The sequence below is a fragment of the Limnohabitans sp. Bal53 genome (assembly GCF_003063355.1).
Classification (GTDB): domain Bacteria; phylum Pseudomonadota; class Gammaproteobacteria; order Burkholderiales; family Burkholderiaceae_C; genus Limnohabitans_A.
The window spans coordinates 53280-108316 of the sequence record NZ_NESH01000006.1; the positions used below are offsets into that span (position 1 = coordinate 53280).

The window sequence follows — 55037 nt, forward strand, 5'->3', positions numbered from 1 at the left end:
AGGCCAAGGTCAAAGAGATCACGGGCGGCGCAGGTGTCAAAGTGGTGTACGACTCGGTGGGCAAGGACACCTGGGACAAGTCACTGGACTGCTTGGCTCCGTTTGGTTTGATGGCCAGCTTCGGCAATGCCTCAGGCCCCGTGGCCCCGTTTGCGCCCGGCATTTTGGGCCCCAAGGGCTCCATTTACGTGACGCGCCAGACTTTGTTCAGCCACATCACCACCCGCGAAAACACCCAGGCCATGGCCGATGATTTGTTCGAAGCCGTGACCAGCGGCAAAGTCAAGATCCACATCGAGCAGACCTTCCCCTTGGCGCAAATTCAGGACGCCCACATCGCCCTGGAAGCCCGCAAAACCACGGGCTGCACGATCATCACGCTGTAAGGGCTACGCGAGCCCCCATCGGGGCTCGCGCCAAACGCCATGGGCCGATCTGAGGTCATGGCCCTGAAACTGTGGAGATGCCGTCCACCGGCTGAGGCTTTTAGCGCGTTAACCAGCGCCGCGCTGCAAAGCTCAGCGCATCCACACAAGCCACCATGAGCAGCATGGCCGCCAAAATGGTGGCCGTCTTGTTCATGTGGAACAGGCCCATGTGGAAAGACAACATCTGCCCCAAACCACCCGCCCCCACCACGCCCAACACGGCGGCAGCACGGATGTTGTTCTCCCAGCGGTACAGGGCGTAGCTCATGAGTTGCGGCAGCACCTGCGGCAAGGTCGCGTAAAAGAACACACGCAGCGGCCCCACGCCTTGCGTGCGCAGCGCATCGCCCGGCCCGGTGGGGATGTTCTCCATCGCTTCGGCAAACAGGCGCCCCAGCACACCACTGGTGTGCAGCGCCAGCGCCAAAGTGCCGGCCATGGGCCCGAGGCCCGCCGAAATCAAGAGCAAAGCGGCCCACACCAATTCGGGGATGGCGCGCAGGGCATTGAGCAACCATCGTGTGGGGCTGCGCAGCCAAGCCGCGTCTTGAGCGGACATGCGGCTGGCAGGCACGGCCAAGGCCAAGCCCAGTACCGCTGCAATGACGGTGCCCAAGGCCGACATGGCCAAAGTTTCCCAGGCGGCCCAAACCACCTTGTTGACAAACACAGGCGACAAATCAGGCGGGAAAAACTCCGCCACAAAACGGCCCATGCTGCGTGCCGCTTCCATGGACGCAAATGACGCCCAATCCAGGTCGAGCGAAACAAAGCTGGCCACCACCAAAACCAGCAAAGCCAAAGTGAACCAACACGCTTTGCAGCGGGCATCAAAAATCGGCGGCGGCAATTTGTAGGGCGGGTTGGCCGCTTCACGCGGAAAAGACTTCATGCCAGCGCCTTTCGCAACCAGGCGCTCACGCGGTCGGCCAGCGCCACCAGCGCAATGAAGACCAGCAGCATGGTGGCCACTTCGCCGCCGTTGAACATCTTCATCGAGTTGTCGAGTTGCTGACCCAAGCCCCCCGCGCCCACAAAGCCCAGCACCACCGAGGAGCGGATCGCGCATTCCCAGCGGTACACGGTGTAAGACGCCAATTCAGCGGCGTGGCTGGGCAGCAAGGCGTACACAAAGGCCTGCAGGCGGCCACTGCCATTGCGCATCAGGTTTTGGGTGGCATGGCTCTCGCCGCTTTCCAAAATCTCAGCGTAGACCTTGCCCAGCATGCCGCCATAGGTCAGGGCAATGGCCAGCACGCCGGCCGTAGGCCCCAAGCCCACCACGCGCACGAACACCAGCGCCCAAATCAACTCGGGAATGCTGCGCAGCACAATCAGCGTGGCACGCACCAGCCAGCGCAGCACCGCAGGCAATCGGTCCATGCGACCGGACAAAGCCGACAACGACAAAACCCGTGTGGCCAACAGGCTCAAAGGAATGGCCAGCACCAGCGCCAGCGTGACGCCCGCGGTGGCCATGGCCACGGTGCGCCAAGTCTCACGCACCACCATGTCCATGAACTCGGCGTTGTGGACCAGCGGCCAAAAGGTGGACAAGAACTGCGCCGTCACTTTTCGGTTTTCAGGCTCCCACAGCACCCACAAACGGAACTCGGTGGCCACGCCCAGTGGCCACAACAGCACCAAAGCCAGGCTCAGCCAAAACACCCGCTTGAAAAAGGCCGGGTCGCGGGCAGGCGCATCCCGGCGAGGCCGGGGCGTTGGCAGGTGTGAAACAGAAGCGGTCATCTTGAACCCGGTGCAGCCAGCTACAGCATCAACGGCAGTGCATCACCGCAGGCGCGGACTGGGCTGAAGTGGCTTGTGCTGAGGGCAAAGGCGGGGCTTCGCCACGCAACTCGTGTTCGTACTGGTCGTACAAATGCGCCAAGCGCTCGGGGCTGACCTGTGCAGAAGGCAAATCAAAGACCAGCTGCCCGTCGCGCAAGCCAATGATGCGCGGGAAGTGCGCCAGCGCCATGTCCACCTGGTGCAGTGTGGCCACCAACGTGACTTGGCGCTCGGCCGCCAGGTTCACCAAAGCGGCCATGGCCATGCGGGCGCGCATCGGGTCGAGCGCCGACAGCGGCTCGTCGATCAGCCACAGGCTGGCCGGGGCCAACAGGGCGCGGGCCAGACCCACGCGTTGGCGTTCACCGCCCGACAGGCGGTCCACGCGGTCGAACAATTTGTCACCCAGGTCAAAGTGCACCAGCGCTTCGTAAGCGGCCGGGATGTCGGTCGGGTAGAACAGCGAGCGCAAGCTGGACCAAAAGCCCATGCTGGGCAAACGCCCGGCCAGCACCGAGGTCACCACGCGTTGACGCGGCGGCAGCGGCGGCACCTGCGGGGCCAGAAACAACTGGCCGCGCAAACGGCGCAAGGCGCCAGCCGACTGCGCCCAAGGGTTCACGTCCGACAACTGCAAGCTGCCTTGGGTGGGCCGTTGCGCGCAGGCCAGCACCTGCAGCAAAGTGGTCTTGCCCGCGCCAGACGGGCCAATGATGGCCACCTGCTCGCCTGCGCCAAAACGCAGGTTCAAAGCCCGCAAGGCCGCTGGCGCACCGGGCAGCGCGGCCGGGTGCCGCGCCTCCAGGGCCGAGAGTTCGATCTTCACAGCCGTGGTGCTCAGGCTTTAGAGCAAGCCCGCACTGCGTGCAGCAGACTCCAGACCTTTGTAGTTCTCGGGCGTGGTGGAGATGTAGCGGGTCGAGCGGTTGAGCTTGAGGATCTCGGCGTGCTCGGGGTTGGCGGGGTTCAGGGCCAACAAGGCGGCCTTGATTTTTTCGCGCAAGTCGGCAGGCATGTCGGCGTGCACCGACCAGTTGTAGTTGAAGTAAGGGGGCGTGGTGTAGAACACGTTCACGTCTTGCGTGTTGACCTTGTTTTCAGCCACGAACTTTTTCCAGACGGTGATGTCCAAGGCCGCAGCGTCCACCTTGCCGCTGACCACCGAAGCGATGGTGGCGTCGTGCGCGCCGCTGTAGGCAATGCGCTTGAAGTCCTTTTCAGGTTCGATCTGCGCTTGCAGCAAGAAGCTGCGCGGCATCAGGTGGCCCGAGGTGCTGCTTTGTGAGCCAAAAGAGACTTGCTTGCCCTTCATGTCGGCCAGTGTCTTGATGCCCGAGTTGGTCTTGGCAATGAACACCGACTGGAAACGTGTGTCTTCTTCACGCTGGGCCAATGGCACGATCTTGCCGCCCGAGCGGAGGTTGGCTTGCACAAAGGTGAAACCACCAAACCAGACCACATCGACTTTCTTGTTGACCAGCGACTCCACCGCAGCGGGGTAATCGGTCACGGGTGTGAACTGCACCTTCATGCCCAGCTGCTTTTCCAGGTAGCTGGCCAGGGGCGTGAACTTGCGCACCTGCTCGGTGGCGGCCTCCTCGAGGATGGTGGTCACACGCAGCGTGGTTTGGGCTTGGGCTGCCGAAGAAAAAGCGGCCGACAAAGCCAGCAACCCCATCAGGGCCGCAGTCTGGATTTTGGAAAAAAGGGAAGTGCTCTTGAAAAAACTCACCAAGGGTAAGACACTGAAAAAGGAGGTCAATTAGACCCCATTTTGAAAGTTCAGGTCTGCCCCGCAGTGGTGCCTGCGGCCTCAGTTGAAGCTCAGGTTGTTGCACTCCTCACACTCCTCTTGCAACCAGCCGAATTTGACGAACAGCGCATGGAGTTTGCAGCCCACGCAAAAGCCCAAAATCGCCTCCAGCCACATGAAACCCAAGCACACCCAAACCATGACCAAAGGCAGCCAGCGTGGCAGGTATTGCTCGGTGGTGGGCAGCAGCGGCAAAGTGGTCACGGTATTGACAAAGCCCGCGAATTTTTCGGGGTGAAAGAACACCAGGCACAGGGCAATCATGCTGGCCCCGATGCCCCAGGCAAAACGCTTGGGAGCGAGCGGTTTCCAAACAGCTGGGGCGCGCCGCGCCAACCAGTTGGACAGCCAGATGGTGGGCGAGAGGTAGGAGGTTTTGACGCTCATACCCGCCAGCATCTCGAACAAGGCATAGAACAAGAACCAGGTTTGCACCGTGTAGTCGTAGGTGCGCCGAACCGCCTCGACCATGTACAAAATGCGCCCGTCAAAATCGGTGTCAAAGGTGTCACGGATGACGTTGCCCGTGACGTTCCAGCGCGTGCCAAAGACAATGTCCACCAGCGTGAACGCCATGAAAATCGGCACAACCAGCATGATGCCTGCCCGGATGCGCACCGCCGTTTCGTTCAGGTAGGGCTGGACATCGTCGCGGCTGCGAAACCAGACATAGCGGGTGTCGGGGGGTGTGAATGTGGCGGCGGGGGTGTTCATGGGCATCTCCTTGGGCTTATGTGCTGTGGTCTTGGTTTGCGGAGCAAAACATCAGGGTCGACTTATTTATGCCATCATTATGCGCACTATTGAACGTTTGAACAGGTCCGGGAGGTGTGTGCTCTTGGTTTCGCAACGCGATGCTGCCCCCTTTTGCCATAGCATGGCCGCATGACCCCCCCCAATTCATTCAGCTCTACCAGCACAACGCCGCTGCGGTGGCGCAAGAGCTCTTGCAGGGCCTGAGCGCCCCGCAGGCTTTTACCTCGCCCAAATACCTGTACGACGCGCTGGGCTCGCGCTTGTTCGAGGCCATCACCGAGCTGCCCGAATACGACCTGACGCGCACCGAAGCGCAACTCATGCGCCTGCACAGTGCCGACATGGCACTGCACATGCCCGCAGGCGCTTGCTGGATCGACTTGGGCGCCGGCAACTGCGAAAAAGCCGGGCGCATGCTGGGGCCCCTGCAGGCCGGGCGCTACGTGGCGGTGGACATTTCGGTGGACTTTGTGCGCCAAGCCTTGGACAGCCTGCAGCGCCAGCACCCAGACCTGGCCATGGCGGGCCTGGGCACCGACTTTTCGAGCGGTCTGGAATTGCCAGACGCCTTGGGGCTTGACTCGGCACAAGCACGCGTGTTGTTTTACCCGGGCTCGAGCATCGGCAACTTCACGCCCGATCAGGCCCTGGGCTTTTTGCAAAGCCTGCACCGCGCTTGCGGCACGGCAATGGGCAGCGGTTTGCTGATCGGGGTGGATTTGCTCAAAGACGCCGCCGAATTGGAAGCGGCCTACGACGACGCCTTGGGCGTGACCGCGGCCTTTGACCTGAATTTGCTGCTTCACATCAATCGCTTGGTGGGCAGCAACTTTGTGGTGCGCGACTGGCGGCATTTGTCGCGCTTCAACGCCGAGCAGTCGCGCGTGGAAATGCACCTGCAAGCACGCCATGCGGTCCAGGTTCAGTGGCCGGGTGGCGAGCGGCTGTTTGCGGCAGGCGAGACCATCCACACCGAAAACGCCTGCAAATGGACGTTGCCGAACTTTGAGGCCTTGTTGCACGCAGCAGGCTTTGCCCAAACCCGCGCCTGGACCGATCCGGCCCAGCGCTTTGCGGTCTTGTGGGCCACGGCCTGACAACACCGAGCGTTTACAAAGCCACTGACCGGAACCCCGCAAAAATATCGCGCCGCTCGGGCACAAAGAAGTTGCGGTAACGCACATCGACCACGTTGGCCGAGGTGGCTGCACAGGCTCCACGCAGCACGCGGTGGTTGTGCCACCAAGGCGCTGAATAGTCGCGGTAAGGGTGCACCTCAAAGCCCGGATAGGGCGCAAAGTCGCTGGCCGTCCATTCCCACACTTGGCCCCACTCAAAGCTGGGTTGTTGGGCTGCGCATTCCCATTCGGCCTCGGTGGGTAAGCGCCTGCCTGCCCATTCGCACCAAGCCTGTGCATCAAACGCATTCAAATGCACTGCCGGGGCCTGCAGGTCAAGCAGCTGCCACAGACCAAAGCGCTGCACTTGCCAAGCGCCCTCAACGCAACGCACATGGGGCGCCAGCGCATGGCCCGTGGCCTGCACAAAAGGCAAGTACCTCGCCCAACTCACCGCTGCAGCATCGATCTCGAATGCGGCCAAAGCCTGCGGGTGGGCCTGGCGCTCGTTGTCAAAAGCAAAGCCTGGCCCTGCATGGCCCAAAGTATGAACCTGCGCGGGCACCTGGATGGACACCAGCCGATCCTTGGGCGCGTCGTGCGCAGCCGCTGCACAAGATGCGGGTTCACGCCAACTCAAAGCGGGTGGCACATCCAGCCCCAAGCCCTGCGCCATGTAGACCGAAGCTTCGTTGTGCATGTCTTCGTGCTGCAGCACCAAGCGCCAAAAATACAGCGCATCGTCGCTCTCACCCTGACCGGCATTCAAGGTGGCATGCAGCTGGTCCAGGCTGCGTTGCAGCACCTGCGCCAAATATGACCGCGTTCCGGCCAGATCGGGCAAAGGCAGTGCCCAGCGGCTGTCGTGTGCGACTTCGCTGGAGTTGTAGAGCGCATCGGCATCGGGCAGCAGCGAGACTTCAAAGTCTGCGCCGGAGCTGGCACTGCGCGTGCCCAGGTGGCGCTGGCGGTTGCGCACCGTCCACCACTCCTGAAACCAGGCGATGTGGCCCCATTCCCACAGCGGCGGGTTCATGCCCGGCAAGGGCGGCACCGACAGATCGGGCATGGCGTTTTGCCACGCCTGCATCAGCCCCAGCGTGCGATCGCGGGTGCGTTGCAGGGCCTGGGCCAACTCGGTCGCACTGGCCCTGCGCACGGCGCTGTGCACAGGGCCCAGGCAGCCTGAAGACGACCCATCCAAAAGTCCGCATGAACAGGCGCTTGGTGTGGTCTGCCCTGCCTGCGCCGAGGTACTGCCATTCATGTATAAACCGCCCATGCAAAAACTTCGTGTGGTGATTGTCAGTCCCGCCTTGGCCGACGCCAACAACGGCAATTGGCAAACCGCGCGCCGCTGGCAACAGTTGCTGTCTGCGCATTCTGCACGCATCGTGCGCCAGTGGCCTGACGCGCAGGCTGATGGTGACGATGTCATGCTCGCCCTGCACGCGCGCCGCTCGGCCGAATCGGTGCAGAACTGGCACAACCAGCACGGCCAGCGCGGCTTGGGCGTGGTGCTGACCGGCACCGACCTGTACCGCGACATCGTCAACGATCCGCAAGCGCTGCGCTCGCTGGCGCTGGCGCATTCGCTGGTGGTCTTGCAAGGCCTGGGTGTGAAAAGTCTGCCACCACAACACCAATCCAAAGCCCGTTTGATTTTTCAATCCACGGGTACGCGCCAGACCCTGCCCAAAACCTTGCGCCACTTGCGGGTGGTCATGGTGGGCCATTTGCGCGAAGAAAAAGACCCGCTGACCCTGATGAGCGCAGCGCGCCTGTTGCCCCCAGACGCAAGCGTGTTCATCGATCACATTGGCGCTGCACTTGACCCCGTTTTGGGCCAGACCGCACAGGCCACGCAAGCCCAGTGCCCCCATTACCGATGGCTGGGGGCTGTGCCCCATGCACAAACCCTCAAGCGCATCCAGCGCGCGCACCTGCTGGTGCACTGCAGCCGCATGGAGGGTGGCGCGCATGTGCTGATGGAGGCGGTCTGCAGCGGCACACCCGTGCTGGCCTCGCGCATCGACGGCAATGTGGGCCTGATGGGCGAGGACTACGCGGGTTACTTCGAGCCCGGTGATGCACCCGCGTTGGCGCGGTTGATGCAGGCTTGCCGAACGCAGGGCGGCCATGCGGGTCTGGTGGCACACTTGAGGGATCAGTGCGCCTTGCGCGCACCCTTGTTTGAACCGCAGGCCGAACGTGCTGCCTTGCACCGCTGGGTGCAAGACCTTGGGACCCTTTGAGTATGCAATCTTCCCCTCAACCCGTGCTGCGCGACCTGGTGCTGGTCGGCGGTGGCCACAGCCATGTGGGCGTGCTGCGCATGTTCGCCATGAAGCCCGAACCGGGTGTGCGCATCACCGTGATCTGCACCGACATCGACACCCCCTACTCGGGCATGCTGCCGGGCTACATCTCGGGGCATTACAGCTTTGACGAAGTGCACATCGACCTGGGCCGGCTGTGCGCCTTTGCTGGGGCGCGGCTGTACCACGATGCGGTGGTCAGCATCGACCGCCAAAACCAGAAAGTCATTTGCAAAGACCGCCCTCCAGTGGCGTACGACTTGTTGTCCATCAACATCGGCTCGACACCACAGGTGCGCCATGTGGAAGGCGCTCAATCGCTGGCCGTGCCGGTCAAGCCCATTGCGCAATTCAACCAGCGCTGGCTGGCCCTGCTGGACAAAGCCCGCCAGTGGCCGGTCCACCGGGGTCGCATGACGATTGCGGTGGTGGGCGCGGGTGCTGGCGGTGTGGAGCTGGTGCTGTCCATGCAATACCGCTTGCGCAACGAACTCAAGGCCTTGGGCCGCAACCCGGAAGACCTGAAATTTGTGCTGCTGACCTCGGGCGACAGCATCTTGCTTACGCACAACCCGGGCGTGCGACAGCGCTTTGCCCAGGTGCTGCAAGAGCGCAACGTCGAGGTCCACACACTCGCCGAGGTGGTGCAGGTCTCGCCTGGTTGCCTGCACACGCGTGACGGCCGCACTTTCGATGCCGACGAAACCATGTGGGTCACCCAGGCCGGTGGCCCCGCGTGGCTACAAAGCACGGGCTTGGCGCTCGACAAGCACGGCTTCATCCTGGTGCACCCCCAGCTGCAAACCCTGAACGACCCGCTGGTGTTCGCTGCGGGCGACATCGCCTCGTTTGTGGAACGCCCCCTCGAAAAAGCCGGTGTGTTTGCCGTGCGCATGGCCAAGCCCTTGGCCGAAAATTTGCGCCGCAGCCTGCGAGGCCAAAAGCTGCTGGCCTATGACCCACAACGCCATTGGCTGGCCCTCATTTCCACCGGCAACCGCTTTGCCGTGGCCTCACGCGGCCCGCTGGGCTTTGCCGGGGCCTGGGTCTGGCGCTGGAAGGACCGCATCGACCGGGAGTTCATGCGCCGCTTCACCGAATTCCCGGCCATGCCCGCAGCCGCCAGCCCCGCCCGAGGCGAGTCGCAAGTGCGCGAAGCCGTTCGGGCCATGGGCCAGCTGCTCAAGGACATTCAGACACATGGCAAGGGCCAAACCACGCGGCTGGCGCTGACGTCAGAAGAGTCGCTGCAAGCCATCTCGGCCATCGCCATGCGCTGTGGAGGATGCGGCGCCAAAGTGGGCGCTAACATTTTGTCTCGCGCCCTGGGCAGCTTGCAGCCTGTTGAGCGGCCAGATGTGCTGATCGGCCTGCACTCACCAGACGACGCGGCCGTGGTGCGCGTGCCGCCCGGCATGGCCGTGGTGCAGACGGTGGACTTTTTCCGGGCCTTCATCGACGACCCTTATGTGTTCGGCAAAGTGGCGGCCAACCACGCGCTGGGCGACATTTTTGCCATGGGCGGCGAGCCCCAAACCGCCACCGCCGTGGTCACCGTGCCGCCGGGCCTGGAGAGCAAGGTCGAAGACCTGCTGACCCAAATGATGGGCGGCGCCATCGAGGTGCTGAACGCCGCAGGTTGCGCCCTGGTGGGCGGGCATACGGGCGAAGGTGCCGAGCTGGCCCTGGGCTTTGCCATCAACGGCCTCATCGACGAGAAGATGGACAGCGTGATGCGCAAGGGCGGCATGCAGCCGGGTGATGTGCTGGTGCTGACCAAGCCGATTGGCACCGGCACCCTGTTTGCCGCGCATGCCCGCTACGCCGCCAAGGGCCGCTGGATCGATGCAGCGCTGCAGTCGATGGTGCTGTCCAACCAATCGGGCGCACAGATTTTGCGCAGCCACGGGGCCACGGCCTGCACCGACTTGACCGGCTTTGGCCTGCTGGGTCACTTGGTGGAGATGACCAGGCCGTCCGACGTGGACGCCGAGCTGCAACTGAGCACCCTGCCCCTGCTCGACGGCGCGGTGGACTGCGTGCAAGCGGGCATTGTCAGCTCCTTGCAGCCTGCCAATGTGCGCCTGCGCCGCGCCCTGCGCAATGCCGACGAGTTCGTGGACGACCCGCGCTACCCGCTGCTGTTCGACCCACAAACCGCGGGTGGCCTGCTGGCCAGCGTGCCCGCCGCCCAAGCAGCCGCTTGTGTGCAAGCGCTCAAGGCGGCTGGTTATGTACACACCGCCATCATCGGCCGCATCACCGCGCAAAGCGAGGCCATCGAGCCGGTGCTGCTGAAAACCTGAACGCCTTCAAGGCCTGTTATGTCATGAGCACCGAACACATCACCCTCAACGCCGACCGGACCCAGCGCTGCATCATCCACAGCCCCTCGCTCGATTGGGTGGACTCCCCCGCCTCGGGCGTGTCGCGCCGCATGCTCGAGCGCGACGGCGGCGAAGTGGCGCGCGCCACGTCCATCGTGCGTTATGCGCCGGGCTCGGCCTTTGCCAATCACACCCACGGCGGCGGCGAAGAAATTTTGGTGCTCGAAGGCACACTGCACGACGAGCACGGTATTTACGGCCCCGGCACCTACATCAAGAACCCGGTGGGCAGCTCACACGCGCCGTCCTCTCCTGAGGGCTGCACGCTGTTTGTGAAGCTGCGCCACCTGGACCCGCGCGACGACGAGCGCGTGGTCATCGACACCCGAAACAGCGAATGGCGGCAAGGCATGGTGGAAGGCTTGGAGGTCTTGCCGCTGAACACCTTCGAGACGCAAAACACCGCCCTGGTGCGCTGGGCCCAGCAGACGTTTTTCAACCCGCACCGGCATTGGGGCGGCGAAGAGATCTTGGTGGTCGAAGGCGTTTTCTCAGACGAGCACGGCGACTACCCCGCTGGCAGCTGGCTGCGCAGCCCGCACATGAGCCAGCACCAACCCTTCAGCCGCGAAGGCTGTTTGATCCTGGTGAAAACCGGGCACCTGGTTTGAACATGGCATCACCCACAACCCCCATTCGCGCCGTCGTCTTCGACGCCTACGGCACGCTGTTCGATGTGTATTCGATCGGCGCTTTGGCCGAAAAACTTTACCCCGGTCAGGGCGCGGCCCTGTCGGTGCTGTGGCGCGACAAGCAGATCGAGTACACGCGCCTGATCTCGTTGAGTGACCCCGACCCCAAGGGCAGCCAGCATTACCAATCGTTTTGGGACATTACGCGCGCGTCGCTGCGTTATGCGCTGGCGCGTTTGGGCTTGGTGCACACCAGCGCGAATGAAGATGCACTGATGGCGCAATATGCTCAGCTGACGGCTTTTCCGGAAAACCTGGGCGTGCTGCAAGCACTGCGCCAGCGCGGCGTGGCCACGGCGATTTTGTCGAACGGCAGCCCCGAGATGCTGCAATCGGCCGTGCACAGTGCGGGTATGAGCGAGTGGCTCGATGCGGTGCTGTCGGTGGACAGCGTGCGCCAGTTCAAGACCACGCCCACCAGTTACCAACTGGTGCAGGACCACTTGGGCTTTGCACCCGCTGATGTGTTGTTTGTGTCGAGCAACGCCTGGGACGCGCTGGGGGCGACCTGGTTTGGATTCACCACGCTGTGGATCAACCGCCAAGGCCTGCCGCCCGAGGCCATTGGGCCGGCACCTCAGCACACGGGACGCGACTTGGGCGAAGTGCTGAAGGTCTTGGGCCTTCACTGAGGGCCCAAGCCCAACCCCCTTCAGTGGCCGATGATGAGGTCCTTGCCGTCTTTGTCGTGCACCGCAAACTTGTCGACCAGCGTGGCGCTGGCTTCATTCAGGCCACGCACCTCGACCTCGGCGCCTTCACGGCGGAACTTGAACACCACCTTGTCCAAAGCGCTCACAGCGGTGATGTCCCAGAAGTGGGCGCGGCTCACGTCGATCACCACACGCGGCACCACCTCGTCAAAGTCGAACGCGTCGATGAAGCGATCGGCACTGGCAAAAAACACCTGTCCCACCACCTCGTAGGTGTGGGTGTCGGGGGTGCTGGTCGAGTGCACCAGCAAAATCTGGCCAATCTTGTGCGCGAAGAAAAAGCCCGACAACAACACACCCGTCAGCACGCCTTGCGCCAAGTCGTGGGTGAACACCGTCACCACCACCGTGGCCAGCATGACCACGCTCGAACTCTTGGGGTGTTCGCGCAGGTTCTTGAACGAGCCCCAGTTGAAGGTGCCGATCGACACCATGATCATCACCGCCACCAAGGCGGCCATGGGAATCTGACTCACCCACTCGCCCAAAAACACCACCAAGATCAGCAGCACCACACCGGCCACGAGCGTGGACAAACGGCCGCGCCCGCCGGATTTCACGTTGATCACCGACTGGCCGATCATGGCGCAACCGGCCATGCCGCCAATGAAGCCGGTGGCGATGTTGGCCACGCCTTGGCCCACACACTCGCGGCTTTTGTCGCTCTTGGTGTCGGTCATGTCGTCGACGATGGTCGCGGTCATGAGCGACTCCAGCAAACCCACCACCATGAGCGTGGCCGAGTAGGGCAGGATGATCATGAACGTGTCCCAGTTCAGCGGCACATCGGGCAACAAGAACACCGGCAAGCTGCTGGGCAACTCGCCCATGTCACCCACGGTACGGATGTCCAGGCCCATCCCGATCGAGAAAGCGGTCAGCAGCACGATGGTCACCAGCGGCGAGGGCACGGCTTTGGTGAGGTAGGGCAGGCCGTAGATGATGGCCAACCCCGCGGCGGTCATGGCGTAGACATGCCAGGTCACGCCCACGGTGCTGGGGTTGAGCTCGGGCAACTGCGCCATGAAAATCAAAATCGCCAGCGCGTTCACAAAACCCGTGACCACCGAGCGCGACACAAAGCGCATCAACTGCCCCAGGTGCAGCCAGCCCGCGATCACTTGCAACACGCCCGTGAGCACGGTGGCGGCCAACAGGTATTGCAAGCCGTGGTCTTTGACCAGCGACGCGATCACCAGCGCCATGGCGCCCGTGGCAGCCGAGATCATGCCGGGGCGTCCGCCCGCAAACGCAATGATGGTGGCGATTGAAAACGAGGCGTAAAGCCCGACCTTAGGGTCCACGCCCGCGATGATGGAAAACGCAATCGCCTCGGGGATGAGCGCCAACGCGACCACCAGGCCAGCGAGCACGTCGTTGCGGGTATTAAAAAGCCAAATTTGGCGAAGAGATTGGAGTGTCATGCCGATGAGGCCCTGTGGCTGATCAGCCCGGGGCGTGGTTCAAAATGGGTCGAGGTTTGCACGGGCAGGCCCAAGGCGCTGCGCAGGGTGGCAAACAGGAAGAAGAAAAACGAAACCGGGCCCATGCCCGATGCCGGTCAAGGCGGCGCTACCGAATGAAAATGTCCGCGTGGCATGGCCAGGCCCGGGAAGTCAACCCGAAGAAAGCTCAGCTGGGACGAAAAATTGCGCATCGCTGCATTCTAATGGGCTGTTTCATGGGCATTTCATGGGCTGTTGAGCCTCTGCACTTGCAGGTGTAAGCCATGCGCAGGTTCTGCTTTTCTAAAATTCGCGCGACCAGCACAACGCCCTCAAGCCGCCATGACCACCTCCTCTTCTCTCGCTTCCCTCATCGCGCCACACGGTCCGCTGCGCGTGGCCATCAATCTGGGCAACCCGGTGCTCGCCGGGCTCGATGCGTCGGGTGAGCCCGCGGGCATCTCCGCTGATTTGTCACGCCTGTTGGCCGCACAGTTGGGTGTCGGCATTGAATGGCGCATCTTCAAAAAAGCCGACGAATCGGTGAAGTGCGTGCGCGCCGACGAGGCCGACATCGGCTTTTTTGCCATCGACCCAGTGCGCGGCGAAGGCCTGCTTTTTTCACCGCCCTATGTGCAAATTGAAGGGGCTTACATGGTGCGCAGCGACTCGCCACTGCAAAGCAACGATGAGGTGGACCAGGCCAGCCACCGCGTGGTGGTGGGTGCGGGCAGTGCCTACGATTTGTTTTTGACCCGCCACCTGAAAAACGCCCCCATCGTGCGCGCACCCAGCTCGCCCGCCGTGGTCGATGTGTTCATGGCCCAGCAGCTCGAAGTGGCCGCAGGCGTCAAGCAGCAGTTGCAGGCCGATGCCCAACGCCTGCCCGGCGTGCGACTGCTGCCCGGCCGCTTCATGGTCATCCACCAAGCCATGGGCATACCCGCCCAGCGTGGCGCGCAGGCTCGCGAACACCTGAACGCCTTTGTGGAAGAAGCCAAACGCTCAGGCTGGGTGGCCGATGCCTTTGTGCGGCATGCCATTCAAGGTGCGGCCGTGGCCCCTCCCGGCTATCCCGCACACGACTGATCTCTCTGGGGTGCGGTGCTAAATTGGGTGTTCAACCTTCACCCTCTTGCACACAGACACGCCATGACCGCCCCCAAAACCGACCGCCTGCCCGAAATCCCGCGTGAGCAAATGACCGACGCGCAGCGTGCGGCGGTGGACGAACTCGTCAGCGGGCCCCGCGGCAAACTCTCGGGTCCGTTTGTCCCTTTGATGCGCAGCCCCGAGCTGATGCGCCGCTTGCAAAAAGTGGGCGAATACCTGCGCTACGACAACACCGTGGGTTTGCACAATTCGGAATTTGCCGTGCTGGTGGTGGCACGCCACTGGTCGCAACCGGTGGAATGGCACATCCACAAACCGATTGCCATGAAAGCGGGCGTGAGCGAAGAAACCTGCAACGCACTTGCCGAAGGCCGCCGCCCGCCGAACATGACGGCGCAAGAAACCGTGGTGTACGACTTCTTGCAAGAGCTGCTGCACAACCAATCGGTGAGTGATGTGACGTGGGCGGCTGCACAACAGATGTTTGGCGACCAGGGGGTCATCGACATGACGGCGCACTGCGGCTACTACAGCTTGCTGGCCATGGTGATGAACACCACGCGCCGCAGCTTGCCGGACAATGCCGCGCCGGGCATTGCGCCCTTTCCCCAATAAGCCTGTTGATCAAGCTGCTTTAAGGGGCAACCCGATCAGCGCCGACAACTCTGCCAGTTCCAGGCCATCGACCATGTCCATGACGACCAAGCCTTGTGGCGTGCAAGCGAGCGTGGCCAGGTCGGTGTAGACGCGTTTGACACAACCAATCCCCGTCAGGGGATAACTGCAGTGTTGCACCAGTTTGCTTTGGCCTTGCTTGGTCAGCAGGTCCATCATCACCCAAGTTTGTTTGGCGCCCACGGCCAAGTCCATGGCGCCACCCACCGCCGGAATGGCCCCGGGCTCACCCGTGTGCCAGTTGGCCAAGTCGCCCGTGGCGCTGACCTGAAAGGCCCCGAGCACGCAAATGTCGAGGTGCCCGCCGCGCATCATGGCGAAGCTGTCGGCATGGTGAAAAAATGCGCCCCCGGGCAGCAGGGTCACGGGCTGTTTGCCCGCGTTGATCAGGTCGTAGTCTTCCTGCCCTTTGGCGGGTGCCGGTCCCATGCCCAAGATGCCGTTTTCGCTGTGCAACAGCACCTCGCGGCTGGCCGGGATGTGGTTGGCCACCAGCGTCGGTTGGCCGATGCCCAGATTCACCGTAGCCCCTTCGGGAATGTCTTGCGCCACGCGGGCGGCCAATTCGTCTTTGCTGCGCTTTGTGTAGCTCATGCCTTGATGCCTCCGGCCTGCGTGGCCACACGGTCGATCTTGACCACCGCCTGCACAAAAATACCGGGCGTGACCACGGTCTCGGGGTCCAGCTCGCCCAAAGCCACTTGCTCGTGCACCGTGGCCACTGTTTTGCGCGCCGCCATGGCCATGATGGGGCCGAAATTGCGCGCCGCCTTGCGGTAGGTCAGGTTGCCCCAACGGTCACCGCGCTCGGCCTTGATCAGGGCCAAGTCAGCGTGGATGGGCGTTTCGTACACGTACATGCGGCCATCGATTTCGCGGGTTTCTTTGGGCGTACCATCGGCGTGTTTGGCCAGCTCGGTCCCGAAGCCCGTGGGCGTGAAAAAACCGCCAATGCCCGCGCCTGCGGCACGGATGCGCTCGGCCAAATTGCCTTGCGGCACCAACTCCAGCTCGACCTGGCCCGAGCGGTACAAGCCATCAAACACATGCGAGTCGGTCTGACGGGGAAAGCTGCAAATGACCTTGCGCACCCGACCCGCCTTGAGCAAAGCCGCCAGGCCGTGCTCGGCATTGCCTGCGTTGTTGTTGACCAGGGTCAGGTCGCGTGCGCCTTGTGCCAACAGACCCTCGATCAATTCGTCGGGAATGCCTGCCGTGCCAAAACCACCAATCATGACGGTGGCCCCATCGGCCGTGCCCGCCAGCGCTTCTGCGACGGATGAAACGAACTTGTTGATCATCTTGAATAGGCTCCCGATAAGCCATTCAAGCTTAGCCTGCGAAGCCCTTGCATCCAACACCGATGCGGCAGCATCAAGACACATGGGCGACTTTAGAGGCCGTGCTCAGCCCCAAGCGCCGCCCAAGGTCGATCAGTACTGCTTGTACGGCAGGAACTTGCCCGACAGCACCACATTCACGCGGTCGCCCTTGGGGTCGGGTTGGCGCACGATGTCCATGCTGAAGTCAATCGCGCTCATGATGCCGTCGCCAAACTCTTCGTGGATCAGCTCTTTGATGGTGGTGCCGTAGACACTCACGATTTCGAACCAGCGGTAGATCAGCGGGTCGGTGGGCACCTGGCTGGGCAGCGAGCCTTTGTAGGGCACGACTTGCAGCCACTTGATCTCGTCGGCGCTCAGGCCAAAGATCTTGCCGATGATCTTGGCTTGCTTGGCGTCAAAGGTCATTTGGCCCAGACACCCGGCGGTGACCCATTCCTTAGACAGGCCGACTTTCTCGGCCACGTCGCTCCACTTGATGCCTTTGGCCACTTTGGTGGAGATGATTTTTTCGGTGACTTCTAAACGGTTCATGAAAGACCTCTTGAGGGGAGTTGAAGATAAATTTGGAAAAAAGAAAGAATCAATGGGCTTTAGCGCGGGACACCAAAAAGTCGACGATGTGGTTGCGCATGTCGTAGTAGCCAACCAGGTGGTGCAGCTGGGCGCGAGTGCGTTCACGCGGCAGCGGGTTGACCACCACTTCGGCCAAACCGCCGGGCACATAGCTGCCGCCCGACTCGTTGCCGTTGCTCATGAGCAAGATGCGGTCCGACAGCAAAATCGCTTCGTCCACATCGTGCGTGATCATGAACACCGTTTGCTGCGTCTGGCGCACGATGGTCATCAGTTCGTCCTGAATCGTGCCGCGCGTGAGGGCGTCGAGCGCGCCAAAGGGCTCGTCGAGCAGCAGCATCTTGGGTTGGATGGCGAAGGCTCGGGCAATGCCCACGCGCTGCTTCATGCCGCCTGAGAGTTGGCTGGGTTTCTTGTCGATGGCGTGCAGCAAGCCGACCATGCCGACGTGCTTTTCCACATGCAGGTTGACCTGCGCAGCCTTCCATTCAGGCCACTTGGACCGAACGGCAAACGCGATGTTTTGCCGCACCGTGAGCCAGGGCATGAGCGCATGGCTTTGGAACACCACACCGCGCTCGAGGCTCGGGCCCGCGATCTCGCGGCCGTCCATGAAGGCATGGCCTTCGGTGGCCGTATCCAGGCCCGCGAGCACGTTCAAGATGGTGGTCTTGCCGCAGCCCGAGTGGCCGATGATGCAAACGAACTCGCCCTTGTCGATGTTGAAGGACACGTCCGAAAACACTGGCTTGTCACTTTGGTAGGCCTTGCCCAGTTTTTCGATTTTGAGGAAAGCGTTCATGGCTTGGGCCTTGGGTTGCGGGGCAAAAATTTCCGTGGGCAAAGGCGCGATCAACTCGCGGTCGCTGGTGTCACTCCACATAAGTCACCGCCTTTTGCACTTGGGCAAACGCCAGGTCCAGCAACATGCCGACCACGCCAATCACCAGCACCGCAAAGATCACATTCACCAGCGACAGGTTGTTCCACTCGTTCCACACGAAGTAGCCCACACCCGTGCCGCCCACCAGCATCTCGGCGGCCACGATCACCAGCCACGCGATGCTCATGCTGATGCGCATGCCGGTCACGATGGTGGGCGCTGCGGCGGGCAAGATGACCAAAAAGGCTTTGCGCAGCGGCGTGACTTCGAGCGTGCTGGCCACGTTGAGCCAATCGCGCTTGACCGCAGCCACACCAAAGGCGGTGTTGATGAGCATGGGCCAGACCGAGCAGATGAAGATGACGAAGATGCCGCTGACTTCTGAGTCTTTCAGTGTGTAGAGCGCCAGCGGCATCCAGGCCAGCGGGCTGATGGGTTTGAGCACCTGAATGAAAGGGTCAAACGCTTTGCGCATGAGCGGCGACATGCCGATCATGAAGCCCAAGGGCAAGGCCACCAACACCGCCAAGACAAAGCCCAGCGCCACACGCCCCAGTGAATGCCCCAGCTGGATGCCGATGCCTTTGTCGTTGGGGCCTTTGTCGTAGAACGGGTCGGCCAGGTGCCCCAGCATGGCTTTGCCCACTTCCAGGGGTGGCGGGAAGCCCGTGCTTTTGACGGCACCGGGGTCCTTGCCCATCAACTTCTGGTACTCGATCTCCTCGGCCGTCATGCCCGCTTTGGACGCGCCCGCCACCGATGGCGCGGTAGCCGACAACTGCCACGCCCCCAGAAAGACCAGGAACATGAGCAGCGAGACCAATGCGGCCCGGGTGTTGAGGTGCAAGGTTTTCATGCTGCGTCAGCCCATCTTGTTGATCGCAAAGCTCTTGAGGTAGGCCTCGGGCTTGGCCGGGTCAAACTCTTTGCCCATGATCTTGTGCTTGGGGTAAGGCGTGGTGGCGGCAAAGTCGTGGCCCAGCTCTTTCATGTGTTTGCGTGCATCGGTGATGAGGAACACCTTCTCGGCGATTTGCTTGTAGTTCACATCACCCTTCACATAACCCCAGCGCTTCATTTGTGTGAGCATCCACACGGCCATGCTTTGCCATGGCATGGGGTCAAAGCCAGCGCGGTCGGGCACGTTTTGCACCTTGCCCAAGCCGTCGGCAAATTTGCCCGTGAGCACTTGGTTGATCACCGCCTCGGGTTGGTTCAGGTATTGCGCAGGCGCAATGACTTTGGAGATCAACTCGCGGTTCTCAGACTTGCTGGCCATGGCCGCTGCGGTGAGCACAGCGCGGTAAAGCGCGGCAAAGGTGTTGGGGTTCTTCTGGATGAATTCGGTGCTGGTGCCAAAGGCGCAGCAAGGATGACCGTCCCACAGGTCTTTGGTCAGCACATGGATGAAGCCGACTTCGTCGTAGACCGCACGCTGGTTAAAAGGATCAGGTCCAAGGAAGCCATCGATGTTGCCCGAGCGCAGGTTGGCCACCATCTCTGGCGGTGGCACCACGCGGATTTGCACATCGGTGTCGGGGTTGATGCCGTTTTCGGCCAGGTAGTAGCGCAGCAAGAAGTTGTGCATCGAGTAATCGAACGGCACGGCAAACTTGAAACCCTTCCAGTTCTTCGGGTCGCGGTTGTTCTTGTGCTTCATAGCCAGCGTGATGGCCTGGCCGTTGATGTTTTGGATGGTGGCCACGTTCATGGGCGTGGCGTTCGCGCCCAGCCCCATGCTGATGGCCAAGGGCATGGGCGAGAGGAAATGCGTCGCGTCGTATTCCTTGTTGATCATCTTGTCGCGAATCAAGGCCCAGCCAGCGGTCTTGGTCACCGACACATTCAAGCCTTGCTTTTGGTAGAAGCCCAAGGGCTCAGCCATGATGAGCGGCGTGGCGCAGGTGATCGGGATGAAGCCGATCTTGAGGTTCGTTTTTTCCAGCGGACCTTTGCTTTGCGCCAAGGCCTGCAAACTGGCCACAGGCAACACACTGGCAATGGCGGCCATGGCGGTTTTCTTGCCCACGGCGCGCAAGAACATGCGGCGCTCTTGGTCGTGCGGGAAGAGTGATTTGACCAAGGTGGCCTCGATGAACTCCTGGCTGTAAGCCTCGAATTCAGCGGTCTCGGAGCGGGCGCGCAGTTGGGCGGCAGCGGCATCGGCGGCCACTTCTGCGTGGTGGTCGGCGGGTGAGTGGTCGCGGCCGCAGCTGCACTTGAGCATCAAGGGGCGGTCGGCGTTGTAGGGATCAAAGAATTCAGACATGGCAACCTCGCTTTGTTGAAGATGCACAGGTCTATGCAAGCTGTGGGCCAGAAAACCTTGCTGACGCGCCATCGGCGAGGTGCATGCGCATTTCGCAAGGCGCTTGTCGATGCGGTGTAGGGCTGGCCCTACAAAAGCCGTCTCTGTTGTGTAGGAGCGGTCTCTGACCGCGAAGCATCCGCTGGCAACGCTTTCGCGGTCGGAGACCGCTCCTACAGAGGGAGCGCACCTGCTTTCGCGGTCGGAGACCGCTCCTACAGGGGGAGCGTGCTGGTGGGTTGTGTTTTTTTCTGTGGGAGCGGTCTCTGACCGCGATTCACCGAGACACGCGCTTCAATGGCCCCCACCCAGGCTCTGCGCGTACAAAGCCAGCTCCACATCGTTCTTGGTGCCGGTCTTTTCCAAGATGCGTGCACGGTAAGTGCTCACGGTGTTGGGCGCCAGGCTCAGTTGCGCACCAATTTCGCTCACGCTGTGGCCTTGGGTCAACAAAAGATAGACCTGGTGCTCACGGTGCGACAGCCTATCGATCCCGGTTTTGGTGCGACCCTGACTGACCAGACTGGCCAAGGCCTCTGCCGTGGCGGGCGAGACGTGCATGCCGCCTGCAGCCACACGGCGCAAGGCCGCGATCAGGTCGTCCGGGTGGGTGCTTTTGTTCAGATAGCCCGAGGCCCCCAACTGGATACAACGCACCGCGTATTGTTTTTCCGGGTAGGTGCTGAGCATGAGCACAGGCAACCCCGGCCAATCGCGCCGCAACGCTTGCAACACATCCAAACCGTCCATGACGGGCATGGCGATGTCGAGCAGCACCACGTCCAGCCCTTGCGGGCCCTGCAAGGCTTGCACCGCGTCCAGCACGCCGGGGCCGGTGTCGGCTTCGGCCACCACCTGCAGGCCCGGATCGTCGGCCAACACCATCTTCAGGCCTTCGCGCACGATCTTGTGGTCGTCGCCCAGCAGCACACGCACGGTGGCATTCATGGCGCGGCCTCTCCATTGGGCATGGGCATGGACAGGCGCATGCGGGTGCCCCGGCCGGGTTGGCTGTCCACGTCAATCACGCCCCCATAATGCCGCGCCCGCTCGCGCATGCCCATGATGCCGTAGGCCTGCGCCGACTCGAAAACCCGCGCTTCGGCACCACATCCGTCATCTTCTACCGACAGGTGCAACCAGCCCTGGCGCTCCACAATGTCCACGTCCACCGTGCGGGCGCGGGCGTGACGCCCCACATTGCTGAGCATCTCCTGAAAGATGCGGAACACCGCCATGGCCATCGGTTCGGGCAAGACACGTTGCACATTCACGTCCATGCACCACTTGAGTTCTTGCTCGGCCGACTGCACAAACTCCTGCGCCTGCCACGCCAGGGCGTCCCACAAGCCTTGGTGGTCCAGGATGCTGGGGCGCAGGTCGGTGATGATGCGGCCCACATTGACCACCGCGTTCTCGATCAAGCGGCCCATGTTCTGGCACTTCTCTCGCATTTTTCCGCGCATGTCGTCGTGCTGGCTTTGCGTCTCTTGCGCGGCGCGCTGCTCCTGCTCAGACAAGCGCTTGTCCAGCCAGCCCACATCCATCTTGAGCGCCACCAACAAGCTGCCCAACTCGTCGTGCACCTCGCGGGCGATGCGGGTGCGCTCTTCTTCACGCACCGCCTCGGACCACGCGGCCAACTCGCGCAGTTGCTGCAAAGCGGTTTCCAGCGCTTGGGTGCGCTCGGCCACGCGTTGCTCCAGCTCGTTCTTGGCCCAGTGCAAAGCGTCTTGGGCCTGCTTGCGCTCGGTGATGTCCACAAAGGTGACCACCGCACCGCGCACCTGGCCTTGATCAAACACCGGGTAGCTCGAATATTCCACCGGGAAACTGCTGCCTTCTGCGCGCCAGAACACCTCGCTGTCGATGCGGCAAGGCTGACCTTGACGAAACGCGTTGTAGATCGGGCAGTCGTCTAAGGGGTAGTGCGATCCGTCGCCGTGTGAATGGTGCGTCAGCACATGCATGTTCTGGCCCAGCACCTGCTCCGGCTCCAGGCCGATCATGCGGGCCCCGGCCGGGTTGATGAAGACGCACAGGCCGTCCAAATCCACACCAAAAACCCCCTCGCCGGTGGATGCCAGCATCAAGCCCAAGGGGTCACGCCAGGCTTCGGTAACGCCCATGACGCCGTTGATCGCCGCTTGTGAGGGTGTGTACGCTAAGTTCATGCGCATGGCACATGCAAGCCTTGTGCCATGCGCGCGGACGCTTCACCTTGCGGTGACGGGACTTTGTCGCCTGAGGCACCGCCCCGTGAACGGCCTGGACGCGACAATGGGGGGCAGAGATGATGTTCTGAATGCTGATTGGATGGCCATGACCCCTGTACCCATAGCGCTGCTGCAAGGCGCTTCGAACTTTCGCGATGTCGGCGGCTACAGCAACGCCGACGGCCGCCGCGTGCGGCGCGGCCAGGTGTTCCGCTCAGACCATCTGGCGGGATTGACGCACGAAGACCTGGTGCGCCTGCAAGCGCTGGGCATAGCGCACAGCCTGGACTTTCGCGGGGCAGCCGAGTACACAGCGACGCCCTACGCCATACCGGGTGTGCAACGCGTGGCGCTCACCATCGAGCCCACGGTGATCGCCCGCATGCAAGCCCTGGTGGCCCAAGGCGTGGTGCCCACCACCGAGGAAACTGTGGACCTGATGCGCGAGACCTACCGCGATTTTGTGAACCACAACGCCGCCACCTTTGGCAGGTTTTTGAAGCACCTGCTGGAGCAGCCCACACCGCAGGTGTTTCACTGCACCGCTGGCAAGGACCGCACGGGTTTTGCCGCAGCGCTGCTGCTGTCGGCGCTGGATGTGGACCGCGCCACCATCGAGCGCGACTACCTGCTCACCAACCAACTCTACAAACGCGATGCCCGCCTAGAGGGCCAGGGGCACCCGCACGTGATGAAGGTGCTGTGGCAAGTACAACCCGAGTTTTTGCATGCCGCCTTTGAGGCCGTGGATGCACAGCATGGCGGCATGCGCGACTACCTGCATGGGGCCATTGGCTTGAGCCCGCAAGAGTTGGCCGAGTTACAAGGCTTGCTGCTGGAAGACTGATCAGGCCGCTTCTTTGTAAAAGAAGCCGCCGTGCACACCGCGCGGCGCCAGTGGCGCCACGGCGCGGCCGATGGCGCCAATGTGCTCGGGCGTGGTGCCGCAGCAGCCGCCCACGATGTTGACCAGGCCTTCGGCCGCAAATTCGTGCAACAAACGGCTGGTGACTTCGGGCGTTTCGTCAAAGCCGGTGTCGCTCATGGGGTTGGGCAGGCCGGCGTTCGGGTAGCAGCTGATGAAGGTGTCACCCGCCACCTTGTTCAATTCTTGAATGTAGGGGCGCATGAGCGTCGCGCCCAAAGCGCAGTTCAGGCCAATGGCCAGGGGCTGGGCGTGGCGCACGCTGTGCCAGAAAGCGGTCACGGTCTGGCCGCTCAAAATGCGGCCCGAGGCGTCGGTCACGGTGCCGCTGATGATGAGGGGCAGACGCTCGCCGCTGGTTTCAAAGAATTCTTCGATGGCGAACAGTGCGGCCTTGGCGTTGAGGGTGTCGAAAATGGTTTCGACCAGCAACACATCCGAGCCGCCTTCGACCAGGGCTTCCACCTGCTCGTAATAGGCCGCGCGCAGCTCTTCAAAGTTCACGTTGCGCGCGCCCGCGTCGTTCACATCGGGGCTGATGCTGGCGGTCTTGGGTGTGGGGCCCAAGGCGCCGACCACAAAGCGGGGCTTGTCGGGCGTGGAGAACTTGTCGCAGGCAGCGCGGGCCAATTTGGCCGACTGCAGGTTCATCTCGCGGGCCAGGTGCTGCATGTCGTAATCGGCCTGGGCGATGGTCGTGGCACCAAAGGTGTTGGTCTCGATCAGGTCGGCCCCGGCGGCCAAATAGCCTTCGTGGATGTCGCGGATCACGTCGGGGCGGGTCAGGCTCAGCAACTCGTTGTTGCCCTTGACGTCTTTGGGAAAGTCCTTGAAGCGCTCACCCCGGTAGTCGGCCTCGGACAGTTTGAAGCGCTGGATCATGGTGCCCATCGCCCCGTCGAGGATGGCGATGCGGTTTTGCAGGATCTCGGGCAGGGCTTGGGCGCGGGTGTAGGTCAAGGGTGTCATGGCACCTATTGTATGAAAGCGCAGGCTGGCAGCTCCCGCCTGCTTTCACCATCGAGCGCTGTTTTCTAGCTGCCCCAAACAACACCTTGGCCTTTTTACCAAAAGCCAATGGGCTTGGCCTGAAATTACATTTGTACAAATGCTTTAAGATGAAATCACGAAACATTCAGCCTTGCTCCCAAGCCCTGTACAAGCTCCGCGATGGGCCTTGGGCGCATGTGATTTTTTTAATTTTTTGGACCTCAAAACAACCGACCCATGTGGAATCAAATCATTCTTGACCACCCCATTTCTTCTTGGCTGACAGCACTGATTTTTTTTGTGTCTGTGGTTTTGGGCGTCAAACTCTTGTTCAGGCTGGGCCTGAAACAATTGCAAAGTTTGGCAGAACGCACCTCATGGCAAGGCGATGACTTTTTGCTCGTCGTGCTCAAGGCCAACAACTCGCTTTTGGTCACGGGATTGGGCATTTTGGCGGCGTTGCAAGTCTTGCAACTGTCTGATGGAATAGAGAAAGCCGCCGTCAATGTGATGCTGGTCTTGCTGATTTTTCAAGCTGGCTTGTGGGCACACAAAGCCCTTGAAGCTGGGCTGAAGTTGCGTTTTGCACAAGCCGACCCTGCCAACGAAGGCGGCAGCCTCATGACACTCGGGTTGCTGTCATTTTTGGGCAAGCTGCTGCTGTGGGTCGTTGTGATTCTGATGGCTCTGGACAACTTGGGCATGAACATCACGGCTCTGGTGGCCAGTTTGGGCATAGGCGGTGTGGCTGTGGCTTTGGCGGTGCAAAACATCTTGGGCGATTTGTTTGCCTCCTTGTCCATTGCCATCGACAAGCCCTTTGTGATTGGCGACTTCGTGATGGTCGACGACATGATGGGCACCGTGGAGCATGTGGGGCTCAAGACCACGCGGCTTCGAAGCCTTGCAGGCGAGCAAATCGTTTTTGCCAACAACGACTTGCTGCAAAGCCGCGTTCGCAACTTCAAGCGCATGAGTCAGCGTCGTTGCACCTTCAATTTTGGCGTGACTTATTCAACCTCGGCCGATCAGTTGACACACATTCCGACCATGGTCGAAGCGATTATCAAAAGTCAGCCCCAAGTGAATTTTGGACGTGCGCACTTCATATCTTTTGGCGAGTCCTCGCTCGATTTTGAGGTCGTCTATTTTGTGCTCAGCAGCGATTACGACCTGTACATGGATGTGCAGCAAGCCATCAATTTGTCTCTTGTGCGAATCTTTGAGCAAGAAGGCATTGAATTCGCTTTCCCAACACGCACACTCCACTTACACACGGCTTGACTGGAGGTCTGCAGGGAAACACGCAATAGACATGAACACATTTCCCTGCCATCCTCAGAAACCTTGTTTCTAAAGCGTATGTGTCGGCAAACACGGTGGATCAAACGCCAGGTAATTTGGTGTTGTCCGAATTTGCAGGTGCAACTGTCGAATTCAAGGAGGCTATCTTGACCAACCCCACGGCGAAATCAAATCGATGCGAATGCTACAGGCCGCCTTGTCCCTGAGTGCAGAAGATGCGCATTACAAGATGCGGCAAACCTAGCAAAGCTTTAGCAAGGTCTAAAAGGACCTGTCAATGCGTTCCACGCAAGACGTCCAATATCGCCATGAGCGAAGGTTCGCGGCTGAAATTGGGACGCCAAACGAGCACCACTTGCCGCATCAAATCCATGCCGCTCAATGTCAGATAGTGCAGGTCATCTGCGTCGCTGGCCGAGGTGGGCATGCGCGGCAACAGCGACACGCCCATGCCCGCCACCACCATGTGCGCGATCGACTCCAGCGATGCCCCCTTGATCTCCTGGGCCATGCCGCTGGCGCTGGTTTTCAAACGGGCCAGCTCCGGGCTGGTCTGGATCAAGGCTTCGAGCAGGCAGTCGCCCATGCTGGGCAGCAAGAGGGTTTCATGCTGCAAAGCCGCGATGTCAATTTCCTGCAATTGGGCCCAAGGGTGGCGCGGCCCTACAGCCACAAAAACGGGCTCTTCAAAAATCGGGGCGGTCTTGAGTTCAAGGTCGGTGACGGGGATGTCCATCACGGCGCAATCGATCACGCCATCGCGCAATTGGTCCAGCAATTTGGCGCACAAGTCATGGTGCATCAGCACCGGTATCTGAGGGGCCAGCGAACGGATGCGTTGCATCCACTGGGGCATCCAACCGGGGTTGAGGTTGTGCACCACACCCAGGCGCAAGACGCCCACGTTCGGGTTCTGGCTGTTGCGGGCAATTTCTTCGATGGCATGGACATCTTGCAAGACCGAAAACGCATGGCGCACGATGGGCAAACCGGCCGAGGTGACTCGGACATCCATGGGGCTGCGCTCAAACAACTGCACGCCCAGTTCTTCTTCAAGGTTTCTGACCGCCACCGACAAGGTGGGCTGGGCCACGCCGCACGCGCGTGCTGCTCGGCCGAAGTGCTTTTCTCTGGCCAAGGAAACCACATATTTGAGCGCTGTCAGATTCATTCAGATGTCTCCTTCAACAAAAAACCCCCGAAACTGGTGAGTTTCGGGGGCTGTTCTGGCGCTCTTTAAGCCAGGTCGAAGCGGTCCAGGTTCATGACCTTGTTCCAGGCGGCCACGAAGTCCTTGACAAACTTGCCTTGGTTGTCGTCTTGGGCATAGGCCTCAGACAAAGCACGCAACTGCGAGTTGGAGCCAAACACCAAGTCGACGCGGGTGCCGGTCCACTTGATGGCACCGGTCTTGCGGCAACGGGCTTGGAACTCCGACTCGGCTTCCGATGTGGGTATCCAGGCGACGCTCATGTCGGTGATGTTGACGAAGAAGTCGTTGGTCAGCTGGCCCACGCGGTCGGTGAACACGCCGTGCTTGGAGCCACCGGTGTTGGCACCCAAGACGCGCAAACCGCCCACCAGCACCGTCATTTCAGGGGCGCTCAGGGTCAGCAACTGGGCTTTGTCAACCAGCATCTCTTCGGCCGACACGGTGAAGGCCTTCTTCTGGTAGTTGCGGAAGCCATCGGCTTGTGGCTCGAGCACTGCGAACGACTCGGCGTCGGTCTGCTCGGCGCTGGCGTCGGTGCGGCCGGGCGTGAAAGGCACTTGCACGTCAAAGCCAGCGGCCTTGGCAGCCGACTCGACAGCGGCGCAGCCACCCAGCACGATCAGGTCGGCCAAAGAGACTTGCTTGCCACCTTTGGCGTTGAAGGCCGCTTGCACGCCTTCGAGGGCCGCCAGGGCCTTGGCCAGCTGGGCAGGTTGATTGGCTTCCCAGTCTTTCTGAGGGGCCAAGCGCACACGGGCACCGTTCGCACCGCCGCGCTTGTCAGAGCCGCGGAACGTGCTGGCCGAGGCCCAGGCTGTACCCACCAACTCGCTGACGCTCAAGCCGCTGGCCAAGATGCTGGCCTTGAGGGCGACAATGTCGGCGGCGTCAATGGGCGCGCCAGTGGCAGCGGGAACGGGGTCTTGCCAGATCAGGTCTTCGGCAGGCACCTCTGGTCCGAGGTAGTTGACCTTGGGGCCCATGTCGCGGTGGGTCAGCTTGAACCAGGCGCGGGCGTAGGCGTCGGCGAACTCATCGGGATTGTTCAGGAAGTGACGCGAGACTTTTTCGTAGGCGGGGTCCATGCGCAGCGACAAGTCGGCTGTGGTCATCATGGGCGGGTGCTTTTTGCTCGGGTCGTGCGCGTCGACGACCATGTCCTCGGGCTCGCAGTCTTTGGCGTGCCATTGGATGGCGCCCGCAGCGGTGGTCATCTGGACCCACTCGTACTTGAACAACACTTTCAGGTAGCCCATGTCCCAGGTGGTGGGGTTGGGTTTCCAGGCGCCTTCGAAGCCGCTGGTGGTGGTGTCACCGCCTTTGCCTGTGCCGTGCTTGTTGATCCAGCCAAAGCCCATTTCGTGCATGGGCGCGCCTTCGGGCTCTGGGCCCACCAAGTCCGCATCACCGGCGCCGTGCATCTTGCCGAAGGTGTGACCGCCAGCCACCAAGGCCACGGTTTCGTAGTCGTTCATGGCCATGCGGGCGAACGTTTCGCGCACGTCGTGAGCCGAAAGCTTGGGGTCGGGGTTGCCGTCTGGGCCTTGTGGGTTGACGTAAATCAGACCCATCTGCACGGCAGCCAAGGGGTTGGCCAGGTCACGCTTGCCGCTGTAGCGGCTGTTTTCCTTGTCGCTGGTGGCCAGCCACTCTTTTTCTGCGCCCCAGAAAATGTCTTCTTCGGGTGCCCAGATGTCGGGACGACCGCCGCCGAAGCCAAAGGTCTTGAAGCCCATGGTTTCCATGGCCACGTTACCGCACAGGATGAACAGGTCAGCCCAGGAAATCTTGTTGCCGTATTTCTTCTTGATGGGCCACAGCAGGCGGCGGCCTTTGTCCAGGTTGCCGTTGTCAGGCCAGCTGTTGACAGGGGCAAAACGCTGGTTGCCGGTGCTGGCACCACCACGGCCGTCGGCAGTGCGGTAGGTGCCCGCTGCGTGCCAAGCCAAGCGAATGAACAGACCGCCATAGTGGCCCCAGTCGGCGGGCCACCACTCTTGGTTGTCGGTCATCAGATCGGCCAGGTCTTTCTTGAGCGCAGCGAAGTCGATCTTGGCAAATTCCTTGCGATAGTCGTAGTCTGGGTCCATGGGGTTGGACACAGGCTGGTGCTGGTGCAAGATGGCCAGGTTCAGCTGATTGGGCCACCAATCGGCGTTCGAGCGGGCGCCATGCTTGGCGCGCGCGCCAACGGCGGCGTGAAACGGGCATTGGGAAGCGGCGGGTGCAGTCATGTTGTACTACTGGTTAGAAAAACCCATTCCATCAGTAAAACCATCAGCGTGTTTTGTAAGGTCTTGGCACCACCCGGGTGGCTACCCCATGCTTTTCGCTGTGCAAGTGGTCATACCGAAAAAATGAACGTTCAGTCTAAAAACCGACGCACCATTTGGCCAATCAATTGAGTCAATCCTATCGATAGGTATTTGCCTATGCTGCAAAGCGTTGGAGCCGCACCGCTCAGCCAAGCGTTGTGGGCCGACTCAGGCACCACCGCTCAAAGCCCGAAGCCCGCAGTTGGCACGCCGGGCACTGGCCGCAGCCATAGCCCCAGTCGTGGCGTTGTGTGCGCTCGCCCAGGTAGCAGGTGTGGCTGTGCTCCACGATCAAGTCCACCAAGGCGTGACCGCCTTGCGCCGGGTCGGCTTGCTGACCCAAATCGTGCGCCAATTGCCAGGTTTGGGCCTTGTCGATCCACATGAGCGGGGTTTCGATCAACAGCTTGCGGTCCATGCCCAGCGACAGGGCCACCTGCATGGCCTTCATGGTGTCGTCGCGGCAGTCAGGGTAGCCCGAAAAATCGGTCTCGCACACGCCCGTGACGATGACTTGCAAACCCCGGCGGTAGGCCAAAGCTGCGGCCAGCGTGAGGAACAGCAGGTTGCGCCCGGGCACAAAGGTGTTGGGCAGGCCCGAACTTTCCATCTCGATGGCCGTGTCACGGGTCAGTGATGTTTCGCTGATCTGGCCGAGGATGCCGGCGTCCAGCAAATGGTCTTCGCCCATCTTGGAGGCCCATTGGGGAAACCGAGCCTTGATCGCGGCCAACACATTCAAGCGGGCATCCAGCTCGACTTTGTGGCGTTGACCATAGTCAAAAGCCAGGGTTTCAACGCGGTCGTAACGGGCCAAAGCGTGGGCCAAGCAGGTGGTGGAGTCCTGACCACCGGAAAACAGGACAAGGGCAGAGGTGTGCATGGGCTGGGATGGTAACGCTTGGGTCGCTGGGGACTGCCCGCGTTGGGGCGTGTTTGAAGGGTAGTGGTTGAGGGGTGCGTTTGGAAGGCTGCGGTTGAGGGGCGCATTTGGAAGGCTGCGGTTGAGGGGCGCGTTTGAAAGGGGCCGGCGGCGGGCTCCTCATGAGGCGTGGGTACGCCAAAATCGTCGCCCGCCGCCGACCCCTTCCAAACGCTGGTGGTGGTCGTCAGTTTTGTTGGCGTTGCGCTCGAACCTGAGGGAAAAAAGCGACTGTCTTGGGCAAGTTAGCCGCACAGCCCATGGTCTTGCGTGGGTGGGTGAGGGCGGGCACAGGGTGACGATTTTGGCGTACCCCCGCCTCATGAGGAACCCTGTGCCCGCCCTCACCCACCCACACCAGATCTGCCCAACCTCAACCTCACCCACCCACACCAGATCTGCCCAACCTCAACCACACCCACCCACTCAACACCCGCTAAATCAACACGACACAAACACACAGCACACCCACAAAACCCAAGCCATCGATAGAGGACAATCAAGCCTTCAAAAAGTCCGTCAAACCCCAGTGTCCCCCCACCTCCCCATCCTGCGCGAAGTTTTTGGCTACGACGCCTTTCGCGGCCCGCAGCAAGCCATCATTGACCATGTGGCGGCCGGAGGCGATGCGCTGGTGCTCATGCCCACAGGCGGGGGCAAATCGCTGTGCTACCAAATCCCGGCCATTGCGCGCCAACGTGCAGGCCACGGCATCACGGTGGTCGTCTCCCCGCTGATCGCGCTGATGCACGACCAAGTCGGTGCGCTGCACGAAGCAGGCGTGAGCGCGGCATTTCTCAACTCCACACTCACCAGCGAAGAAGCCAGCGACATCGAGCGGCGCTTGCTGCGCGGCGAGATCACCCTGCTGTATGCGGCGCCCGAACGCGTGACCAACGGGCGCTTTCTGGCCCAGATGGATTCACTGCTCGAGCGCGGGCTGCTGAGCCTGTTTGCGATCGACGAAGCGCATTGCGTGAGCCAATGGGGCCACGACTTCCGGCCCGAGTATCGGGGCCTGTCGGTGCTGCACGAGCGCTACCCCAGCGTGCCGCGTGTGGCGCTCACAGCCACGGCCGATGCGCTGACCCGTGCCGACATCGTTGAGCGCTTGCAGTTGGAAAGCGCCGAGCTGTTCATCAGCAGCTTTGACCGGCCCAACATCCGCTACACCATCGTCGAGAAAAAAGACGCCAGCACCCAGCTGCTGCGCTTCATCGAACGCGAGCACCCCGAAGAAGCGGGGGTGGTGTATTGCCAGTCGCGTAAACGGGTCGAAGAGATCGCGGTCATGTTGTGCGAAGCGGGCATCCATGCCCTGCCCTATCACGCGGGCCTGGACGCCGCCGTGCGCCAGCGCCACCAAAACGAGTTTTTGCGTGAAGAAGGCGTGGTGATGGTCGCCACCGTGGCTTTTGGTATGGGCATCGACAAGCCCGATGTGCGCTTTGTGGCGCACCTGGATATGCCCAAAAACATCGAAGGCTATTACCAAGAGACCGGGCGCGCTGGGCGCGATGGCTTGGCGTCGGACGCTTGGATGGCCTATGGCCTGCAAGACGTGGTGAACCAGCGCCGCATGATCGACGAAAGCCCGGCGGGCGAAGAGTTCAAGCAAGTCATGCGCGGCAAGCTCGACGCCCTGCTGGCCCTGGCCGAAGCCACCGACTGCCGCCGCGTGCGCCTGCTGGGCTACTTTGGCGAAAGTTACGCCAGCCAAAAGGACAGCGCACAAGGCGTTTACATGCCCTTTTGCGGCAACTGCGACAACTGTTTGAACCCACCCGAAGTGTGGGACGGCACCGATGCCGCACGCAAACTGTTATCGACTGTGTACCGCTGCCACCAAAGCAGTGGCAACAGCTTTGGGGCCAGCCACACCATGGACATCGTGCGCGGCAAAAAAACCGAGAAGGTGGTGCAACGTGGCCATGAAAGCATCAGCACTTTTGGACTAGGCGCCGATTACAGCGAGCAGCAACTGCGCGCCGTGATGCGCCAGCTGATCGCGATTGGTGCGCTGCATGTGCACACCGAAGACGGTTTCAGCACGCTCCACCTGACCGAGGCATCACGCGCTGTACTGAAGGGCGATGTGCCCGTGCAGTTGCGCGAGAGCACGAGCCAACGCAGCGACAAAAAAAGCCGCATCCGCAGCGGCCCAACCCCTGCTGCGGCCAACCTCGGGCAAGACGCGATGGTGCGCTTCATCAACCTCAAGGCCTGGCGCGCCGAAGTGGCCAAAGAACACAACCTGCCTGCGTATGTGATCTTCCACGATGCGACCTTGGCCGCCATTGCCGAGGCCGCACCCCAAAGCCTGGCGCAACTGCAAGGCATCAGCGGGCTGGGCGTCAAGAAGCTTGAAGCCTATGGCCCGCAGGTGCTGCGGGTGTGCAACGGGGCGGCTTGATCACTTGCGCACAGCCGGGTGTTTGCGCCGCTAAGATTCGGCCAGAAGCGGGAACGGCCGAACCATTCGCTCAATCGGCTCCATTACGGTCCGGCATCGTGATCGACGCACTGGAAAATCTGGCGCGGTAATGCTTGGACGGTCACGCCTCAAGCGATCGACATCAAACCCTTGTGTTGAATCACCGTGAGCAATCTGAGCGCTGGGCCGCCGGGCTTTTTGATGCCACGCTCCCAATCAAAAACAAGGTTCTTCGACACATTCAGGTATCGCGCAAACACCGGCTGCGAAATATGCTCGCGCATCCTCAGTGCCTTGATTTGTTCGGGCAGCATCACCTCAATGGGTGTGAGGCACGTCTCGTCAAACTCCCGCATGGTCTGACGATCCACAGCGCCCACTTCATGCAAAGCCTCCATCGTTTCGTGAATCGCAGCCAATGCATCACTGCGGTATTTTTTAGGCATCTTGCACCACCTTTTCAAAATGTCCTTGAGTCACCAACTCCATGAGTTGGGCATCCGTTAAATCCAATGCGTGACGAGCCATCTTTTTGAATTGGGCCTCTTCAATTGCGCTGATGTTTTCCAACTCGCTCTTGTCAAAGCCATAAACAAAGAAACACCGATGCTGCTGACGAAACAGCAGAATCGTTCGATAACCCTTTGAACGCCCCTCACCCGGGCGAGCGATTCATTGCTTGATCACACCGGCGCCCAAATCGGCATCGATCAAACCGCGTTCTGCTCGGACCACTGCATCGTGAAGCGCGGCAACAGAAATCTTTTCTTTTCGGGCGAAGCGCGTGAACCACGCACTTTTAAAGACATCCATTTGCGCCTCCCTATTTTTTCAAAATATCACACTAGGTGTAACCAAAATCAAGGGCGATTAAAAAAAGTGCACGGGCATGTGGGGTCGTTGGGCGTGCACGCGTCCACAGCCAAATCGTCACTCCACCTGAATCGCGCCACGACGAATCTGGTCGCGCTCCAGGCTTTCAAACAGGGCCTTGAAGTTGCCCTCGCCAAAGCCCTCATCGGCCTTGCGTTGGATGAATTCAAAGAACACCGGGCCGAGCAGGGTTTGGCTGAAGATTTGCAGAAGCAGACGCTTCTCGCCATGGGCCGTGGAGCCGTCCATCAAGATACCGCGCGCTTGCAATTCGTGCACGGGCTCGCCATGGCCCGGCAGGCGCTCTTCAAGCATCTCGTAATAGATGTCGTTGGGTGCGGTCATGAGCGGGATGCCGGCCATCTGCAGCGCGTCCACACTTTTCAAAATGTCGTCGGTGAGCAGCGCGATGTGCTGGATGCCTTCGCCGTTGAACTGCATCAGAAACTCTTCGATCTGGCCACCGGTCTTGCCCGACTCTTCGTTGAGCGGGATGCGGATCAAACCGTCTGGGGCCATCATGGCTTGGCTGGTCAGGCCCGTGTATTCGCCCTTGATGTCGAAGTAACGAATTTCCTGGAAGTTGAACAGCTTTTCGTAAAAACCGCTCCAATACGCCATGCGCCCTTTGTAGACGTTGTGCGTCATGTGGTCGATGAGCTTGAGGCCGTGGCCCGGCGGGTGGCGGTCGACGCCCTCGATGAATTCAAAGTCGATGTCGTAGATGCTTTTGCCGTCTTCAAAGCGGTCGATCAAATACAGCGGCGCGCCGCCAATGCCCTTGATGGCGGGCAAGCGCAACTCCATAGGACCCGTGGGCACATCCACAGGCTGCGCCCCGAGCTCCAACGCCCGCGCATAAGCCTTGTGTGAGTCCTTCACGCGAAAGGCCAAAGCGCAAGCGCAAGGCCCATGCTCGGATGCGAAGTAGCCTGCCAGGCTTTTGGGCTCGCGGTTGACGATGAAGTTGATGTCGCCCTGGCGGTAGAGCACCACATCTTTGGAGCGGTGTTTTGCCACCAAAGAGAAGCCCATTTTTTCAAACAGGGGCTCCAGCGTGTTGGGGACAGGCGAAGCGAACTCGACGAACTCGAAGCCACACAAACCCATGGGGTTGTCAAACAAATCGGCCATGAAAATCTCCAGTGAAAAGCAGGGCCGCGCTGCATGTTGAGCACGGCCCGATTGAAATCGGTCAAACAAATTGGGCGCTGTAAAGAGGTCATTGCGAGCGACGCGGGCAGTCTATGGATCGCTTCGTGCCTCGCGATGACGGCATCTATGGGTCACTCGGGGATGAACCCGCCAGCCTGCGCAGAGCGCTCAATCCAACTGCGGCGGCGCGCAAGGCTTGCCCCGCGTGCTGCGCGCGAGGTGGATGCCGAAAATCAAAACCTGGATAGCCATGGACTGATGGTCGTCGCAGGCGCAGGGCGTGTCAAGCCCTCAAATCCTGCCCGCCCAGTGCTGGCGGTGGTTGTAGCCATGTAGCCATGGCCCAGAACTTCAGGCGATCGCTTGGATGCTGCGCAAGTGGGCCATCTCTGCGGCACTCAAGCCCAGGCTTTGCAGCAGCTCGTTGGTGTTCTCGCCCTGTGTGGGGGGCTGGTGGCGCACGCCCAGGCGCTCCCCACCCATGGTGAAGGGCAGCAAAGCAGCAGGCGCGTTTTGCCCGGCTCTGGGGCCGTCGGGCAAGCGCACATCGGCCAGCCCCCCGGTGGCCTGCAGGTGCGGGTCATCAAACAACTCTTCGGGCTTGACGATGGGCGCAAAAGGCAAGCCTGCCTTCTCAAAAATGGCTGTCAATTCGGCCGCCGTGAAGGCCGCCAAGCGTCGGCGCAAATCAGGCATCAATTCGGCGCGCAGCGACACGCGTGCATTGTTGTCAAAGTAGCGAGGATCGCTCTTCAGGTCGGCAAAGCCCAACACATCACAGAACGTGGTCCATTGCGCATCACTCACTGCGGCCAAAAAGATTTGCTCGCCATTTTTGACGGTGAAAACGTCGTACACGGCCCAGGCCGAGATGCGGTTGGGCATGGGCTCAGCCGCTTTGCCGGTGATGGCGTATTGCAGCATGTGCTGACCCACCAGAAACACGTTGTTCTCGAACAGGGCCGACTGGATCTCTTGCCCGCGCCCGGTGATGCCGCGCTGGATCAGCGCACCCAGCACGCCAATCGCGCCGAACATGCCACCCATGATGTCGTTCACGCTGGTGCCTGCGCGCAGCGGGTCGCCGGGGCGGCCCGTCATGTAGGCCAAGCCACCCATCATCTGCACCACTTCATCCAGCGCCGTGCGGTGGTCATACGGCCCGGGCAAAAAGCCTTTGAGGCTGGCGTAAATGATCTTGGGATTGTGGGCTGACAGGCTGGCGTAGTCCAGCCCGTATTTGGCCATGGTGCCGGGCTTGAAGTTCTCGGCCACCACGTCGGCCGTGGCGCACAAGCGGCGCGCCGCTTCGGCCCCCTCGGGGCTTTGCAGGTTGATCTGAATGCTCTTTTTGTTGCGGTTGAACATGGGGAAAAACCCCGCGCCCGAGCCCAACAAGTGCCGGGTGCGGTCGCCCTCGATGGGCTCGACCTTGATGACCTCGGCTCCCATGTCGGCCAGCACCATGCCGCAGGTGGGACCCATGACCATGTGGGTGAACTCGACGACGCGCAGGCCTTCGAGCGGTAGCTTCCTTGGAGCTTCGGTCATGGGAACGCTCAGCGGTAAAACGCTTCGACCGTGCCTTTGAGTTTGATGAGCAGCGGCTGACCCTTGCGGTCCAGCGTTTTGCCTGCGGGCACACGCACCCAGCCTTCGCTGATGCAGTATTCCTCGACGTCGTTTCGCTCTTTGCCATTGAAGCGGATGCCGATGTCGTGCTCGAACACGGCGCGCACATGGTGCGGGCTGCGGGCGTCTATGGCGAGGCGGTCGGGCAATGCGGGGCGAGAAACGTGGGCGTTATCGGCGGAAGTGTCAGGAGTTTGGGTTTCGGTCATGGTGAGTGCGTTGGCAAAAATGAAACTAAGTGGATTCTCCCCGATTTAATGGGGCCGTCGGTGGCAGAATCCCGGGTCCTTCGACGGACAGTGCTTGGGTCTGTCCCATCCGATTCAGCTTGACCCCCTTCCTCATGACCTCTTCCCCCGCCGGCACGCTCGGCATTGACTTTGGCACTTCCAATTCGGCCATGGCCTGGCTCGGCCCAGAGGGCAGCGCACGCCTGATCCCCCTCGAGGGCGAAGCCCTGGCCATGCCCACCGCTGTGTTCTACAACGCCGAGGACAGCAGCACCCACTTTGGGCGCGACGCCATCGGGCATTACCTCGAGGGCACCGAAGGCCGCTTGATGCGCTCGCTCAAAAGCCTGCTGGGCAGCCCGCTCCTTTTGGAGACCACGCAGATCGGCCACCAGCAAATCAGTTTTCAGGACATCATCGGCACCTTTTTGGCGCAGCTGCGCGAGCGCGCCACGCAAAGCCTGGGCAGCGTCCCGCGCCGCGTGGTGATGGGCCGACCGGTGCACTTTGTCGACGATGACCCCGAACGCGATGCCCAGGCCGAAGCCTCGCTGCGCCAGGCGGTCGAAGCGGTGGGCTTTGACGAGGTATCGTTTCAACTGGAGCCCATTGCCGCAGCCCTCGACTACGAGCAGCGCCTGACCCAAGAAAGCACCGTGCTGGTGGTGGACTTAGGGGGCGGCACATCGGACTTCACGGTGGTGCGCCTGGGGCCCCAGCGCATGTCCCGCGCGGACCGGAGTTGCGACATTTTGGCCACCACGGGCGTGCACATTGGCGGCACCGATTACGACCGGCAACTGAATCTCGCACAGGTCATGCCGCTGCTTGGTTACAAACATTTGGGCCCCGAGCAGCGCGAAGTGCCCAACCGCGTTTTTTTTGACCTGGCCACTTGGCACCTGATCCACTGGCAATACCAGCCCAAGGCCATCGCTCACGCCCAAACCCTGCGCAGCAACTACAGCGAGCCGCACTTGCACGAACGCCTGATGCGCGTGCTGACCGAACGGCACGGCCACCACATGGCCCACGAGGTGGAGCAGGCCAAGATCCAATGCTCAATGAGCCGGACTGACGCGCGCATTGACCTGTCGGTGATTGAGCGCAGCTTGCAAGCAGACCTGGGCGTCAGCGACATGCAGGCGCATTTGCAGCACTTGCTGGCCCGCACGGTGGCTTGCGCGCGCGAGTGCGTCCAGCGTGCAGGCCTGACCAATGCTTCACTGGATGCGATCTACCTCACGGGTGGCTCATCGGCCTTGAGCACATTCCAAGCCACTTTGCAGGCTGAATTCAAAGGCGTGCCGCTGGTCGAAGGCGATTTGTTTGGTGGCGTGGCGCTGGGCTTGGCCTACAGCCGTTGAGCCCGGGTGGTTGTTTATTGACGGGACTTTTGCTGCCTGTGGTGTCACCCAGTGGCCTCAGATCCACTCATCGCCCAAGTCCCACAGGCCATCGCCCGCATCTGGCTCGGCGCTGGCCAAGCCCCCTGAGCCTTGGGCCACATCGGACGTGGCCTCGTCCGGCCCCCACAGGCCTTGAAGGCCTTGAAGGCCTTGAAGGCCTTGTAGCAACAAACCACCGGCCACCACACCGGTGGTCACGCCCAATGCCGTGCCACCAACTTGCGCCAACAGTCCACGCCCCCAAGGGCTGGACAGCGCGGGGGCCATAGGGGCGGCCTGCACACGGGCACGGTCTCCCGAAGCTGAACCCCCACCGCCGGAAGGGGCGGGCCCTGCTGCTGTAGGGCTGGCTTCAGATGTCAAACGAGCGGCTTGTTCATCGCACTGCGCTTGCAACTGGCCCAAGCGGACATGGGCGGCGTCCAGCGCCAGCTGCAGCGCCAAGCTGCGCTGCACCAGCAAGTAAGGGGCATCGGGTTGCTGGGCCAGCGCATCGCGGATCAGGCCATCGGCCAGCGCATCTTTGGGCTGGGCACGTTGCTGGCGCAAAACGGCCAAAAATTGCTGAAGCTGGTCACGTTCTTGGGCGGTCATGGGCGAGTCCTTGGGCTGAGCGTTGGCAACATGCTGGTTCATTATTGGCTGGCTTGCCCTCAATAGGCTGGGATCATCCTGTGGAATGGCGGTTATTGGCCCCTCTGTGGGTCGGTGTCGCATGGGCAGCGGTCGCAAGACTGCGGCGGAGGGTTTCCAGCGCAAAATGACAGTGCCGTGAATTTTCAGCCATTGACACCGGAGACCGCATGAAAGAGACCCCCTATGCTTGGGTGGTGGTTTGGGCCACTTTTGCTTGCCTGGCGCTGATCTTCGGGGTGTCGTATTCGTTCGCAGCGTTTTTTGAGTCGTTCGCGGCCGAGTTCTCGGCGCAGCGGGCCGATGTGTCCTGGATCTTTGGCCTCTCAGGCTTTGTCTACTTTGTGCTGGGCGCGGGTGGCGGCATGCTGGCCGACCGTTTTGGCCCGCGCGTCGTGTGCTCGGCGGGCATGGCCCTCATTGCGCTGGGCCTGCTGGCCACCAGTTGGGCGACGTCTTTGCTGGCGGTGTACGTGAGTTACGGTTTGCTGGTGGGCTTGGGGATTGCCTTGGTTTACACCCCGTCGATTGCCAGCGTGCAGCCCTGGTTCACCACCCAGCGCGGCTTGGCCGGGGGCATTGCCAGCTCGGGCGTGGGTGCAGGCACTTTGCTGGTGCCGGTGTTGGTGGCCATGGCCATTGGCCCCATGCCCTGGCGCGAGGCCATGCAGCTGCTGGCCTTGGGGGTGTTGGTGCTGGGTTTGTTGGCGGCGGGCTTGCTGCGCCGCGCCCCTGCCACGCGGGCCGCGCCGGGCGCGCCCGATGCGGGGGGCTCAGGCGCCGGACTGACTTTGCGCGAGACCTTGCGCAGCCCCACGTTCCGCTGGTTGTACCTGGCCACGGTGCTGGCCTCGCCCGTGATGTTCATTCCCTTTGCCCATGTGTCGGCATCGGCGCGCGATCTGGGCTTGGGCGAAGCCTTTGCAGTCGGTTTGGTGGGCTTGATTGGCGTGGGCAGTCTGGTCGGGCGCTTTGCCATTGGCCTGCTGGCCGACCGGCTGGGCCGCGCGCAGACGCTGGTGCTGATGCAGCTGTCCATGGGCGCGTCCTATGCGCTGTGGGGCGCGGCGGGCGGGCAGGCCATGCTGGTGCTGTTTGCGCTGTGGTTTGGCCTGAGTTATGGCTCCATCGTGTCGCTCTTGCCCGCCATTTGTATGGATTATTTTGGCGGCCGCTCAGTGGCCAGTGTGGTGGGCACACTCTACAGCGGTGCGGCACTGGGCAATTTGCTGGGTCCGGTGCTGGCCGGGGCGGCATTTGACTGGAGCGGGCATTATTTGGGCGTGATGGCCGTGTGCGTCGGGCTGTCGCTGTGCGCGACATGGGCCTCACGCCAAATGAAACGCTGCGGCCAGGCGCGCTATTGATCCAGGAGAGACGGACTGTCATGCACAACGATTTGCACGCGCTGCGGCGCATCCTCAAAATTTGCCCCACCATCGCCGTGGTGGGCCTGTCGGCCGAGTGGCACCGACCCAGCTACTTCGCGGCCAAGTACATGCAGTCGCACGGCTTCAAGATCGTGCCAGTCAACCCGCGTTATGCGGGCGGCGAGATCCTCGGTGAAACCTGCTATGCCAGCCTCAGCGACATCCCTTTCAAGGTGGACATGGTCGATGTATTTCGCCGCAGCGAAGACGTGCTGCCCATTGCCGAGCAAGCGGTTCAAATCGGCGCAAAGTGCCTGTGGCAACAACTGGGCGTGGCCAACCCCGAAGCCGACGCCCTGGCACGGCAGGCGGGTTTGGATTCGGTGAGCAACCGCTGCGTCAAGATCGAACACGCCCGGCTGTTTGGCGGCCTGAACTGGGTGGGCGTGAACACCGGTGTCATTTCTGCGCGGCGGCTGGTATAAAAACGCCATGACCGACCGCCAATTCCACCCCGAGACCCTGGCCATTCATGCGGGGCAAATTCCCGATGCGGCCACCGGCGCACGCGCCTTGCCCATCTACCAAACCAGCAGCTATGTGTTTGACAGCGCCGAGCACGCGGCCTCGCTCTTTAACCTGCAGACCTTTGGCAATGTGTATTCGCGCCTGAGCAACCCCACGGTGGCGGTGCTCGAAGAACGCGTGGCCGCGCTCGAAGGCGGGCGTGCTGCGGTGGCCAGTGCCTCGGGCATGGCGGCCGAAACCATGGCACTCATGACCATCTTGCAGTCGGGTGACCATGTGGTGGCGGCCGGTGCTTTGTATGGCGGCTCGGTCACGCTGCTGGCCGTTAGCTTGGCCAAGTTCGGCATCGAGACCACCTTTGTGGACGCCACTAAACCCGAGGCCTTTGCCGCCGCCATGCGACCCAACACCCGCGCGGTGTACGCCGAAAGCTTGGGTAACCCGAGCATGGTGGTGCTGGACATCGCGGCCGTGGCCGAGGTGGCCCACGCACACGGCGTGCCGCTCATCATCGACAACACCGTGCCCAGCCCGCTGCTGTGCAACCCGATCGCGCTGGGCGCGGACATCGTGGTGCATTCGGCCACCAAATATTTGGCGGGCCACGGCACCACCTTGGGCGGCGTGGTGGTTGAGGGCGGCAAATTTCCGTGGGACAACGGCAAGTTTCCGGGCATGACCGAGCCGTCCAAGGGCTACCACGGCGTGAAGTTTTACGAGACCTTTGGCGACTTCGGCTTTTCCATGCGCTGCCGCATGGAAAGCCTGCGCGTATTTGGCGCATCGCTCAGCCCCATGAGCGCATGGCAAATTCTGCAAGGCGTCGAGACGCTACCGCTGCGCATGCAAAAGCACTGCGACAACGCGCTGGGCGTGGCCCAGTTTTTGCAGGCCGATGCGCGTGTGGCTTGGGTCAACTACCCCGGCCTGCCCGACCACCCGCAACACGCTCTGATGCAGCGCCAGATGCGTGGCGCATCAGGCCTGCTGTCGTTCGGCGTCAAAGGCGGTTTGGCACAAGGCGTGACCTTCATCGAGTCGGCGCAGTTCATGAGCCACCTGGTCAACATCGGCGACACCCGCACCCTGATCAGCCACCCGGCCAGCACCACGCACCGCCAACTCGACGACGCCCAGCAACTGGCTGCAGGCGTACCGCCCGACATGGTGCGCATCTCGGTGGGTTTGGAGAATTTGGACGACATCCTCTGGGACATTGACCAAGCGCTGGACAAGGCCTGCCGCTGAGTCGGTGCCATGGCGCATGGGCCGGCGTCGCGGCACGTTCCGCGCCCTATCGCCCAAGGGGTGGGCTCCTACAAAAAACCGGGCACCTCCCCGTAGGAGCCCACCCCGTGGGCGATGGCTTGTGCACCCGGGTCCATGAATGTGCTGGGACTTCAGGCGAGCCGCCTCATCAGGGTCTTCAAGCGTCTTGTGCCAGCAGCGCCTGCCGGCGCTTGCGCTCAGACTGGAGCAGACCCAGCCCGGCCGCCACCACCAGTGCAATGCCGCCCCAAGCCAGGGTGTTGGGCACATCACCCCACATCAGGTAGCCCAGCACCAATGCCACCAGCAGACCGCTGTAGCGAAACGGCCCAATCACGCTCATGTCGCCCAAGCGCATGCTGAGCGTGAGCAGGTGGTAGGCCGCGGCCAAGCACAGTGATGCCCCAAACAGTTGCCACAGGTGCGGCGTGCTCATCGGCTGCCACGGCTCAAACAGGCTCCACACGCCGGCCATCAAAGTGACCATGGCCGCCGTCGACAAGGTGATCAAGAGCGAGGGCACTTGGGCGGGCACCAGGCGCGTCAGAAAGTCGCGCCCTGCATGCAGCACCGCCGCAAACAGGCAGAGCCAGGCATAGGCATTGAAGTCGCCCATGCGTGGCTGCACCACCAGCAGCACGCCCGCAAATCCCAAAACGATCAGAGCCCAGCGACCGGGGCTGACCCGCTCGTGCAAGAAGAACACCGCCATCAAGGTCAGAAACAAGGGGCCCGCCAAGTTGATCGCGGTGGCATTGCCCAGGGGCATGTGGAAAAGCGCCGTGAGGTAGGTGAAAGAAGCCAGACTGTCGAGCATGGCGCGCGCAGGCACCGATCGCGTGAGTGCGGTGCGCCATTGCTGCAACTGTCCCACCCACCCAGCCAAGGCCAACAGCAGCGCGGTGGTCATCACGCCGCGCACAAAAATCAGCTGCGGTGGACAAGTCCGCGCTGACCCATTTGACCAAGGCATCGTTCACCACAAAAAACACCATGGCACCGGTCATGGTGACGATGCCGCGGCGGTTGTGCTGGCTCATGCGGGGGCTTTGTCCAAAAAGGGCAGCACCTGCGCCAGCAAGGCATCGGGCGCTTCCTCAGCGATGTAGTGGCCGCAGGGCAATGCCCGGCCCGTGACGTGGGTGGCCACCTGCTGCCATTCCTTGAGCGGATCAAAACAGCGCTGCACCACGCCTTGCGCGCCCCACAGCACCTGGATGGGCATTTGAAGCCGTCGCCCCTGCGCAATGTCTTGCCGGTCGTGCACCAGGTCAATACCCGCTGACGCCCGATAGTCTTCGCACAGCCCATGCGCTGCACCCGGCAGGGCCAGGCAGCGCTGGTATTCGGCCAGGGCCCGCGGATCGAAAGGGGCCAACCCCGCACTGCGGTTGCCCATGACGTCGGTGACATAAGCCGCCGGATTGGCCTGGATCAAGCGCTCGGGCAAGGGTTGCGGCTGGATCAAAAAGAACCAATGCCAATAGGCGCGGCCAAAGGCCTCGGTGGTTTGTGCGTACATGGCCAAGGTGGGCGCGATGTCAAGCAAGACCATCTGGCGCACCGCCTGCGGGTGGTCCATGCCCAACCGGTGCGCCACGCGGGCACCCCGGTCGTGCGCCAGCACATGAAACTGCGCAAAACCCAGTTGCTGCATCAGGTCGATCTGGTCTTGCGCCAGGCTGCGTTTGGCGTAAGCCGCGTGGTCCGGCCCGCCCTCGGGTTTGGACGAGTCACCATAACCGCGCAGATCGGCCGCGACCACGGTGAAGTGCTGCGCCAGCGTGGGGGCCACCTTGTGCCAGATGGCCAGGGTCTGCGGATGCCCGTGCAGCAGCAGCAAGCCCGGACCTTGCCCGCCCACCATGGCCGAGATGCGCAGGCCTTTGGCCACTTCGATCTGGTGGTGTGCGAAACCGGGAAACAAGGGCAAAGCAGGGTGATGCATGGTCTAAGCGCTTGGGCAAGGTGGGGCGGTGCAGGGCGTGGGCCACCCAACCAAAACGGGCACGGTGGGGAACCTCAGCAACCATTATTGACCCGCACCTCCACAGCAGCTGTGCCCTTTGAGACCTCCGCCCCATCCCCTGAGACCAAGAGCCAGCGCTTAAACTCAGCGCTTTCATCCCCAACAAGAAGGAAGACCCCATGGGCGCGCAGTGGAAAGCAAAAGGCAAGGCACAGGCAGCAGATGCACGAGGCAAGCTGTTTGGTCGCCTGGCCAAAGACATCATGATCGCCGCCCGCAACGGCGCCGACCCCGCCGCCAACTCTCGCCTGCGCCTGGTGGTCGAGCAGGCCCGCAAGGTCTCCATGCCCAAAGAAACACTGGAGCGCGCCATCAAAAAAGGCGCGGGTCTCTTGGGTGATGCCGTGAGCTTTGACCGCGTGATTTATGAAGGCTTCGCCCCGCACCAGGTGCCCGTGATGATCGAGGTGCTGACCGACAACGTGAACCGCAGCGCGTCTGAAATGCGCGTGCTGTTCCGCAAGGGCCAGCAAGGCACCTCGGGCTCGGTGTCGTGGGACTTTGACCATGTGGGTTTCATCGAAGCAGAACCCACCCAAGCCGGCGCTGACGCCGAACTGGCCGCCATCGAAGCGGGCGCGCAAGACTTTGAGCCCGCCGACGAAGACGGCGTGACGGTGTTCATCACCGAAGCCACCGACCTTGACCTGGTCAGCCGCGCCCTGCCCGAACACGGCTTCACTGTGGTGTCGGCCAAGTTAGGCTACAAACCCAAAAACCCGGTAGACCCAGCCAACCTGAGCGCCGAGCAGCTCGAAGAAGTCGAAGCCTTTTTGGGCGCCATCGACAACAACGACGACGTGCAAAACGTGTTTGTGGGCTTGGCGGGTTAAGGTTCAAAAAATCCGGCTTGATTTCGTACGTAACTTGCGTACAAGCATGCCCTATGAAAGCGCTCTTTGTTGAGTTGCCAGCTTTCGAACGCTACCGACAGGAATACCTGAGCGATGAGGCCTACCGAGGCCTGCAAAATGAAATGCTCAAGGCACCCGAGGCCGGTGATGTGATCATGGGCACGGGTGGCCTGCGCAAAATCAGGCACGGAGATACGCAGCGAGGCAAAGGCAAACGTGGTGGGCTGAGGGTGATTTATTTTTGGTGGGAATCCCATCGTCAATTTTGGCTTTTTACCCTCTATGACAAAAGCGAAATGGATGACCTCTCACCGAAGGATCGCTCAGCGCTCAGCGCTCAAAGCGATGCTGAAACAAGAACTGGAGTCTCGCAAATGAAACGCAATTTGTTCGCTGAAATTTCCGAAGGCTTTGATGCCCTGGCCCAGCAGCGCGTTGGCAAGACCACGCTTCGCACCGTCGAAGTAGAAGCCAAACCTGCGCCTGACATCAGTGCCATGGAACTCAAGGCTATTCGTGAAAAACTCAAGCTCTCGCGTCCCGTCTTCGCCCACTACCTGCGCACCAACCCTAGAACACTGGAAAACTGGGAGCAAGGCCGCGCCAAGCCCAACGCCCAGGCCGCATTGCTGATCCACTTGGTGGACCGCTACCCCGATACCGTCAAGCGGCTCGCCGCAGTTTAAGCAACTGCGTCGAAACCTCCCAGAACAATGCCTTCGGGTCTTGCAGGCGACAGCTGAAAGAGCCGCTACAGGGTTTTCAATGAGGGCGTTTTGAGCATGCGCCGATAGCATGGGTTGATCCTTTAGGAGCTCACCACGCCCTTTTCATTTTTATCGCAAGCTTCTTCACCGTCCCGCGCCCGGCGTTTGACCTTCGCCGCGGCTTTGCTGGCCGTATGTGCCAGCAGCACCGCCCTGGCCCAAGCCTGGCCACAGCGCCCGATCAAAGTGGTCATTCCCTTCCCACCCGGTGGCCCCAGTGACCTGGTCATGCGCACAGCGGCCGAAAAAATTCTGGCCAACCTCAAGCAACCCATCGTGATCGAGAACCAGCCCGGCGCTGGCGGCAACATTGGCGCCGCCAGCGTGGCGCGGGCCGCCCCCGATGGCTACACCTTCTTGTTCGCGACCGACACCCTGCTCACCGTCAACCCGCATGTGTACAAAACCATGCCCTTCAAGCTCGACGACTTGAAGCCCATCAGCGTGTTGTCTTCGTTCAGCCAAACCTTGGTGTGCAACCCTTCGCTGGGTGTCAAAACAGTGTCCGAGCTGATCGCCCAATCGAAAACCACCTCTTTGAGCTACGCCTCGGGCGGCGCCGGTGTGCCGGGGCATTTGTCGACCGAGTTGCTGCTGAGCATGACCGGCATGCAAATGACACACATCCCCTACAAAGGCCCGGCCCCCGCCATGCAAGACGTGCTGGCCAACCAAGTGCCTTGTGGTCTGCTGGCCGGGCCCACGGTGCTGCCGCATGTGCGCGCGGGCAAGTTGATGGCGCTGGCAGTGTCGGGTCAAGCACGCTCGCCCTCTTTGCCCGATGTGCCCACCATTGATGAGGCCGGGGTGAAAGGCTACGAGGCCGATTTCAGCCTGATCTTGATCGCCCCCAAACAAGTGCCCGATGACATCGCGGCCAAATTCCGCCAAGCCGTGGTCGACGCCCTGCGCACCCCAGAAGCCACCGAGCGGCTCAAGGCATCCGACCAGATCGTGATTGGCAGCACGCCCGAGCAGGCGGTCGTCAAAGTGGCCAAGGACTTTGCCAAATGGGGCGCCGTGTCGCGCAAGATTGGTTTGAGTCTGGACTGAGCCTGAGCGGGCCCACAAATGACAAGCCCGACCAGCGAACTGGTCGGGCCGATGGGGCGTCACGAGAGGATCGTCCCAGGGGTTGCCCAAAAGAAGCTTCATCGTTCTGATGGGCGGGGTGCATGTATGCACCCCAGAGGATGCTTCGATCGGTTTCCCGATGTCAGCGATGCCACTTTACGCCCGCCGTGCGGTGGGGGTCAAGGCACTGTTACATGTTTTTCAGGGGCTCCGCAGCGACTTCGGTAGACCGGCCCTGCTTTGTACTTTTCCCTGTGCCTCCCGGCCCTTTGCCGCACGGTCACAATCGGGCGCATGAAACGCCTTTACGCCTATTTTTTTCGCGGTCTGATCAGCTTTTTGCCTGTCGGTCTGACCGTTTATGTGCTCTACCTGTTTGTCATCTGGGTTGAGGGCTTGGCCATGCAAGTGTTGCGTCCGTTCACGGGTGACTTCTACCTGCCGGGCCTTGGCATCGTGCTGGGCACAGTCTTGATTTTGGTGCTGGGGTTTCTGGTCTCGCAGCCCTTCATGACACGCATGCTCAGCTGGGTGGAGCTGCCCTTCACCAACTTGCCACTGGTCAAAAGCATTTATTCTTCGCTCAAAAGTTTTGCCGATTACTTTTCACCGCATGAGCGCGATGCGCAGCAGGTGGTGGTGCTGAAAAAACCGGACAGCGAGCTGTCCATCATCGGTCTGGTCACGCGCCAGAACCTGAGCGACCTGCCGCTGGATGCGCAGACCCGCCAAAACGTGGCGGTCTACCTGCCCATGGGCTACATGATCGGCGGCTACACCGTGTTTGTGCCGCGCGAATGGGTGCAGGTGCTGGACATGTCGGTCGAAGAAGCGATGCGCTCGTCCCTGACGGCCTGGATGGGCAGCACGAAAAATCCGACCGATCCAACGTGACAGCCTGCTAAGCGCTGCGCCTTAAACTGCGTATTCCCCTTGTTTGGAAGATCTGCCATGACCTTGCCCCCTCCCGCACTTGAGCATGTTTGCGACCTGGCCGTGACCATCGCGCCACCTGTCGAAGTCGGCCACACACCGGCGGGCCTGCGCCGCATGATCCCGATCACGGGCGGCACCGTGACCGGCCCCCGCTTGAATGGCCGGGTGATGGCGGGCGGCGCCGACTTTCAGCTGATTTTGGGTGGCGGCACGCAGGCGCACCTGGACGCGCGCTACGTCATCGAACTGGACGACGGCAGCCGTGTGTTTGTGCAAAACACTGCGCTGCGTGTGGCTTCGCTGGAGAATTCCCAACGCATCATGAACGGCCAGCCGGTCAACCCCGACGAAATCTATTTCCGCTGCCAACCCAAGCTGGAAGCGACCGCGCCGCAATGGGCCTGGCTCAGCGAGAGCCAATTCATTGGCAGTGGGCGACGTGCACCCGACGGGGTGTATCTGAGTTTTTACCGGGTGCTTTGAGCGGCCTTGAAGGCCCTCCCCCCATTGCAGGCGAATTCACATGAACCGTGCAGGGGCGTAAGGCAGCGGGTCGATCCACCCCTGCCGACCCTCGACCATCTCAGCCAGCAGCCGCCCGGCCACTGGCCCCAGCGTGAAGCCCTGGTGCGCGTGGCCAAAGTTGAGCCACAGGCCCTTGTGGCGCGGCGCCGGCCCCATCACGGGCAGCATGTCGGCGGTGCAGGGGCGTGCGCCCAGCCAAGGCGCCTCGGGCAAAGATTCACCCAGATCCACCAGATCGCGCGCCAGCGCTTCGGCCTTGGCCAGTTGCACGGGCGTGGGCGGGGCATCGATGGGGGCAAATTCAGCGCCCGTGGTCAAGCGCAGGCCGCGCTGCACGGGGGCCAGCACATAGCCGCGTTCGGCATCGAGCACCGGTTGACGCAACTGAGCAGGTGATCGGTAATGCTGGTGGTAACCGCGCTTGATGAACAGCGGGAACCGGTAACCCAGCGTGCGGATCAGGCCATCGGCCCAAGGCCCCAGCGCCAACACTGCCTGCTGGGACTGCACACGGCCTTCGTGGGTCTGCACCGACCAGCCCGCGCCTTGCGGCTGCAAACTGGCGGCGTCGCCCGTCAACAAACGTCCGCCACGGGCGACAAACAACTCGGCATATCGCTGCACCAAAGCACCGGGGTTGTTCACCGCCCAAGGGTCGAGCCAATGCACTGCCCCAGCCAAAGAGGCGCGCAAGGCGGGTTCAGCCTGGGCCAGCAGGACGGTGTTTTCGACCTCAGAACGCACACCAAAACGCACGCGCAAGTCTTCGGCACGCTGCGCCGCTTCTTCCAAAGCCTTGGCCGTGCGGAACACAAAGCGAAAGCCTTCACGCGTGACCAGATGCTGAGCACCCGCAGCGGTCATCAACAGGTCGTGCTCTTCAGTGGCGTGCGCAATCAGGCGGCTGTAAGCCTCGGTGGCTTGCGCATGCCGCTTGGGGTGTGAGTGGTGCAGGTAGCGCAGCAGCGAACCCGCCATCTGCCACAGGCCTCGCGCATGCCAATTCACCTCGGCGCCGCGGCCCAGGGCCACGTTCAACAAGAAGCCCGGCTCACGCGGAAAGGCATAGGGCTCGACCGCCTCGCTCTGAATCAGGCCCGCATTTCCAAACGATGTTTCTTGGCCGGGCGCACGCCGGTCCACCAGCGTGACCTCGTAGCCACGTTGCTGCAAATGCAAGGCGGTGCAGGTGCCGACCATGCCAGCGCCCAAAACAAGGATGGAGGAAGTCATACATGCAGTATAGAGAGGGCAAATGGCTGCCGGGGGTTCTGTTCAGGGTGGCGTTTTGCGCTGTTTAAACTGTGGCCATGAGCACCACCACAGAATCCCTGCAGCAATCTTTATCCGACCTGTTTGCCCCTTGGGTGCAGGCGCTGAACCTGAAGGTCGAGCACTTTGACGCCGACAGCGTGACCCTGCGCCTGCCACAAAGTGCGCAGCTCTCGCGGGTGGGCGGCATGTTGTGTGGTCAGGCCATGATGGCCGCCGCCGACACGGCCATGGTGCTGGCGCTGATCAACCACTTTGGACAGTTCCGGCCCTGCAGCACGGTGCAGCTGTCGAGCAGCTTCATGAAGCCCCTGTCCGGGCAAGACGCGCTGGTCACCGCACGGGTGCTGCGGGCGGGCAAGGCCATGGCCTTTGGCGAGATTGACCTGGCCGGTGCCGACGACGGCAAAAGCGTTTTCCGGGCCAGCACCACCTATGCCCTGATGTGAATCAGGTTGTGCCAAACGCATGTCAGCGCCCCGCCAGCCTGGCTTGGCTACAATAAGCGCATTACTTTTTGAGGTTCCACATGTCTGCTCACAACGACGCTCACACATCCGACGATCCCGTGGAAAACGTGGTCAAGCACATTCCCGTGATCATTCCAGCCGCTGGTGCCGTGCTGATTTTCCTGTTGGCCTTCATCGCCGTGTTCATGGCCTGAGGCTTAGCCGCCCCCGGTGCGCCGCTTGGCCGCACCCGCCCAACCCGCAACAGCCTGCGCTTTGCGGGTTTTATTTTGTCCGCACCGGCATGATGTGCAGCGCCCCCGGCGCAATCAGCAGCTGAACCCATGCGCCAGCGCCCACTTGCAGGCGCCGCAGCAGCCGACTGGTCAGGTTCAGGGTGATGGTTTGGCTGGGCAGGGCTTCGGGCCGGAGCGTGCACAGGCTAATTTCCCCAAGCGACAAGACCTCCAACAACTGGCAGCGCAAGCGGGTGTGGCCCGGCTCTGCCAGAGCGGGCATCTCGCCGTCGGCCATCACGTCCACCTGTTCGCCGTTGAGCACCCAAGTCACGCGGGTGCCGTCGTCGATCTTGTTTTTGTCAAACACCGTCAGGTCCAGTCCGGCTTCGGGCTGAGAGGCATCCGTCCAGCGCAAGCGCCCCCAGCCGTCTTCGCTCTTCAAAAAGCGCCCTTCAAAGTGGTTTTGAATGCCCACCAGCTCGGCCACCCGGGCGTTGCGCGGACTGGCAAACACGCGGGCGGGCTCGCCCGTTTGCAGGGTCTGGCCCGCGTCCACGATCACCACCCGATCGGCCAAGCGGCGGGCCTCGGCCAAGTCGTGCGTGACCAGCACCATCGGCACCGACACCTTTTGGCGCAAAGCGGCCAACTCGCGGTACAGCGTTTGGCGCGTGGGTGCGTCCACCGCAGAAAAGGGCTCGTCCAGCAGCAAGACGCCGGGCAAAGTTTCGAGTGGCTTGTCAGAGCTTGAAGTCCAAGAAGGCGCGGGCATGACCCGTACCAGCGCCCGCGCCAGTGCCACGCGCTGCTGCTGACCGCCAGACAGTTGCGAGGGCCTGCGGTGGCTGAGCGTTGCCAGCCCCAACCGCGCCAGCAATGTTTGTACATCGGCACCCGACCAACCCGGCCCCGCGGCCAGCGCCACATTGGCCTGCGCCGTCATGTGCGGAAACAGCGCGTAATGCTGGAACACGAGGCCAGCGCGGCGCTCTTGCGGGCTGAGCTGCGCACCCGCTGCCGTGTCCAGCCAAGCCTGGCCTGCCACCCGAATGTGGCCTTGCACATCGGCGGGTGTCCACAAGCCCGCAATGGCGCGCAGCATGCTGGTTTTGCCGCTGCCCGACGGCCCGACCAGCGCCACCAACTCGCCCGCGCCACAGTCAAACTCGGCCTCCAGCCGAATGGGGCTGCTTGACCGCAATTGCACTTGCAAGCCGTTCATCAGCGCTCCTGCAAGGCGCGGCCACGCTGGCCCACCCGGTCAAAGGCCAGCACCAGGCTGAGCGCCAGCAAAGAGATGCCCACCAGCGCCAAGGCCATCACATGGGCCGACTGCAAATCCATGCCCTGCACCTTGTCATACAGCGACACCGACAAGGTGCGGGTTTCGCCTTCGATGTTGCCGCCCACCATGAGCACCACACCAAACTCGCCCAAGGTGTGCGCCACGGTGAGGGCCATGCCCGCCAACAAACCGGGCCAGGCCAGCGGCAGCTCAATGCGCCAAAAGGTCTGCCAGGTCGACAAGCCCGACACCCAAGCCGCCTCGCGCAGGCTGTGCGGCACGGCCGCAAAGGCGCGCTGAATCGGTTGCACCATGAAGGGCAGGTTGACCAGCACGCTCACCAGCAGCAAGCCTTCGAGCGTGAACACCAGCCGGATGCCCGAGTCCGCCAGCCACGCCCCCAAAGCGCTGCCCTGGCCAAAAGCCACCAAAAAGTAAAAACCGATGACCGTGGGCGGCAGCAGCAAGGGCAGCAGCAGCAAAGCCTCCACCACCGGTCGCCCGGCCCAAGCGGTGACGGCCAGCCAGCGAGCCAAGGCCAAGCCCAAGGGCAGCAACGCCAAGGTGGTCAAAACCGCCAAAGTGAGCGAGACGTGAAGGGCGGACCAATCCATAAGGCGGAGTTTGCAGGCGAGTGGAAGTAGAGGGTGTTGGGTTGGATTATTGCGGCAAGGCGTAACCGTGCCGCACGAACACCGCCTGCGCAGGCGCGCTGAGCAAAAACCGGTGCCAATTGAGCGCCGCCGCACCCGCGCCCTTGAGCAGGACCATGCGCTGGTGCAGGGGGGCATGCGCGTCAGCCGGCAAAGGCAAAACCTGCAAGCTGCTCGCGATTTCTGGGGCCTGCGCCAACGCCAGCGCGGTGATTCCGGCTTGCGCAGCGCCCGTGGCCACAAACTGGGTGGCCTGGCCGATGTTGTCGCCCATCACCTGACGTGCGGCTGGCAATGGCCCAACGCCTGCGCGCTGCAATGCCTCCACAGCCGCCACACCATAGGGGGCCAACGCCGGGTTGGCGATGGCAAATTTGTCGCCCGGCTTCAGGGCGCGCACCGTCGCCGCCAAGCCTTGACCCAGCGGGAGTGCTGAATTTTTGGGCATAACCAGCGCCAAGCGACCCGTGGCATAACGCTGACCCGCGTCCAGCGTGCGCCCGGCTTTGGCCAGTTCGGCCACCCAAACCTCGTCGGCCGAGATGAATTGCTCGACGGGTAAGCCTTGCAGGATCTGCCGCGCCAGGTTGCCTGATGCACCCAGATTCACATCCACCCGAACCCCAGTTTGTTGCCTGTATTGGGTTGCTAAGTCAGCGAGCACAAACTTCAAATTGCTGGCAGCTGCAATCTTGATGCGGACCGGGCTTTGTGCCTGTACCGCCCAAGGGGCAAACCAAGTGGCCGCCAAAACCGCCAACAGCCCATTTCGCCGCAGGGGTCTGAAACCGGACCTGACAGAGACCGGCATAACGTCATGCTTCTTTTGCATAGATTTAAAGAGGTTTTCAGCCCAGCTGACAGGCACAAAACAGGCAGCCTCCCTAAAATCGAGGCCCGCCGATTACCGCATGGTTACAGCCGATGTTTTCAAGCGGCCACAGCCCTCAGTATCTCAGCCCCTTAGCCGTTTTTTCAAAGCCCCTGCGCAGAGGTTTTGAAAAAACGATTTTTAAACTTGGAGCACTTCCCATGAACTCACCCGTGATGCAGGGCCTGAACCTCAATACGCCCACTTACGTGAAAAACGCCAAACTGATTGCTTGGGTCGCCGAAATGGCCGCCCTGTGCAAGCCCGCCAACATCTATTGGTGCGACGGCTCCCAAGAAGAATACGACCGCCTGTGCGCCGAACTGGTCGCGGCCGGCACCTTCAAAAAGCTCAACCCCGCCAAGCGCGCCAACTCTTACCTGGCCTGGTCTGACCCATCGGACGTGGCCCGCGTGGAAGACCGCACCTACATCTGCTCGGCCCAAAAAGAAGACGCCGGCCCCACCAACAACTGGATGGAACCCGCGCAAATGCGCGCCACCCTGAACCCGCTGTTTGACGGCTGCATGGCTGGCCGCACCATGTACGTGGTGCCTTTCTCGATGGGCCCTTTGGGCTCGCACATCAGCCACATCGGTATCGAGCTGAGCGACAGCGCCTACGTGGCCGTGAACCAGAAAATCATGACCCGCATGGGCAAAGCCGTGTACGACGTGCTGGGCACCGATGGCGAGTTCGTGCCCTGCATGCACACCGTGGGCGCACCTTTGGCTGCGGGAGAAAAAGACACCTCCAGCTGGCCCTGCAACCCCACGACCAAGTACATCGTGCACTTCCCCGAGACCCGCGAGATCTGGTCTTACGGTTCGGGCTACGGCGGCAACGCCTTGCTGGGCAAAAAGTGCTTTGCGCTGCGCATCGCGTCCAACATGGGCCGCGACCAGGGCTGGTTGGCCGAGCACATGCTGATTTTGGGCGTGACCAACCCCGAAGGCAAAAAGTACCACGTGGCAGCGGCCTTCCCCAGCGCCTGCGGCAAAACCAACTTCTCGATGCTGGTACCACCCGCCGCGTTTGACGGCTGGAAAGTCACCACCATTGGTGACGACATCGCCTGGGTCAAGCCGCACACCGACGGCAAGATGTACGCCATCAACCCCGAAGCGGGCTACTTTGGCGTCGCCCCCGGCACCAACATGAAGACCAACCCCAACTGCATGTTAAGCCTGAACAAGGACGTGATCTTCACCAACGTGGCCCTGACGGACGACGGCGACGTGTGGTGGGAAGGCATGGAAAAAGACACCGGCAAGCTGCCCGACCATTTGATCGACTGGCAAGGCAAGGACTGGACACCCCAGATCGCCAAAGAGACCGGCGCAAAAGCCGCTCACCCCAACGCCCGTTTCACCGTGGCCGCGACCAACAACCCCGCACTCGACCCCGCTTGGGACGACGCTGCTGGCGTGCCGATCGACGCCTTCATGTTCGGTGGCCGCCGCTCCACCACCGTGCCCTTGGTCACCGAAGCGCGCAGCTGGCAGGAGGGCGTGTACATGGCCGCGACCATGGGCTCTGAGACCACCGCTGCCGCCTTTGGCGCACAAGGCGTGGTGCGCCGCGACCCGTTCGCCATGCTGCCTTTCTGCGGCTACAACATGAGCGACTACTTCCAGCACTGGCTCGACACCGGCGCCAAGGCCACCGCCGCAGGCCACAAGCTGCCCGCCATGTACTGCGTGAACTGGTTCCGCAAGGGCGAAGACGGCTCGTTTGTCTGGCCCGGCTACGGCGACAACATGCGCGTGCTCAAGTGGATGATCGACCGCCTGGAAGGCAAGGCGCAGGGCGAGCAAACCATGTTTGGCGTGGCCCCCACTTACGCCGAAATCAACTGGAGCGGCATCGACTTCAGCGCCGAGCAGTTCAAAGCCGTGACCAGCATCGATAAAGCCGCTTGGCAAGCCGAGTTCAAGCTGCACGACGAACACTTTGCGCAACTGAGCTACCACTTGCCTCAGGCATTGCTCGAGACCAAAGCTGCCCTGCAGTCGCGCTTGGCATAAAACCATTCAGGTCAAGCGCCCAAACGGCGCTCTGCCTTGCAACCGCCCCGGCCACAAACCGGGGCGGTTTTTTCTTGTCGGCACAATGACGCCCATGTCCATGCTTCAAACCCCTGAATCCCGCTACCGCGTTGCCTCCTGGCTGATGTGGGTCACCCCTGCACTTTGGTCTGTTAATTACATCGTGGCCCGGTCAGCGCCAGGCATCATTGAGCCCCATACGCTGGCCTTGGGCCGTTGGGCTTTGGCCGGTTTGATCTTGGCTTTCTTTGCACGCA

General features: G+C 61.8%; 55 protein-coding genes and 1 pseudogene (2 of these 56 cut by a window edge). 24 read left to right on the top strand and 32 right to left on the bottom strand.

The window, feature by feature from the left end; genetic code table 11:
- Positions 1-386, top strand: the end of a protein-coding gene (locus B9Z50_RS14655; RefSeq protein ID WP_108365507.1) for a quinone oxidoreductase. The gene continues 598 nt to the left of window position 1, outside the view; the window shows 386 of its 984 coding nt (coding positions 599-984); its start codon lies off the left edge, out of view; it ends in the stop codon at positions 384-386.
- Between the two features lie 100 nt (positions 387-486).
- Here the strand turns inward: B9Z50_RS14655 and phnE are convergent, their stop codons facing one another.
- The 5 genes from phnE to B9Z50_RS14680 all read right to left on the bottom strand — a co-directional run bounded on the left by phnE (position 487) and on the right by B9Z50_RS14680 (position 4746).
- Positions 487-1320, bottom strand: a complete 834-nt coding sequence (gene phnE / locus B9Z50_RS14660; protein ID WP_108365508.1) for a phosphonate ABC transporter, permease protein PhnE — start codon at positions 1318-1320, stop codon at positions 487-489.
- Entirely contained in the window at positions 1317-2177 is an 861-nt protein-coding gene (locus B9Z50_RS14665) for an ABC transporter permease (RefSeq protein ID WP_108365509.1), read from the bottom strand. Before B9Z50_RS14665 ends, phnE begins: the two co-directional genes overlap by 4 nt.
- 28 nt (positions 2178-2205) lie before the next feature.
- Positions 2206-3045 (bottom strand): phosphonate ABC transporter ATP-binding protein, encoded by an 840-nt coding sequence (locus B9Z50_RS14670; protein ID WP_108365510.1) that lies wholly within the window; start codon positions 3043-3045, stop codon positions 2206-2208.
- Positions 3046-3063: 18 nt separating this feature from the next.
- The gene (locus B9Z50_RS14675; RefSeq protein WP_108365676.1) at positions 3064-3897 is read right to left on the bottom strand and encodes a putative selenate ABC transporter substrate-binding protein; all 834 of its coding nucleotides are present in this window, start codon (positions 3895-3897) and stop codon (positions 3064-3066) included.
- Between the two features lie 135 nt (positions 3898-4032).
- Positions 4033-4746: a DUF4395 domain-containing protein gene (locus B9Z50_RS14680; RefSeq protein ID WP_233249893.1), complete on the bottom strand. Its 714-nt coding sequence runs from the start codon at positions 4744-4746 to the stop codon at positions 4033-4035.
- Between the two features lie 140 nt (positions 4747-4886).
- On the opposite strand from B9Z50_RS14680, the gene egtD reads away from it, so the two are divergent.
- The gene (egtD, locus tag B9Z50_RS14685; RefSeq protein ID WP_108365512.1) at positions 4887-5885 is read left to right on the top strand and encodes an L-histidine N(alpha)-methyltransferase; all 999 of its coding nucleotides are present in this window, start codon (positions 4887-4889) and stop codon (positions 5883-5885) included.
- 13 nt (positions 5886-5898) lie between these two features.
- Here egtD and senA read toward each other — a convergent pair whose 3' ends face one another.
- Positions 5899-7188 carry a selenoneine synthase SenA gene (gene senA / locus B9Z50_RS14690; RefSeq protein ID WP_233249894.1) on the bottom strand — a complete coding sequence of 430 codons (1290 nt, stop codon included), beginning with the start codon at positions 7186-7188 and terminating at the stop codon, positions 5899-5901.
- On the opposite strand from senA, the gene senB reads away from it, so the two are divergent.
- Genes senB through B9Z50_RS14710 form a run of 4 tightly spaced genes read left to right on the top strand, consistent with a single transcriptional unit; the run spans position 7187 to position 11935 of the window.
- Entirely contained in the window at positions 7187-8161 is a 975-nt protein-coding gene (gene senB / locus B9Z50_RS14695) for a selenoneine biosynthesis selenosugar synthase SenB (RefSeq protein ID WP_108365513.1), read from the top strand. The genes senA and senB overlap by 2 nt on opposite strands.
- A 2-nt stretch (positions 8162-8163) precedes the next feature.
- Positions 8164-10530 (top strand): selenide, water dikinase SelD, encoded by a 2367-nt coding sequence (gene selD / locus B9Z50_RS14700; RefSeq protein ID WP_108365514.1) that lies wholly within the window; start codon positions 8164-8166, stop codon positions 10528-10530.
- A gap of 23 nt (positions 10531-10553) precedes the next feature.
- Positions 10554-11222 carry a cupin domain-containing protein gene (locus tag B9Z50_RS14705; protein WP_199221762.1) on the top strand — a complete coding sequence of 223 codons (669 nt, stop codon included), beginning with the start codon at positions 10554-10556 and terminating at the stop codon, positions 11220-11222.
- A gap of 2 nt (positions 11223-11224) precedes the next feature.
- Positions 11225-11935, top strand: a complete 711-nt coding sequence (locus tag B9Z50_RS14710; RefSeq protein ID WP_108365515.1) for a haloacid dehalogenase type II — start codon at positions 11225-11227, stop codon at positions 11933-11935.
- Positions 11936-11955: 20 nt separating this feature from the next.
- Here B9Z50_RS14710 and B9Z50_RS14715 read toward each other — a convergent pair whose 3' ends face one another.
- Positions 11956-13440: a SulP family inorganic anion transporter gene (locus B9Z50_RS14715; RefSeq protein WP_108365516.1), complete on the bottom strand. Its 1485-nt coding sequence runs from the start codon at positions 13438-13440 to the stop codon at positions 11956-11958.
- A gap of 363 nt (positions 13441-13803) precedes the next feature.
- On the opposite strand from B9Z50_RS14715, the gene B9Z50_RS14720 reads away from it, so the two are divergent.
- Together B9Z50_RS14720 and B9Z50_RS14725 are read left to right on the top strand one after the other, a co-directional pair.
- Entirely contained in the window at positions 13804-14550 is a 747-nt protein-coding gene (locus tag B9Z50_RS14720; protein WP_108365517.1) for an ABC transporter substrate-binding protein, read from the top strand.
- A gap of 63 nt (positions 14551-14613) precedes the next feature.
- Positions 14614-15189 carry a carboxymuconolactone decarboxylase family protein gene (locus B9Z50_RS14725; protein ID WP_108365518.1) on the top strand — a complete coding sequence of 192 codons (576 nt, stop codon included), beginning with the start codon at positions 14614-14616 and terminating at the stop codon, positions 15187-15189.
- Positions 15190-15198: 9 nt separating this feature from the next.
- On the opposite strand, the gene B9Z50_RS14730 is transcribed toward B9Z50_RS14725, so the two are convergent.
- The 8 genes from B9Z50_RS14730 to B9Z50_RS14765 form a co-directional block, all read right to left on the bottom strand.
- On the bottom strand, positions 15199-15843 hold the full coding sequence (locus B9Z50_RS14730) for a 3-oxoacid CoA-transferase subunit B (protein ID WP_108365519.1): 645 nt from the start codon (positions 15841-15843) through the stop codon (positions 15199-15201).
- Positions 15840-16550 carry a 3-oxoacid CoA-transferase subunit A gene (locus B9Z50_RS14735; RefSeq protein WP_108365520.1) on the bottom strand — a complete coding sequence of 237 codons (711 nt, stop codon included), beginning with the start codon at positions 16548-16550 and terminating at the stop codon, positions 15840-15842. Before B9Z50_RS14735 ends, B9Z50_RS14730 begins: the two co-directional genes overlap by 4 nt.
- 132 nt (positions 16551-16682) lie before the next feature.
- A complete protein-coding gene (cynS, locus tag B9Z50_RS14740; RefSeq protein ID WP_108365521.1) occupies positions 16683-17126 on the bottom strand; it encodes a cyanase in 444 nt (147 codons plus the stop codon).
- A gap of 49 nt (positions 17127-17175) precedes the next feature.
- Positions 17176-18051, bottom strand: coding sequence for an ABC transporter ATP-binding protein (locus B9Z50_RS14745; protein ID WP_108365522.1), 876 nt, complete (start codon positions 18049-18051; stop codon positions 17176-17178).
- Positions 18041-18907 carry a nitrate ABC transporter permease gene (ntrB, locus tag B9Z50_RS14750; protein ID WP_108365523.1) on the bottom strand — a complete coding sequence of 289 codons (867 nt, stop codon included), beginning with the start codon at positions 18905-18907 and terminating at the stop codon, positions 18041-18043. Before ntrB ends, B9Z50_RS14745 begins: the two co-directional genes overlap by 11 nt.
- A 6-nt stretch (positions 18908-18913) precedes the next feature.
- Positions 18914-20320: a CmpA/NrtA family ABC transporter substrate-binding protein gene (locus tag B9Z50_RS14755; RefSeq protein ID WP_108365679.1), complete on the bottom strand. Its 1407-nt coding sequence runs from the start codon at positions 20318-20320 to the stop codon at positions 18914-18916.
- A gap of 333 nt (positions 20321-20653) precedes the next feature.
- The gene (locus B9Z50_RS14760) at positions 20654-21307 is read right to left on the bottom strand and encodes a response regulator transcription factor (protein WP_108365524.1); all 654 of its coding nucleotides are present in this window, start codon (positions 21305-21307) and stop codon (positions 20654-20656) included.
- Positions 21304-22539 carry a PAS domain S-box protein gene (locus B9Z50_RS14765; RefSeq protein ID WP_108365525.1) on the bottom strand — a complete coding sequence of 412 codons (1236 nt, stop codon included), beginning with the start codon at positions 22537-22539 and terminating at the stop codon, positions 21304-21306. The genes B9Z50_RS14760 and B9Z50_RS14765 overlap by 4 nt, the downstream gene beginning before the upstream one ends.
- A gap of 142 nt (positions 22540-22681) precedes the next feature.
- On the opposite strand from B9Z50_RS14765, the gene B9Z50_RS14770 reads away from it, so the two are divergent.
- Entirely contained in the window at positions 22682-23422 is a 741-nt protein-coding gene (locus B9Z50_RS14770) for a tyrosine-protein phosphatase (protein WP_370463084.1), read from the top strand.
- On the opposite strand, the gene B9Z50_RS14775 is transcribed toward B9Z50_RS14770, so the two are convergent.
- Positions 23423-24469 carry a homocysteine S-methyltransferase family protein gene (locus B9Z50_RS14775; RefSeq protein WP_108365527.1) on the bottom strand — a complete coding sequence of 349 codons (1047 nt, stop codon included), beginning with the start codon at positions 24467-24469 and terminating at the stop codon, positions 23423-23425.
- Positions 24470-24727: 258 nt separating this feature from the next.
- Between B9Z50_RS14775 and B9Z50_RS14780 the strand changes: the two genes are divergently transcribed.
- On the top strand, positions 24728-25774 hold the full coding sequence (locus B9Z50_RS14780; protein ID WP_108365528.1) for a mechanosensitive ion channel family protein: 1047 nt from the start codon (positions 24728-24730) through the stop codon (positions 25772-25774).
- A 295-nt stretch (positions 25775-26069) separates the two neighbouring features.
- Here the strand turns inward: B9Z50_RS14780 and B9Z50_RS14790 are convergent, their stop codons facing one another.
- The 3 genes from B9Z50_RS14790 to queC form a co-directional block, all read right to left on the bottom strand.
- Complete coding sequence (locus B9Z50_RS14790) at positions 26070-26966, bottom strand: LysR substrate-binding domain-containing protein (protein ID WP_108365530.1); 897 nt, start codon at positions 26964-26966, stop codon at positions 26070-26072.
- Between the two features lie 65 nt (positions 26967-27031).
- Positions 27032-29242: a catalase/peroxidase HPI gene (gene katG, locus B9Z50_RS14795; RefSeq protein WP_108365531.1), complete on the bottom strand. Its 2211-nt coding sequence runs from the start codon at positions 29240-29242 to the stop codon at positions 27032-27034.
- Between the two features lie 226 nt (positions 29243-29468).
- On the bottom strand, positions 29469-30206 hold the full coding sequence (queC, locus tag B9Z50_RS14800) for a 7-cyano-7-deazaguanine synthase QueC (protein ID WP_108365532.1): 738 nt from the start codon (positions 30204-30206) through the stop codon (positions 29469-29471).
- 568 nt (positions 30207-30774) lie between these two features.
- Here queC and recQ point away from each other — a divergent pair.
- Positions 30775-32658, top strand: a complete 1884-nt coding sequence (gene recQ / locus B9Z50_RS14805; RefSeq protein WP_108365533.1) for a DNA helicase RecQ — start codon at positions 30775-30777, stop codon at positions 32656-32658.
- A 149-nt stretch (positions 32659-32807) separates the two neighbouring features.
- Here the strand turns inward: recQ and B9Z50_RS14810 are convergent, their stop codons facing one another.
- The 5 genes and pseudogenes from B9Z50_RS14810 to B9Z50_RS14830 form a co-directional block, all read right to left on the bottom strand.
- Positions 32808-33125, bottom strand: a complete 318-nt coding sequence (locus tag B9Z50_RS14810) for a DNA-binding transcriptional regulator (protein ID WP_108365534.1) — start codon at positions 33123-33125, stop codon at positions 32808-32810.
- A pseudogene (locus tag B9Z50_RS14815) lies at positions 33118-33492 on the bottom strand (type II toxin-antitoxin system RelE/ParE family toxin). The gene B9Z50_RS14810 and the pseudogene B9Z50_RS14815 overlap by 8 nt, the downstream one beginning before the upstream one ends.
- A gap of 117 nt (positions 33493-33609) precedes the next feature.
- Positions 33610-34686, bottom strand: coding sequence for a 4-hydroxyphenylpyruvate dioxygenase (gene hppD, locus B9Z50_RS14820; RefSeq protein WP_108365680.1), 1077 nt, complete (start codon positions 34684-34686; stop codon positions 33610-33612).
- Between the two features lie 372 nt (positions 34687-35058).
- Entirely contained in the window at positions 35059-36258 is a 1200-nt protein-coding gene (locus tag B9Z50_RS14825; RefSeq protein ID WP_108365535.1) for a CaiB/BaiF CoA-transferase family protein, read from the bottom strand.
- Between the two features lie 8 nt (positions 36259-36266).
- Positions 36267-36548, bottom strand: coding sequence for a DUF3297 family protein (locus B9Z50_RS14830; protein WP_108365536.1), 282 nt, complete (start codon positions 36546-36548; stop codon positions 36267-36269).
- Positions 36549-36682: 134 nt separating this feature from the next.
- Here B9Z50_RS14830 and B9Z50_RS14835 point away from each other — a divergent pair, with 134 nt between their 5' ends.
- Positions 36683-37936 carry an Hsp70 family protein gene (locus B9Z50_RS14835; protein ID WP_108365537.1) on the top strand — a complete coding sequence of 418 codons (1254 nt, stop codon included), beginning with the start codon at positions 36683-36685 and terminating at the stop codon, positions 37934-37936.
- Positions 37937-37993: 57 nt separating this feature from the next.
- On the opposite strand, the gene B9Z50_RS14840 is transcribed toward B9Z50_RS14835, so the two are convergent.
- Complete coding sequence (locus B9Z50_RS14840; RefSeq protein ID WP_158270690.1) at positions 37994-38572, bottom strand: DUF2076 family protein; 579 nt, start codon at positions 38570-38572, stop codon at positions 37994-37996.
- Between the two features lie 209 nt (positions 38573-38781).
- Between B9Z50_RS14840 and B9Z50_RS14845 the strand changes: the two genes are divergently transcribed.
- From B9Z50_RS14845 to B9Z50_RS14855, 3 genes are read left to right on the top strand one after another with little or no spacing between them, the layout of a single operon-like run.
- The gene (locus B9Z50_RS14845; protein ID WP_108365539.1) at positions 38782-39978 is read left to right on the top strand and encodes an MFS transporter; all 1197 of its coding nucleotides are present in this window, start codon (positions 38782-38784) and stop codon (positions 39976-39978) included.
- A 20-nt stretch (positions 39979-39998) separates the two neighbouring features.
- On the top strand, positions 39999-40466 hold the full coding sequence (locus tag B9Z50_RS14850; protein WP_108365540.1) for a CoA-binding protein: 468 nt from the start codon (positions 39999-40001) through the stop codon (positions 40464-40466).
- Positions 40467-40473: 7 nt separating this feature from the next.
- A complete protein-coding gene (locus B9Z50_RS14855; RefSeq protein WP_108365541.1) occupies positions 40474-41757 on the top strand; it encodes an O-acetylhomoserine aminocarboxypropyltransferase/cysteine synthase family protein in 1284 nt (427 codons plus the stop codon).
- Positions 41758-41935: 178 nt separating this feature from the next.
- On the opposite strand, the gene B9Z50_RS14860 is transcribed toward B9Z50_RS14855, so the two are convergent.
- Together B9Z50_RS14860 and B9Z50_RS14865 are read right to left on the bottom strand one after the other, a co-directional pair.
- Positions 41936-42751, bottom strand: a complete 816-nt coding sequence (locus B9Z50_RS14860) for a DMT family transporter (protein WP_108365542.1) — start codon at positions 42749-42751, stop codon at positions 41936-41938.
- Positions 42752-42814: 63 nt separating this feature from the next.
- Positions 42815-43726 carry an alpha/beta fold hydrolase gene (locus B9Z50_RS14865; RefSeq protein ID WP_108365543.1) on the bottom strand — a complete coding sequence of 304 codons (912 nt, stop codon included), beginning with the start codon at positions 43724-43726 and terminating at the stop codon, positions 42815-42817.
- Between the two features lie 200 nt (positions 43727-43926).
- Between B9Z50_RS14865 and B9Z50_RS14870 the strand changes: the two genes are divergently transcribed.
- Positions 43927-44640, top strand: a complete 714-nt coding sequence (locus B9Z50_RS14870; RefSeq protein ID WP_108365544.1) for a YebC/PmpR family DNA-binding transcriptional regulator — start codon at positions 43927-43929, stop codon at positions 44638-44640.
- Here the strand turns inward: B9Z50_RS14870 and B9Z50_RS17640 are convergent.
- Positions 44637-44918, bottom strand: a complete 282-nt coding sequence (locus tag B9Z50_RS17640) for a hypothetical protein (protein WP_158270692.1) — start codon at positions 44916-44918, stop codon at positions 44637-44639. The two genes, B9Z50_RS14870 and B9Z50_RS17640, sit on opposite strands and share 4 nt — an antisense overlap.
- A 117-nt stretch (positions 44919-45035) precedes the next feature.
- On the opposite strand from B9Z50_RS17640, the gene B9Z50_RS14880 reads away from it, so the two are divergent.
- From B9Z50_RS14880 to B9Z50_RS14895, 4 genes are all read left to right on the top strand, one after another.
- The gene (locus B9Z50_RS14880; protein ID WP_108365681.1) at positions 45036-45347 is read left to right on the top strand and encodes a DNA-binding transcriptional regulator; all 312 of its coding nucleotides are present in this window, start codon (positions 45036-45038) and stop codon (positions 45345-45347) included.
- 186 nt (positions 45348-45533) lie between these two features.
- Entirely contained in the window at positions 45534-46481 is a 948-nt protein-coding gene (locus B9Z50_RS14885) for a tripartite tricarboxylate transporter substrate binding protein (protein WP_108365545.1), read from the top strand.
- Between the two features lie 315 nt (positions 46482-46796).
- Complete coding sequence (locus tag B9Z50_RS14890; RefSeq protein ID WP_233249895.1) at positions 46797-47396, top strand: DUF502 domain-containing protein; 600 nt, start codon at positions 46797-46799, stop codon at positions 47394-47396.
- Between the two features lie 57 nt (positions 47397-47453).
- On the top strand, positions 47454-47921 hold the full coding sequence (locus B9Z50_RS14895) for a DUF3237 domain-containing protein (RefSeq protein ID WP_108365546.1): 468 nt from the start codon (positions 47454-47456) through the stop codon (positions 47919-47921).
- A 36-nt stretch (positions 47922-47957) separates the two neighbouring features.
- Here B9Z50_RS14895 and B9Z50_RS14900 read toward each other — a convergent pair whose 3' ends face one another.
- Positions 47958-49196 carry an FAD-binding oxidoreductase gene (locus B9Z50_RS14900; protein ID WP_108365547.1) on the bottom strand — a complete coding sequence of 413 codons (1239 nt, stop codon included), beginning with the start codon at positions 49194-49196 and terminating at the stop codon, positions 47958-47960.
- Positions 49197-49273: 77 nt separating this feature from the next.
- Between B9Z50_RS14900 and B9Z50_RS14905 the strand changes: the two genes are divergently transcribed.
- Both B9Z50_RS14905 and B9Z50_RS18090 read left to right on the top strand, forming a co-directional pair.
- Positions 49274-49684 (top strand): PaaI family thioesterase, encoded by a 411-nt coding sequence (locus B9Z50_RS14905; protein WP_108365548.1) that lies wholly within the window; start codon positions 49274-49276, stop codon positions 49682-49684.
- A gap of 80 nt (positions 49685-49764) precedes the next feature.
- A complete protein-coding gene (locus B9Z50_RS18090; protein ID WP_255350435.1) occupies positions 49765-49899 on the top strand; it encodes a hypothetical protein in 135 nt (44 codons plus the stop codon).
- A 70-nt stretch (positions 49900-49969) separates the two neighbouring features.
- Here the strand turns inward: B9Z50_RS18090 and B9Z50_RS14910 are convergent, their stop codons facing one another.
- Genes B9Z50_RS14910 through modA form a run of 3 tightly spaced genes read right to left on the bottom strand, consistent with a single transcriptional unit; the run spans position 49970 to position 52621 of the window.
- Positions 49970-51145, bottom strand: a complete 1176-nt coding sequence (locus tag B9Z50_RS14910) for an ABC transporter ATP-binding protein (protein WP_108365549.1) — start codon at positions 51143-51145, stop codon at positions 49970-49972.
- On the bottom strand, positions 51145-51822 hold the full coding sequence (gene modB / locus B9Z50_RS14915; protein ID WP_108365550.1) for a molybdate ABC transporter permease subunit: 678 nt from the start codon (positions 51820-51822) through the stop codon (positions 51145-51147). The genes B9Z50_RS14910 and modB overlap by 1 nt, the downstream gene beginning before the upstream one ends.
- 46 nt (positions 51823-51868) lie before the next feature.
- Positions 51869-52621 carry a molybdate ABC transporter substrate-binding protein gene (gene modA / locus B9Z50_RS14920; RefSeq protein ID WP_233249896.1) on the bottom strand — a complete coding sequence of 251 codons (753 nt, stop codon included), beginning with the start codon at positions 52619-52621 and terminating at the stop codon, positions 51869-51871.
- Between the two features lie 272 nt (positions 52622-52893).
- Here modA and B9Z50_RS14925 point away from each other — a divergent pair, with 272 nt between their 5' ends.
- Both B9Z50_RS14925 and B9Z50_RS14930 read left to right on the top strand, forming a co-directional pair.
- The gene (locus B9Z50_RS14925) at positions 52894-54759 is read left to right on the top strand and encodes a phosphoenolpyruvate carboxykinase (GTP) (RefSeq protein ID WP_108365551.1); all 1866 of its coding nucleotides are present in this window, start codon (positions 52894-52896) and stop codon (positions 54757-54759) included.
- Positions 54760-54853: 94 nt separating this feature from the next.
- Positions 54854-55037: the start of a DMT family transporter gene (locus tag B9Z50_RS14930; RefSeq protein ID WP_108365684.1), read on the top strand. Its footprint extends 719 nt past the window's final position; 184 of the gene's 903 nt are visible here — the first part of the coding sequence; it begins with the start codon at positions 54854-54856; the stop codon falls past the right edge of the window.

Coding starts and splice junctions, on each gene's coding strand:
- phnE (WP_108365508.1), bottom strand. CDS start 1,320: ATGAAGTCTTTTCCGCGTGAAGCGGCCAACCCGCCCTACAAATTGCCG.
- senA (WP_233249894.1), bottom strand. CDS start 7,188: ATGGGCGGTTTATACATGAATGGCAGTACCTCGGCGCAGGCAGGGCAG.
- B9Z50_RS14860 (WP_108365542.1), bottom strand. CDS start 42,751: ATGCCTTGGTCAAATGGGTCAGCGCGGACTTGTCCACCGCAGCTGATT.
- B9Z50_RS14900 (WP_108365547.1), bottom strand. CDS start 49,196: ATGACTTCCTCCATCCTTGTTTTGGGCGCTGGCATGGTCGGCACCTGC.
- katG (WP_108365531.1), bottom strand. CDS start 29,242: ATGACTGCACCCGCCGCTTCCCAATGCCCGTTTCACGCCGCCGTTGGC.
- B9Z50_RS14850 (WP_108365540.1), top strand. CDS start 39,999: ATGCACAACGATTTGCACGCGCTGCGGCGCATCCTCAAAATTTGCCCC.
- B9Z50_RS14895 (WP_108365546.1), top strand. CDS start 47,454: ATGACCTTGCCCCCTCCCGCACTTGAGCATGTTTGCGACCTGGCCGTG.
- hppD (WP_108365680.1), bottom strand. CDS start 34,686: ATGGCCGATTTGTTTGACAACCCCATGGGTTTGTGTGGCTTCGAGTTC.
- B9Z50_RS14755 (WP_108365679.1), bottom strand. CDS start 20,320: ATGTCTGAATTCTTTGATCCCTACAACGCCGACCGCCCCTTGATGCTC.
- B9Z50_RS14705 (WP_199221762.1), top strand. CDS start 10,554: ATGAGCACCGAACACATCACCCTCAACGCCGACCGGACCCAGCGCTGC.
- B9Z50_RS14790 (WP_108365530.1), bottom strand. CDS start 26,966: ATGAATCTGACAGCGCTCAAATATGTGGTTTCCTTGGCCAGAGAAAAG.
- B9Z50_RS18090 (WP_255350435.1), top strand. CDS start 49,765: ATGTCTGCTCACAACGACGCTCACACATCCGACGATCCCGTGGAAAAC.
- modB (WP_108365550.1), bottom strand. CDS start 51,822: ATGGATTGGTCCGCCCTTCACGTCTCGCTCACTTTGGCGGTTTTGACC.
- B9Z50_RS14770 (WP_370463084.1), top strand. CDS start 22,682: ATGACCCCTGTACCCATAGCGCTGCTGCAAGGCGCTTCGAACTTTCGC.
- cynS (WP_108365521.1), bottom strand. CDS start 17,126: ATGAACCGTTTAGAAGTCACCGAAAAAATCATCTCCACCAAAGTGGCC.
- B9Z50_RS14880 (WP_108365681.1), top strand. CDS start 45,036: ATGAAACGCAATTTGTTCGCTGAAATTTCCGAAGGCTTTGATGCCCTG.
- B9Z50_RS14725 (WP_108365518.1), top strand. CDS start 14,614: ATGACCGCCCCCAAAACCGACCGCCTGCCCGAAATCCCGCGTGAGCAA.
- B9Z50_RS14760 (WP_108365524.1), bottom strand. CDS start 21,307: ATGAATGCCACCGTGCGTGTGCTGCTGGGCGACGACCACAAGATCGTG.
- egtD (WP_108365512.1), top strand. CDS start 4,887: ATGCTGCCCCCTTTTGCCATAGCATGGCCGCATGACCCCCCCCAATTC.
- B9Z50_RS14720 (WP_108365517.1), top strand. CDS start 13,804: ATGACCACCTCCTCTTCTCTCGCTTCCCTCATCGCGCCACACGGTCCG.
- B9Z50_RS14925 (WP_108365551.1), top strand. CDS start 52,894: ATGAACTCACCCGTGATGCAGGGCCTGAACCTCAATACGCCCACTTAC.
- B9Z50_RS14665 (WP_108365509.1), bottom strand. CDS start 2,177: ATGACCGCTTCTGTTTCACACCTGCCAACGCCCCGGCCTCGCCGGGAT.
- B9Z50_RS14710 (WP_108365515.1), top strand. CDS start 11,225: ATGGCATCACCCACAACCCCCATTCGCGCCGTCGTCTTCGACGCCTAC.
- B9Z50_RS14830 (WP_108365536.1), bottom strand. CDS start 36,548: ATGACCGAAACCCAAACTCCTGACACTTCCGCCGATAACGCCCACGTT.
- B9Z50_RS14870 (WP_108365544.1), top strand. CDS start 43,927: ATGGGCGCGCAGTGGAAAGCAAAAGGCAAGGCACAGGCAGCAGATGCA.
- B9Z50_RS14675 (WP_108365676.1), bottom strand. CDS start 3,897: ATGGGGTTGCTGGCTTTGTCGGCCGCTTTTTCTTCGGCAGCCCAAGCC.
- B9Z50_RS14715 (WP_108365516.1), bottom strand. CDS start 13,440: ATGACACTCCAATCTCTTCGCCAAATTTGGCTTTTTAATACCCGCAAC.
- ntrB (WP_108365523.1), bottom strand. CDS start 18,907: ATGAAAACCTTGCACCTCAACACCCGGGCCGCATTGGTCTCGCTGCTC.
- B9Z50_RS14865 (WP_108365543.1), bottom strand. CDS start 43,726: ATGCATCACCCTGCTTTGCCCTTGTTTCCCGGTTTCGCACACCACCAG.
- B9Z50_RS14855 (WP_108365541.1), top strand. CDS start 40,474: ATGACCGACCGCCAATTCCACCCCGAGACCCTGGCCATTCATGCGGGG.
- B9Z50_RS14835 (WP_108365537.1), top strand. CDS start 36,683: ATGACCTCTTCCCCCGCCGGCACGCTCGGCATTGACTTTGGCACTTCC.
- B9Z50_RS14910 (WP_108365549.1), bottom strand. CDS start 51,145: ATGAACGGCTTGCAAGTGCAATTGCGGTCAAGCAGCCCCATTCGGCTG.
- B9Z50_RS14840 (WP_158270690.1), bottom strand. CDS start 38,572: ATGACCGCCCAAGAACGTGACCAGCTTCAGCAATTTTTGGCCGTTTTG.
- senB (WP_108365513.1), top strand. CDS start 7,187: ATGCAAAAACTTCGTGTGGTGATTGTCAGTCCCGCCTTGGCCGACGCC.
- B9Z50_RS14765 (WP_108365525.1), bottom strand. CDS start 22,539: ATGCGCATGAACTTAGCGTACACACCCTCACAAGCGGCGATCAACGGC.
- B9Z50_RS14730 (WP_108365519.1), bottom strand. CDS start 15,843: ATGAGCTACACAAAGCGCAGCAAAGACGAATTGGCCGCCCGCGTGGCG.
- B9Z50_RS14780 (WP_108365528.1), top strand. CDS start 24,728: ATGTGGAATCAAATCATTCTTGACCACCCCATTTCTTCTTGGCTGACA.
- B9Z50_RS14845 (WP_108365539.1), top strand. CDS start 38,782: ATGAAAGAGACCCCCTATGCTTGGGTGGTGGTTTGGGCCACTTTTGCT.
- B9Z50_RS14825 (WP_108365535.1), bottom strand. CDS start 36,258: ATGACCGAAGCTCCAAGGAAGCTACCGCTCGAAGGCCTGCGCGTCGTC.
- B9Z50_RS14735 (WP_108365520.1), bottom strand. CDS start 16,550: ATGATCAACAAGTTCGTTTCATCCGTCGCAGAAGCGCTGGCGGGCACG.
- B9Z50_RS17640 (WP_158270692.1), bottom strand. CDS start 44,918: ATGGGATTCCCACCAAAAATAAATCACCCTCAGCCCACCACGTTTGCC.
- B9Z50_RS14745 (WP_108365522.1), bottom strand. CDS start 18,051: ATGTGGAGTGACACCAGCGACCGCGAGTTGATCGCGCCTTTGCCCACG.
- B9Z50_RS14775 (WP_108365527.1), bottom strand. CDS start 24,469: ATGACACCCTTGACCTACACCCGCGCCCAAGCCCTGCCCGAGATCCTG.
- B9Z50_RS14905 (WP_108365548.1), top strand. CDS start 49,274: ATGAGCACCACCACAGAATCCCTGCAGCAATCTTTATCCGACCTGTTT.
- queC (WP_108365532.1), bottom strand. CDS start 30,206: ATGCACACCTCTGCCCTTGTCCTGTTTTCCGGTGGTCAGGACTCCACC.
- selD (WP_108365514.1), top strand. CDS start 8,164: ATGCAATCTTCCCCTCAACCCGTGCTGCGCGACCTGGTGCTGGTCGGC.
- B9Z50_RS14680 (WP_233249893.1), bottom strand. CDS start 4,746: ATGAACACCCCCGCCGCCACATTCACACCCCCCGACACCCGCTATGTC.
- B9Z50_RS14890 (WP_233249895.1), top strand. CDS start 46,797: ATGAAACGCCTTTACGCCTATTTTTTTCGCGGTCTGATCAGCTTTTTG.
- B9Z50_RS14810 (WP_108365534.1), bottom strand. CDS start 33,125: ATGCCTAAAAAATACCGCAGTGATGCATTGGCTGCGATTCACGAAACG.